General features: G+C 36.5%; 45 protein-coding genes and 4 pseudogenes (2 of these 49 cut by a window edge). 22 read left to right on the top strand and 27 right to left on the bottom strand.

The window, feature by feature from the left end:
* A protein-coding gene (locus F6K23_RS01875; protein ID WP_293150180.1) for a serine/threonine-protein kinase crosses the window boundary here: on the top strand, positions 1–679 show its 3' end. 1697 nt of this gene lie to the left of the window's left edge; 679 of the gene's 2376 nt are visible here — the last part of the coding sequence; its start codon lies beyond the left edge, outside the window; the stop codon is at positions 677–679.
* A gap of 1529 nt (positions 680–2208) precedes the next feature.
* Positions 2209–2409 (top strand): TetR-like C-terminal domain-containing protein, encoded by a 201-nt coding sequence (locus F6K23_RS01870; RefSeq protein WP_293149965.1) that lies wholly within the window; start codon positions 2209–2211, stop codon positions 2407–2409.
* Between the two features lie 746 nt (positions 2410–3155).
* On the opposite strand, the gene F6K23_RS01865 is transcribed toward F6K23_RS01870, so the two are convergent.
* From F6K23_RS01865 to F6K23_RS01855, 3 genes are all read right to left on the bottom strand, one after another.
* Positions 3156–3488 carry a TMEM14 family protein gene (locus F6K23_RS01865; protein ID WP_293149963.1) on the bottom strand — a complete coding sequence of 111 codons (333 nt, stop codon included), beginning with the start codon at positions 3486–3488 and terminating at the stop codon, positions 3156–3158.
* Positions 3489–3903: 415 nt separating this feature from the next.
* Positions 3904–4275: a hypothetical protein gene (locus F6K23_RS01860; RefSeq protein ID WP_293149961.1), complete on the bottom strand. Its 372-nt coding sequence runs from the start codon at positions 4273–4275 to the stop codon at positions 3904–3906.
* Between the two features lie 35 nt (positions 4276–4310).
* The gene (locus F6K23_RS01855; RefSeq protein ID WP_293149960.1) at positions 4311–4463 is read right to left on the bottom strand and encodes a DUF6658 family protein; all 153 of its coding nucleotides are present in this window, start codon (positions 4461–4463) and stop codon (positions 4311–4313) included.
* Between the two features lie 413 nt (positions 4464–4876).
* On the opposite strand from F6K23_RS01855, the gene F6K23_RS01850 reads away from it, so the two are divergent.
* From F6K23_RS01850 to F6K23_RS01840, 3 genes are all read left to right on the top strand, one after another.
* Positions 4877–6199 carry an ATP-binding protein gene (locus F6K23_RS01850; protein ID WP_293149959.1) on the top strand — a complete coding sequence of 441 codons (1323 nt, stop codon included), beginning with the start codon at positions 4877–4879 and terminating at the stop codon, positions 6197–6199.
* 162 nt (positions 6200–6361) lie between these two features.
* Positions 6362–6808 carry a tellurite resistance TerB family protein gene (locus F6K23_RS01845; RefSeq protein ID WP_293150178.1) on the top strand — a complete coding sequence of 149 codons (447 nt, stop codon included), beginning with the start codon at positions 6362–6364 and terminating at the stop codon, positions 6806–6808.
* 1536 nt (positions 6809–8344) lie between these two features.
* Positions 8345–8785: a thioesterase family protein gene (locus F6K23_RS01840; protein WP_293149957.1), complete on the top strand. Its 441-nt coding sequence runs from the start codon at positions 8345–8347 to the stop codon at positions 8783–8785.
* A gap of 772 nt (positions 8786–9557) precedes the next feature.
* Here the strand turns inward: F6K23_RS01840 and F6K23_RS42765 are convergent.
* On the bottom strand, positions 9558–9764 hold the full coding sequence (locus F6K23_RS42765; RefSeq protein ID WP_375340722.1) for a hypothetical protein: 207 nt from the start codon (positions 9762–9764) through the stop codon (positions 9558–9560).
* Between the two features lie 628 nt (positions 9765–10392).
* On the opposite strand from F6K23_RS42765, the gene F6K23_RS01830 reads away from it, so the two are divergent.
* A complete protein-coding gene (locus F6K23_RS01830) occupies positions 10393–11337 on the top strand; it encodes a putative 2-dehydropantoate 2-reductase (protein ID WP_293149955.1) in 945 nt (314 codons plus the stop codon).
* A gap of 893 nt (positions 11338–12230) precedes the next feature.
* Positions 12231–13604, top strand: coding sequence for a cytochrome P450 (locus F6K23_RS01825; RefSeq protein ID WP_293149953.1), 1374 nt, complete (start codon positions 12231–12233; stop codon positions 13602–13604).
* A 59-nt stretch (positions 13605–13663) separates the two neighbouring features.
* Here F6K23_RS01825 and F6K23_RS01820 read toward each other — a convergent pair whose 3' ends face one another.
* The 3 genes from F6K23_RS01820 to clpS all read right to left on the bottom strand — a co-directional run bounded on the left by F6K23_RS01820 (position 13664) and on the right by clpS (position 15803).
* Positions 13664–13861 carry an SNF2 helicase-associated domain-containing protein gene (locus tag F6K23_RS01820; protein ID WP_287286904.1) on the bottom strand — a complete coding sequence of 66 codons (198 nt, stop codon included), beginning with the start codon at positions 13859–13861 and terminating at the stop codon, positions 13664–13666.
* Between the two features lie 91 nt (positions 13862–13952).
* Positions 13953–14849, bottom strand: coding sequence for a CPBP family intramembrane glutamic endopeptidase (locus F6K23_RS01815; RefSeq protein WP_293149950.1), 897 nt, complete (start codon positions 14847–14849; stop codon positions 13953–13955).
* Positions 14850–15515: 666 nt separating this feature from the next.
* A complete protein-coding gene (gene clpS / locus F6K23_RS01810; protein WP_124144428.1) occupies positions 15516–15803 on the bottom strand; it encodes an ATP-dependent Clp protease adapter ClpS in 288 nt (95 codons plus the stop codon).
* Between the two features lie 538 nt (positions 15804–16341).
* Here clpS and F6K23_RS01805 point away from each other — a divergent pair.
* Positions 16342–16851 carry a DUF3172 domain-containing protein gene (locus tag F6K23_RS01805; protein WP_293089371.1) on the top strand — a complete coding sequence of 170 codons (510 nt, stop codon included), beginning with the start codon at positions 16342–16344 and terminating at the stop codon, positions 16849–16851.
* 192 nt (positions 16852–17043) lie between these two features.
* Here F6K23_RS01805 and F6K23_RS01800 read toward each other — a convergent pair whose 3' ends face one another.
* Positions 17044–18459 carry an AMIN domain-containing protein gene (locus F6K23_RS01800; protein WP_293149948.1) on the bottom strand — a complete coding sequence of 472 codons (1416 nt, stop codon included), beginning with the start codon at positions 18457–18459 and terminating at the stop codon, positions 17044–17046.
* A 381-nt stretch (positions 18460–18840) separates the two neighbouring features.
* Between F6K23_RS01800 and F6K23_RS01795 the strand changes: the two genes are divergently transcribed.
* The gene (locus F6K23_RS01795; protein ID WP_293149947.1) at positions 18841–20328 is read left to right on the top strand and encodes a TldD/PmbA family protein; all 1488 of its coding nucleotides are present in this window, start codon (positions 18841–18843) and stop codon (positions 20326–20328) included.
* A gap of 16 nt (positions 20329–20344) precedes the next feature.
* On the opposite strand, the gene F6K23_RS01790 is transcribed toward F6K23_RS01795, so the two are convergent.
* Together F6K23_RS01790 and F6K23_RS01785 are read right to left on the bottom strand one after the other, a co-directional pair.
* Positions 20345–20635 carry a hypothetical protein gene (locus F6K23_RS01790; RefSeq protein WP_293149946.1) on the bottom strand — a complete coding sequence of 97 codons (291 nt, stop codon included), beginning with the start codon at positions 20633–20635 and terminating at the stop codon, positions 20345–20347.
* An 8-nt stretch (positions 20636–20643) separates the two neighbouring features.
* Positions 20644–20778: a hypothetical protein gene (locus F6K23_RS01785; RefSeq protein WP_293149945.1), complete on the bottom strand. Its 135-nt coding sequence runs from the start codon at positions 20776–20778 to the stop codon at positions 20644–20646.
* A 120-nt stretch (positions 20779–20898) separates the two neighbouring features.
* On the opposite strand from F6K23_RS01785, the pseudogene F6K23_RS01780 reads away from it, so the two are divergent.
* The 4 genes and pseudogenes from F6K23_RS01780 to F6K23_RS01765 form a co-directional block, all read left to right on the top strand.
* Positions 20899–21213 (top strand): annotated as a pseudogene (locus F6K23_RS01780) (response regulator transcription factor); the annotation flags it as partial.
* Between the two features lie 132 nt (positions 21214–21345).
* A pseudogene (locus F6K23_RS01775) lies at positions 21346–21738 on the top strand (response regulator); the annotation flags it as partial.
* A gap of 438 nt (positions 21739–22176) precedes the next feature.
* Positions 22177–22650 carry a sensor histidine kinase gene (locus F6K23_RS01770; protein WP_367267589.1) on the top strand — a complete coding sequence of 158 codons (474 nt, stop codon included), beginning with the start codon at positions 22177–22179 and terminating at the stop codon, positions 22648–22650.
* Positions 22651–22821: 171 nt separating this feature from the next.
* A complete protein-coding gene (locus F6K23_RS01765; RefSeq protein WP_293149944.1) occupies positions 22822–24096 on the top strand; it encodes a response regulator in 1275 nt (424 codons plus the stop codon).
* On the opposite strand, the gene F6K23_RS01760 is transcribed toward F6K23_RS01765, so the two are convergent.
* Complete coding sequence (locus F6K23_RS01760; RefSeq protein ID WP_293149943.1) at positions 24067–25269, bottom strand: RNA-guided endonuclease TnpB family protein; 1203 nt, start codon at positions 25267–25269, stop codon at positions 24067–24069. The two genes, F6K23_RS01765 and F6K23_RS01760, sit on opposite strands and share 30 nt — an antisense overlap.
* A gap of 471 nt (positions 25270–25740) precedes the next feature.
* Here F6K23_RS01760 and F6K23_RS01755 point away from each other — a divergent pair, with 471 nt between their 5' ends.
* The 3 genes from F6K23_RS01755 (at position 25741) to F6K23_RS01745 (ending at position 27462) form a co-directional block, all read left to right on the top strand.
* A complete protein-coding gene (locus F6K23_RS01755) occupies positions 25741–25989 on the top strand; it encodes a hypothetical protein (RefSeq protein WP_293149941.1) in 249 nt (82 codons plus the stop codon).
* A gap of 542 nt (positions 25990–26531) precedes the next feature.
* A complete protein-coding gene (locus F6K23_RS01750) occupies positions 26532–27335 on the top strand; it encodes an ABC transporter permease (protein ID WP_293149939.1) in 804 nt (267 codons plus the stop codon).
* Positions 27310–27462 carry a hypothetical protein gene (locus F6K23_RS01745; RefSeq protein ID WP_293149937.1) on the top strand — a complete coding sequence of 51 codons (153 nt, stop codon included), beginning with the start codon at positions 27310–27312 and terminating at the stop codon, positions 27460–27462. The genes F6K23_RS01750 and F6K23_RS01745 overlap by 26 nt, the downstream gene beginning before the upstream one ends.
* Positions 27463–28398: 936 nt before the next feature.
* Here the strand turns inward: F6K23_RS01745 and chrA are convergent.
* The 3 genes from chrA to F6K23_RS01730 form a co-directional block, all read right to left on the bottom strand.
* Entirely contained in the window at positions 28399–29592 is a 1194-nt protein-coding gene (gene chrA / locus F6K23_RS01740) for a chromate efflux transporter (RefSeq protein WP_293149935.1), read from the bottom strand.
* An 859-nt stretch (positions 29593–30451) separates the two neighbouring features.
* On the bottom strand, positions 30452–31195 hold the full coding sequence (locus F6K23_RS01735) for a HesA/MoeB/ThiF family protein (protein WP_293149933.1): 744 nt from the start codon (positions 31193–31195) through the stop codon (positions 30452–30454).
* 553 nt (positions 31196–31748) lie between these two features.
* A complete protein-coding gene (locus F6K23_RS01730) occupies positions 31749–32030 on the bottom strand; it encodes a MoaD/ThiS family protein (RefSeq protein WP_293149931.1) in 282 nt (93 codons plus the stop codon).
* A 513-nt stretch (positions 32031–32543) separates the two neighbouring features.
* Between F6K23_RS01730 and F6K23_RS01725 the strand changes: the two genes are divergently transcribed.
* The 3 genes from F6K23_RS01725 (at position 32544) to F6K23_RS01715 (ending at position 37020) form a co-directional block, all read left to right on the top strand.
* Positions 32544–33293, top strand: coding sequence for an ABC transporter ATP-binding protein (locus F6K23_RS01725; protein ID WP_293149929.1), 750 nt, complete (start codon positions 32544–32546; stop codon positions 33291–33293).
* Positions 33294–33599: 306 nt separating this feature from the next.
* Positions 33600–34616, top strand: coding sequence for an ABC transporter substrate-binding protein (locus F6K23_RS01720; RefSeq protein ID WP_293149927.1), 1017 nt, complete (start codon positions 33600–33602; stop codon positions 34614–34616).
* Between the two features lie 730 nt (positions 34617–35346).
* On the top strand, positions 35347–37020 hold the full coding sequence (locus tag F6K23_RS01715; protein ID WP_293149925.1) for an iron uptake porin: 1674 nt from the start codon (positions 35347–35349) through the stop codon (positions 37018–37020).
* Between the two features lie 632 nt (positions 37021–37652).
* On the opposite strand, the gene F6K23_RS01710 is transcribed toward F6K23_RS01715, so the two are convergent.
* Positions 37653–39632, bottom strand: coding sequence for a PatA/PatG family cyanobactin maturation protease (locus F6K23_RS01710; RefSeq protein ID WP_293149923.1), 1980 nt, complete (start codon positions 39630–39632; stop codon positions 37653–37655).
* Positions 39633–40147: 515 nt separating this feature from the next.
* Between F6K23_RS01710 and F6K23_RS41365 the strand changes: the two genes are divergently transcribed.
* The gene (locus F6K23_RS41365; protein ID WP_367267579.1) at positions 40148–40351 is read left to right on the top strand and encodes a zinc ribbon domain-containing protein; all 204 of its coding nucleotides are present in this window, start codon (positions 40148–40150) and stop codon (positions 40349–40351) included.
* Between the two features lie 737 nt (positions 40352–41088).
* A pseudogene (locus tag F6K23_RS01700) lies at positions 41089–41443 on the top strand (IS1 family transposase); the annotation flags it as partial.
* A gap of 73 nt (positions 41444–41516) precedes the next feature.
* Here the strand turns inward: F6K23_RS01700 and F6K23_RS01695 are convergent.
* From F6K23_RS01695 to F6K23_RS01675, 5 genes are all read right to left on the bottom strand, one after another.
* Positions 41517–41711: a hypothetical protein gene (locus F6K23_RS01695; RefSeq protein WP_124144420.1), complete on the bottom strand. Its 195-nt coding sequence runs from the start codon at positions 41709–41711 to the stop codon at positions 41517–41519.
* Positions 41712–41961: 250 nt separating this feature from the next.
* Entirely contained in the window at positions 41962–42675 is a 714-nt protein-coding gene (locus F6K23_RS01690; RefSeq protein ID WP_293149920.1) for a phycobilisome rod-core linker polypeptide, read from the bottom strand.
* Between the two features lie 936 nt (positions 42676–43611).
* Complete coding sequence (locus F6K23_RS01685; protein ID WP_293149918.1) at positions 43612–45177, bottom strand: chlorophyll a/b binding light-harvesting protein; 1566 nt, start codon at positions 45175–45177, stop codon at positions 43612–43614.
* Positions 45178–45294: 117 nt separating this feature from the next.
* On the bottom strand, positions 45295–46326 hold the full coding sequence (locus tag F6K23_RS01680; protein WP_293149916.1) for a chlorophyll a/b binding light-harvesting protein: 1032 nt from the start codon (positions 46324–46326) through the stop codon (positions 45295–45297).
* A 333-nt stretch (positions 46327–46659) separates the two neighbouring features.
* Positions 46660–47727 (bottom strand): chlorophyll a/b binding light-harvesting protein, encoded by a 1068-nt coding sequence (locus F6K23_RS01675; protein WP_375340721.1) that lies wholly within the window; start codon positions 47725–47727, stop codon positions 46660–46662.
* A 547-nt stretch (positions 47728–48274) separates the two neighbouring features.
* Here F6K23_RS01675 and F6K23_RS01670 point away from each other — a divergent pair.
* Complete coding sequence (locus tag F6K23_RS01670) at positions 48275–48649, top strand: XisI protein (protein ID WP_367267588.1); 375 nt, start codon at positions 48275–48277, stop codon at positions 48647–48649.
* Between the two features lie 458 nt (positions 48650–49107).
* Here the strand turns inward: F6K23_RS01670 and F6K23_RS01665 are convergent, their stop codons facing one another.
* The 7 genes and pseudogenes from F6K23_RS01665 to F6K23_RS01640 all read right to left on the bottom strand — a co-directional run.
* On the bottom strand, positions 49108–52392 hold the full coding sequence (locus F6K23_RS01665) for a WD40 repeat domain-containing protein (protein WP_293149914.1): 3285 nt from the start codon (positions 52390–52392) through the stop codon (positions 49108–49110).
* Positions 52338–54521 carry a CHAT domain-containing protein gene (locus tag F6K23_RS01660; protein ID WP_293149912.1) on the bottom strand — a complete coding sequence of 728 codons (2184 nt, stop codon included), beginning with the start codon at positions 54519–54521 and terminating at the stop codon, positions 52338–52340. Before F6K23_RS01660 ends, F6K23_RS01665 begins: the two co-directional genes overlap by 55 nt.
* Before the next feature lie 15 nt (positions 54522–54536).
* A complete protein-coding gene (locus tag F6K23_RS41360; RefSeq protein WP_367267587.1) occupies positions 54537–54776 on the bottom strand; it encodes a zinc ribbon domain-containing protein in 240 nt (79 codons plus the stop codon).
* Positions 54777–54799: 23 nt separating this feature from the next.
* Positions 54800–55537, bottom strand: a complete 738-nt coding sequence (locus F6K23_RS01655) for a transposase (RefSeq protein WP_293149910.1) — start codon at positions 55535–55537, stop codon at positions 54800–54802.
* On the bottom strand, positions 55530–55958 hold the full coding sequence (locus F6K23_RS01650; RefSeq protein ID WP_293149908.1) for a helix-turn-helix domain-containing protein: 429 nt from the start codon (positions 55956–55958) through the stop codon (positions 55530–55532). The genes F6K23_RS01655 and F6K23_RS01650 overlap by 8 nt, the downstream gene beginning before the upstream one ends.
* 818 nt (positions 55959–56776) lie before the next feature.
* Positions 56777–57109: pseudogene (locus tag F6K23_RS01645) on the bottom strand (XisI protein).
* Between the two features lie 91 nt (positions 57110–57200).
* On the bottom strand, positions 57201–57671 hold the 3' portion of the coding sequence (locus F6K23_RS01640; RefSeq protein ID WP_293149906.1) for a DUF1822 family protein. 465 nt of this gene lie beyond the right edge of the window; only the last 471 of its 936 coding nucleotides appear in the window; the start codon falls outside the window, past its right edge; its stop codon occupies positions 57201–57203.

The raw sequence follows: 57671 nt of genomic DNA, 5'->3' as shown, positions 1-57671 counted from the left end.
TAAATTAGTGGCAGGTACTTATGATTGGAGAGTAATTATCTGGAATTTGGAAACAGGAGAATTATTTCGAGTATTTGAACATTGGGCACCTGTTTGGTCAGTTGCTATGAGTTCTGATAATCAAACAATTGCTAGTGCTAGTGGAGATAAAACAGTTAAAGTTTGGGATTTAGAAACAGGTTTCTTAATTTTTAATTTCCCCGATCATTCAGATGTAGTTTATTCTATTGCTATTAGTCCTGACGGCAGAAAATTGGTTAGTGGTAGTGCAGATAGAACTATAAAAATTGAAGATTTAAATACTGGAGAATTAATTAATACATTGACTGGACATGAAGGAGTAATTAGGTCTGTTGATATTAGTCCAGATGGGAAAAAAATAGTTAGTGGGAGCTACGATAATACTATTAAAATTTGGAGCTTAAAAACAGGAGAATTAATCAAAACTATTCTTGGTCATACTGCTGAAGTTGTATCTGTTGATATTAGCGAAGATGGTCGATATATTGCTAGTGGCAGTAAGGATAATAATATTAAGATATGGGATTTAGAAACAGGAGCTTTAGTTAATACCTTGACCGGACATGAAGATGAAATTTATACGGTTACTTTTAGTCCTGATGGTAATAGTATTGCTAGTGGTAGTAAAGACAGAACTATTAAAATTTGGCGACGATAGTAATTAAAGAAAGGAAGAAGTAAGAAGGAAGAAGGAAGAAGGAAGAAGGAAGAAGGAAGAAGGAATAAGGAATAAGGAATAAGGAATAAGGAAGAAGGAATAAGGAAGAAGGAATAAGGAATAAGGAAGAAGGAAGAAGGAAGAAGGAAGAAGGAAGAAGGAAGAAGGAAGAAGGAAGAAAAAAAGAAAACAATATTGCGTCGGTTTTTATTTAAGTATTCAGCTAGAAAATGATATATAGTTTTTTTATTTGAGATCTAATATAAATTGATATTTTTTATTATAAAAAAAGCGCGCTTATTGAGTACATTACATCCTTATATTTGCTAATGTAATTCTGTTTTCCCTCCTTTGCTATTCCTTCCATACCTATTCCAGCACTTGGCTTACACATCCCAGATAAAAATTCTATATTCAAGGATTTCTATAGTTATTTTGAACTTATTGAAGAAACAGGAAATAGTTAAAATTAATTAAATAATTTTTATTTCTTATCTTTCAGAATTTTTTTATAGCTGAAAAAATGTATAAGTCTCATTACCCAATAAATTGTAATAGGTCAAACTCCTGACGTATTTCTAGAAGAGAACGGTTAAGTAGAGACTCATAATCTAGGAAAGGGTAATATTTTCTTGTGCTACGAGTCTTAAACCAAATTATCAACACTTCTGGTAGTAACTGGAGTTTAGACTAATTACAGCAGGCCGAAAACTTGCCGAGGGAGAATCGTCAGATAGTTGAACCTAGGCTGAAACTATTTCTGTATCAGCATTGCAACAACTTTTAAGTTAATTATCCCCCCGCCTGTGCTATGGGTTAATTGTGCCATGGCAAGACTTTTTGAAAAGGAGCGAATAACCAACTCCTGACCCAAACTCCCTCAAAAATACAAATCATAAAGAGCATCGAGAACATTCGCATCCCTGATATTACCCAAGGGTAGTGAGTTCCAAGTCTTCATTGCTTCTGGGTAGATTATTTGAAGATTCCAAAATTTAGTCTAAACTCCAGTAGTAACTGTGGCAATATAAATAAAATTGAACTATTTATATAATCATCAAACTTAAAATCACTTGTCCAAAAAGATAATGGTAATAATTTCAGGACTTACGCAGTACCGCTACATATAGTGTATTATTTGGTTATTATTGCTGATATGACCAGTATGATTGGTGCCGTTGCGTAAGTCCTGAATTTGATCAAGTGTTAGAGACGCAACTATTAACCAAAAACCTTGTTAAACCTATCCATTTCCTTGATTTTTGAGCGTTCAAAATCTCAAAAATCAACTTAAATCTGGTAAGATATAGGAAACAATGCCTTTTGGAAACAGTTCGGTAGATTTTAGCTGCCAGGCGAAGTTAGCTCGGATACCAGCACTACCCTTCTGAAAACGATTCTTCTGTTATCACTCGTAGAAGAAAGGTCTCGGACGCGCTAGTTCTTTAAGGATTAGCTTTGCAGCTCATCTGCCTTTACTATTACGGTAATGCCATACTATTATCAAAGATGTTCAGTGATGAATAGATTTGATAAGGTTAAATGTTGCACAAGATGTAACGAACCCTGATACTGGAAATATTTGGAGCGACCTTGATGAGCTGATTAAAAATGCTGCACAGATTACTCAAAATTCTTTAGGAGGACAAACTGTAGCCATGGTTATCAGTAGTGCTTCTAGTAATTCTCAATTTGCCCAAATTTATTGGACAAAATATCTGCAACCTTGACGAGAAGCATTTGCTGTTGTGATTGAGCGAACCAAGATGAGGAATGAAATTCAGGCTGATTTAGATTTTGGTCTGGTATTTGACTCTATGAGTGGAATGATGCTCTATTCTCTAATTTTTCCGCCTACAATTGAATCTTGGTAACAATATGTTCGACGTGGATTAAATTTGTATATTTCAAGGAGTATTAAGTATATCTCAATCATAGAGGCTGAGATGGTTTATGAGCAGACAGTAAATAATTTGGAGATTGAGGAGTTCACAAATAGCTGAAATTATTGCGACTTAGTTTCAGGAAAAAGTTGAGACTTTGAGAGATGATATAGTTCGGACGATCGCTCATTCTGGCCCAGAAATACAGGTCAGGTTATTTAGAGTAGCTTAGTATTCAGAGTATTTTAATTACTGAGGGTAAGATTCTGATTAATATTTTTAGTACGGCTAATGGGTGGATTAATACAATAACGTTACAGATAAATTTTGATTCTTAATTTGTAGAGAGCAGGAGTTGTATCAAATCCGTTTAATTAGGTATAAAAATATTGTCCATCTTCACCATTACCAAATCTTTATAACTGTTTTTCTCCTGACTCGGTCCTCCTGACTCCTAACTTCAAAAGATTTTATATCGATGCTACCGGATTTGATATTAGGAGACAGGAGGAAATTTTTTCTACTAGAAAACTATATATTTATATATTTATCCAGTTAAGTCTTTATTCTATTCCCAGCTCCGATTTTCCTGATTAAATTGTGGTTGAATTGTTCAGACTAATTTGATAAACCATAAGTGCTACAGCAGCAATACCAGTTAAAATCATTAATCCAGCAGGCATCATTTTACGAGTTTTCACTAAACGGATAATGAATGTAACTACTAAAATAGTTGCAATAACTGTGGAAAATATTAAACCCCAATTCATACCCATTAATTGGATAATACCACTAACAATTAGTAGTAAACCACTTACACTACCAGATATTAAAGAAATTTTGCTGCCTGCTTTGCGATATCCAATAATGCCCCCAACAATGGCTAAAATACCATAGGCGATCGCTGCTATTATGGCAATATTCATAATTATTAGTATTAATTTTCAAGAACTAAAATCAACTTATACAACTATTATTGTTGTTTGTTCTACTAATAGTTATGATTTTTATCAAAACTTCATATCGCTTTACATTTAATTTTTATTAAAACTTGATTTGAAAAATCTATAAAATATAAGTAATTGTTAATTGTTGAATTATCATCTGTTTCCATTAAAACCTACTCTTTTAAAACTCAAATATAGCAGTCGAAGGAAAGGTTAGGACAGATTAAAAGCTTAAAACTCAGACAACGTAAGATTTTTATTTCTTCCTTCTTCCTTCTGCTATATATCAAACTCTCAAGAGTATTATCAAAGATTTTCAGGGTTTATTTCAGATATTAATTTTCCGACAAAATCAATCAAATAATTAAAACTTAAATTGAAAAATTAATACCTATTATTGAATTGTATCTGCTCCGTCCTGAATAGTTATTTGAGTAGCTTTATTCGCTGATTGAGCCTTTTGCATAACAGTATCATAAGCATTTTCAGCAGCCATTTTCACAGTTTTAGCTGCACCTTGTGTGTTTTCTTTTAGATTATAAACACCACGCTTAGTTCCTGTCACAAAATCTTTGGCATTTTGTTTTATATATTCATCTAAATCTTCAGGAACGACAGATGCTCCCTGCTTAATATTTTCCAAAATATCCCCAGGTTCGTCAGTACTACGAATATTAGCTTTAGACTGTTCAATTAAATCTTGAGCTTCTCTTTTTACCCGATCGCTACCTCTAGGAGAAGAATCTGTATCGCTATATGGATACATACCTTCACTTTTTTGTTCTGAATAGGTGCATAAAGTTATTTCTTAACTCCTGTGGTATCGCTACTAGAAATCTGAGGAGGTTCTGGATTAGAGCAAGCAGTATTAACTAATAATAAAAATCCTACAGCGAGGAAAGCTATAACTCGTTTTAACTGAAATTTTTTGAGAGGGTCAATTAAATTTTTCATTGATTTTGACTTCTTTGATTGTTAGTAGTGATCAACCTTAAGTTCAAGTATTCCTATCTATAAAATCAGGGTCATTTCATTCTAGATTTTGACAATGAATTTATTGATTTTCATACAGGGAAAGATAAATTTTCTAAAGCTGTAAATAACGTGGTTTCGTCAATACATAAAATGGCACAGTTTAGAATGAAATAGCCATGCTATAAGACTTACTTGTACAAGTTGATCAAAACATCAGTATCTACTTCCTTTATCAGAAGTAATATCTGTCATATATTAAGTTAATCTAAAAAAATAGTTTTCTATAACTATAGAGAGTAGACTTATTTTCAGAGTCACCAATAATTACTCTTAATAAAACAAATATGACTGAATAATTATCAGTGATTACGGAGGCAATCAAATTATCAATTATGTCTTCTTTAGATTACCAAACCATAGATTACCAAACTATAGCCCAAATTCACAACTTACAAAAGCAAGCAGCATCCTTGTTGTTATATCAGTCTGTTCTGAAAAATCCAGTAGGTGAAACATTTATTCAACTATTACAATCTCTGTCTAAAAATGATGTAAATGAAATTGAATGTATTCGAGCTTATAGTAATTGGTTTAAAACTATTGCTAGTAGAAATATTTCCTGGCAAGAATATATAATTTCTCAGATTATTAAGGATGATAATCCCTTTAGTAAACAAGTTCAACAAAGAAAACTGACTGACCTTTCTCCTACCTTAATCGCAGCAGCAAAACACGATTTGCAAATTTTACAAAATCTTTCTCAATGTAGTGGCAAAAAAATTAGTCAGTGGATACAAACAATAGCTAAATTAGAAAAACCTCCCATTGTTTGGGAAATACAATCACAACAAAAAGAAGCTATCTACGACAAGTTAATAAATTTAGAAAATTGGGCAGATGCCATTGAAACCTTAGCAACTCATTATCATCATAATGGCACGGGTTTATTTGCTGAATCAATTGCCTTTGAATGGCGTAATGGTCAACTACTTACTATTACTTATCCCGACCCAGTTGAATTAAAGGAATTAATCGGATATGAATTTCAAAAAGATACCTTAATCAAAAATACAGAATTTCTCCTGGCAGGATATTCAGCCCTTAATATATTACTTTATGGTAGTCGCGGTTCTGGCAAATCCTCTTTAATAAAAGCCTTATTAAATGAGTATAGTCAACGCAATCTTCGTTTAGTCGAAGTGGCTAAATCAAACCTAAAAGATTTACCATTAATTACAGAAAAATTACGCGATGTTCCACAAAAATTTATTATCTTTGTTGATGACCTTTCTTTTGAAGAAGATGATGATACATTTAAAGCTCTCAAAGTTGTTTTAGAGGGTAATTTAACTGCTAGACCAGCAAATGTGGTAGTCTATGCTACATCAAATAGAAGGCATTTAATTAGAGAATTTTTTAACGATCGCCCTCGCCCAAAAGATAGTGATGAGGTTCATAATTGGGATACAGTTCAAGAAAAGCTTTCTTTTAGCGATCGCTTTGGCTTAACTTTAACTTTTGAACCTGCTAACCAGGATACTTATTTAACAATTGTTAGACATCTGGCAAAACAGGCAAAAATTAATCTAAATTCTGAAGATTTAGATTATCAAGCCTTACAATGGGCTACTAGACATAATGGACGCTCTGGGCGAACGGCACGACAATTTATTGATTTTCTCAAAGCTAATTTAGCAGTTTTTGAGAAGTATTGAAGAAGATAGTAGGTGTTCAATAATTAATAATGAATAATGAATAATGAATAATTAATTATTAGTGAATTTTAAGTTTTAGATTAAATATAAAACTTATTTTATAACACCTAATATTTTCCCAATATAGAGATGGTAAAAAAAATCACTAATGAGGTAACTAAAATGGGTCTTTTCGATCAAGGAACAACAACAATACAAGCTACTGATATTCAATTAGAACCGGCAGAAGCTTTTGCAGCGATCGCTTTAATTGCTGTTGCTGCTGATGGTGTTATTACTAAGAGTGAATCTCAAGGTATTAATAATATTTTCTCTCGCATGGAACTGTTTAGTGATTATTCAAAGGAACGTAAGACAGAAATGCAAGACCGTCTTCTCGGTATGATTAAAAATCAAGAAATTAAGCCTTTGTTTGATGCGGCAGTTGCTAAACTTCCAAAGGAGTTAAGGGAAACAGTTTTTGCTGTTAGTACAGACTTGGTTTTAGTAGATGGAGACCTTGCTGAAGAGGAGGAACAACTTTTGAATGAGTTATATAATGCTTTGGAAATTTCCGAAGCAGTAGCGACTAATATTATTGATGTAATGATGATTAAAAATAAGGGTTAATTTAATTACAAAATTAATTCTGATGAATGTTCAATGAACAATTACTACAATCAAATTTAGTATTGTTCATTGTTCAGAAAAGAAAGAAGGAAGGAGCGAAGGACTGAAAAATCTTGCGTTGTCTGAGTTTTAAGCTTTTGATATGTCCGCACCCTTTGCTTCAACTACTATATATAGTGAGCAAAAACTATAACGTTACAGATATGTAGTCTCTAGAATTCAAAAATCCCTAATTATTAAATATATGATTTATACTCTCTACCCTTCCTTGAGTGGCAGGTGTTAGATTATCAAAATTTAGGTAAGTACACTATATATACTGAACAAAAACTATAACGTTACATATCTGTAGTGTTTAGAACTCAAAAATCCCTAATTATTAAATATATGATTTATACTCTCTACCCTTCCTTGAGTGGTAGGTGTTAGATTATCAAAATTTAGGTAAGTACACTATATATAGTGAGCAAAAACTATAACGTTACATATCTGTAGTGTTTAGAAATCAAAAATCCCTAATTATTAAATATATGATTTATACTCTCTACCCTTCCTTGAGTGGTAGGTGTTAGATTATCAAAATTTAGGTAAGTACACTATATATACTGAACAAAAACTATAACGTTACATATCTGTAGTGTTTAGAACTCAAAAATCCCTAATTATTAAATATATGATTTATACTCTCTACCCTTCCTTGAGTGGTAGGTGTTAGATTATCAAAATTTAGGTAAGTACACTATATATACTGAACAAAAACTATAACGTTACATATCTGTAGTGTTTAGAACTCAAAAATCCCTAATTATTAAATATATGATTTATTATCCCTACCTTTGCTTTAGTGGTAGGTGTTAAGCGATCGATATTTAGGTAAAGACACTATATATATAGAGCAAAAACTATAACGTTACAGATATGTAGCGTTTAGAACTTAAAAATCCCTAATTATTAAATATATGATTTATTATCCCTACCTTTGCTTTAGTGGTAGGTGTTAGGCGATCGATATTTAGGTAAAGACACTATATATATAGAGCAAAAACTATAACGTTACAGATATGTAGCGTTTAGAACTTAAAAATCCCTAATTCCTGAATATTATGATTAATTGTTCCTACTCTATTTAGGTAAAGAAACTATATATAGAGAACAAAAACTATAACGTTATAGATATGTAGTGTTTAGAACTTAAAAATCCCTAATTATTAAATATATGATTTATTATCCCTACCTTTGCTTTAGTGGTAGGTGTTAGGCGATCGATATTTAGGTAAAGACACTATATATAGGAAACAAAAACTATAACGTTACAGATATGTAGCATTTAGAACTCAAAAATCCCTAATTCCTGAATATATGATTTATTGTCCTTATCCTTCCTTAAGTGGTAGATGGCAGGTTGTAGGTTATAGGTATAGAAAATATGACCGTTTTCACAGTATCTATAAATTGGTTGGAATTAAATCTTCAATTGAACCTAAAAGCTTCCACCTAAAACTTTCTTCAACTTAACTATTAAACCTATCTTTATAAATGTCTTTTTACTATACAAGAATAGTTCATTTTCAAGATACCGATGCTGCTGGAGTGGTTTATTTTGCTAATGTTTTAGCAATGTGCCATGAAGCTTATGAAGCATCTTTAGGAGAATTTGGTATTAATCTGAAAGTCTTTTTTAGTAATCAAGAAATGGCTATTCCGATTATTCATGCTAATGTTGATTTCCGTCGCCCGATGTTTTGTGGAGATGAGTTAACTATTGAATTAATTCCTAACAGTTGGGGGGATGATGAGTTTGAAATTTCCTATAAAGTCTTTTTAAAAGAAACAGAGAATAAGTGGGTGGCCAGAGCTATTACGAAGCACGTTTGTATTCATCCTCAAAGTAGAAGTAGGCAAAAATTATCTGATGAAATGAGGAGATGGTTATTGAGTTTTCCTAGTTATTCAAAAATTAACAATGAATATAAGTAGAGCATTATTTTTAGGAATTGGTATATAGCAGAAGGAAGAGAGAAGAAGGAAAAATATTGCTTTGTCTGAGTTTTAAATTTTTTATCTGTCCTAACCTTTCCTTCGACTGCTATAACTTGTATAAACACTATAACTTTAGTTTTAATACTGTTTTTGCCTGCTATTTTTTTCTATCTTTCTTGATTCAGAACATTCTAGAAACTGAAGTTGGAGTGATAAATATAAATTACAGCAGATTCCTCGCATAAGAAGTACAGAGATTAACAATTAAATGAATGCAAGTGCGGGCATCTTGCCCGCAACAGGTGTACCTCATTAAAGTGGAATCTGCTGTATTATATTTTCGTAAGCATTGGCAGGAGAACTTGCTTTAGGAAAAATTTCAAAGTGGATAATGGAAAGACTGTTCATTTAACAAAATTAAAGTTGAAAATTTGAGCATATAAAATAACAATAGAGCTGAGTTTAATACAGCAAAATGCAAGTATATTAAGTACAAAAATTTAAGACCTCACCCTTAAGGATGGAATTTAAATAAAACTTTTGTGGTGCGGATATTTTCCCCGCTGCTGGTATACCTAATACCATTTCTCAAAAACTTTTCTACATTTTTTTGAGCAGGGAACCCACCACTAACCCCTCCCAGGAGGGGGAGTAGGGAAGTGGGTAGGGACGTTGCATAAGGGCGTCCCTACAGGGAGAAGTAAACATAAGAATAATTAACATTAACGCGAGCTAAAATTAGCATGCAAAGTGATTTTGGTTGTGGTGATTAGTTGACAACTGAAGTATTGCCCAAGTAGCGACAAATATAGTTTTGAGCACCAGTTTTTTGAAGAATTTTATCTCGATAACATAAAGATGTATAAGCAATAGCTATCAGTAAAACTAAATTGGTCAAACGTTGGGTATTAGCTTGACTTCCTTCTAAATTATATCCACCTGTTTTACAGTCTTTAAACATTGCTTCTATACCCATTCTCGACTCGACCAAGAGAAGAAAAAATTTTCATGATTATTCAATCCTCTTCTTTTCAAGGAGAGGCAATTATTAATTATTAATTATTAATTATTAATTATTAATTGTTGAAATTTCATACCTTCTGTAGGAAAAATTAACTTTATATCTGCGAAGATAATTCTTACTTCATTTTCAAGAATTTCTAGCTTTTCTTGAAAAAAACAAGAGGTAATTGACTTAGAAGTATTTTTGTCTTTATCTACATATCGCTTCCATAATTTATCTTAAATTCTTTTTCTTGCCAACTCCTTAAATCATTCAATAGTAAAAGTATCTTGACCAAAAAGTGAGGTATAAAGCCTCCCCTTTTAAGGGGATGAAAAAATATTCAGTTCAGTATTTCAAGCCTCCGGCTTTAGTGGTCGGTACTGATAACTGATAACTGATAACTGATAACTGAAATGACCAATCATCAAAATATCAGTATCGCATTCTAGAGCTTGAAAAGTATTATCCATAATATTAAAGGAGACTTTCATCGACTTGATAAGAACACAATATTTTTACCAGTTAAAAATTGATTTATATAGCTTTCTTCTTCTTAATTCAATAAAATAGAAACAGAGCCGAATTTAAGAACAATAAAATGTCAAAAAATACTTACGCTATTATTGGCAGTGGCGCACTAGGAAGTTTTTACGGTGCAAAACTACAAAAATCAGGATTAGAAGTTCATTTTTTACTGCATAGTGATTATCAACACGTTCTCAAAAATGGCTTAATCATAGAATCCAAAGATGGCAACTTTAACCTCCCTCAAATTAACGCCTATAACAATACTAATAAAATACCAAAATGTGATGTAATTATCGTCGCATTAAAAACAACGCAAAACCATTTATTACCAGAATTACTCCCACCTTTGTGCCAAGAAAATAACGTTGTCTTACTCTTACAAAATGGATTGGGTGCAGAACCTGAAATAGCCAAAATTTTTGGTGAAGATAGAGTAATTGGAGGAGTATCTAATATTGCTTCTAATAAAATAGGTTATGGTCATATTTGCCATTTAGATTATGGTTTGATTAGAATCGGAAAATATACCACAAATTATCAACCTGCTGTTATTACTGATAAAATGCGTGAAATTTCCCAAGATTTTGAAAGTGCTGGAATACAAGTTAATTTGAGTGAATATTTATTCCGAGAAAGATGGAAAAAATTAGTTTGGAATATTCCTTATAACAGCTTGTCAGTAATTCTAGATGCTCGAACTGATGAAATGATGGGAGATACTAATACTAGAAACTTAATCACAGAAATAATGCAAGAAGTATTGGAAGGTGCAAAAAGTTGTAAGTGCGAAATTCCAAATAGTTATATTCAAAATATGTTAGACCATACTGACAAGTTAAACCCTTATTTAACTAGCATGAAAATTGATTATGAGCGACGACAACCTTTAGAAATAGAAAGTATTATTGGCAACCCCTTACGAATGGCAGGTGCAGCAGGTATTCAGCTAGATAAAATTGGGATGTTGTATCAACAATTAAAATTTTTAGATGCCAGAAATAGACAAGATATTTGAATTTTATGAAGCTTCAAGTCTCTACCTTCTAATACTAATTACTAGAAGGTATCTTTCAATTATTAATTATTAATTATTAAATAATTCGCGCCTTGAAGCCTCCCCTTTCAAAAGAAGAGGATTGACTAATCATGAAAATTTTTTCTTCTCTTGGTCTCATGGATATGGCGAGGAGACCTGCTCTTATCAGAGCCACTCCGCTTTTTCCTATCGGAATGCTCCGCAAACATGTTGCGGAGCAAAACGCCATCCCACCCTTCGGGAAGCTGCACTTTTTCCTAAGTCATACTACGCAAACATGTCGGCGACAGCCGTTAGCGGAGCTTTGCGAAGCGCAAAACGACCCCTTGTTTCTCCTTTACAGGGGTTTTCATTTGGGTAGACCACAGTAGGGACGTTCCATGGAACGTCCCTACAAGGTATTATTTGTGAAGATATGGTTCATCAACTTGAAAAGCGCTGTAAAGGAAAGGCTTTAAACCTTAATTATTCGGTAAAATAAAGATTAAAAAAATGGATTGAGGGGGTAAAATGCCTGAAAGTGCGAAAAAACTTGTCCAATGTAAAGAACTTGGCCAAAGAGAGGTAATAATTAATAGAGTTGTCGCTAAATAAAGAGAAAAAATCACTCTAACCTAGACAGAGCAATAATTCCAAGCATTTTTGCTTTCCAATAGCTACAATTCTTACAGAACAAGGTTTTTGGGGATTTTTTAAGTTATAAAGCGACAAGTCTAATAATTAATTGTTTTCCTACGGAATGGTAAGCAAACGGCTGTTGCCGACATAAAAATTTGTCTAACACTAGGGTATTGAATCTGAGACAAAAAAAAACCGATAAAATACTCTTGTTAACTTCTAATATTAAACAGTCCAAAGAATTCACAACTAATATGAAATTAATCAAAGGCTCAAAAACACCACCCCTTTTTCAAAGACTGCAATTGGTTCTCGCTCCACTCAGTACTCTTGAATCTTATGCCAAGAAGTATGGAGATATTTTTACTATGATGACTTCTGTAGGTGAAGTTGTCTTCGTCAGCAGTCCACAAGCTTTGCAGGAGATATTGACAAAGGATAATAATGAGTATGAAACTCCTGCTAGTAAAGTTATACAATCAATGCTTGGGGAGTACTCTATATTTGGCTTAGAAGGCGATCGCCACCGCCGAGAACGCAAATTATTAATGCCTCCTTTTCATGGCGACAGAATGCGGAGCTATGGTGAGTTAATCTGTAACATCACGAAAGAAACAGCTAGCAATTTAAAAGTGAGTCAACCATTTATTGCTCTTAAACTTATGCAAGAAATTACGACCCAGGTGATACTCCAAGCTGTTTTTGGTCTATATGATAGCCCCCGGTTATCACAAATTAGGTTAATGTTGGTAGATTTTATCGAATTTACAGCCTCTCCACTCCGAGCTAGTTTATTATTTTTTCCCTGGTTGCAAAAGGATTTAGGCCCTTGGAGTCCTTGGGGTAAGTATCGACGTCAACAACAACAACTTAATGAACTCCTATATACAGAAATTGCCACTCGTCGCTCTCAACTAGATCTGAATCGTACTGATATCCTTACCTTAATGTTATTAGCACGAGATGAAGAAGGTCAAGGTATGACAGACCAAGAAATTCGGGATGAGTTGATCACATTGTTATTTGCAGGTCACGACACTACTGCAAATGCTCTTGCTTGGGCACTTTATTGGATTCACAAACAACCACAAGTATATCAGAAATTAATGGAAGAGTTGGAAACTATGGAAACAGATGCGGACCCCATGACAATTTTCCGTTTACCCTATTTGACAGCAGTTTGTCAGGAAACCCTACGAATATATCCGGTGGCATTTGCGACACTTCTTCGTCGGACAAAACAACCTGTTGAGTTGCAGGGTTATCACTTGGAAACAGGTACAATGATTTCGGGTTCTATTTATTTGACTCACCAACGAGAAGATTTGTACCCAGAACCGAAAAAGTTCAAGCCAGAGCGATTTTTAGAGAGGCAGTTTTCGACCTATCAATATTTGCCCTTTGGAGGTGGCAGTCGTCGCTGTTTGGGAATGGCACTAGCAAATTTCGAGATGCGTTTAGTATTGGCAACTCTATTATCTAATATAGAGATGGAATTAGCAGAAAATCAACCTGTGAAACCCCAACGTCGAGGAATAATTTTAGGTCCTAGGGGTGGAGTGAAAATGGTGATGAAAGGTAAACGTATACAGTCACAAAAAAAATCTCCTTCCCTTGCAACTATCTAAAATATTATACTTGTCGTTTTATAAATTAAAAATTCCCCAAAAAACTTGTTCTGTAAAGATTACTGCCCCCGAAACTTCACCAAAGTACTTTTAGCATTAACTAACTGCTTCCATTCCTTAGCAGTAATAGCTTGGTCTCCAATAGCTAATTCATCTTGATATTGAATCAGAATGCTATTAGACATCTGGTAAAAATCAAAAATAAAATCAATTATCACACAGAAATTATCAATTATTTCTCTGTACGGACGTTGCATGCAACGTCCCTACTGCCTACTGCCTACTCCCTCTTTTCTGGAGATGTCTATTATCCAGACATGATATAACTACCTCTTAGGTTATACTAATTCACTTTCGCTGAATAAATAAAGCGATCGCCCCTAAAAAAAACCACCCCATTACACCTGCCAAAGGATTACCATTTATCCCAACTATCCACTCTCCAACTACACTAGAATACTTAACTAAACCACCCACATTAATAATGTAATAACCCCACACAAAACCAGCATGAATACCAATAGGCAAACCCAATAATTCTTGTTGAGAAGAAATCAATTTATCTTTTTCTTTTGGGTTAAATACCCCGCTATCTACACGGTGTTGATAATTAGTTGGGTTTTGAGTCACCATCCACTTCTTCCTTCTTCCTTTCAAAGGGGGGCAAGGGGGGATGCCTTCTTCCTTCTTCCTTTCAAAGGGGGGCAAAGGGGGATGCCTTCTTCCTTCTTCCTTCTTCCTTCTTCCTTCTTCAACTGATTCACGTTTTGCCCAAACAAAGATTAAACCTAACAACACCAAACCAGGAAACTGAAACCAAGTCCGCAAAATTTCCTCAACTGGTTTAATAAAATGTAGTAAGGCATATACAATACTACTTACCCACAAAGCTACTTTTGGTTTGTAGTCTCGCTCCAACTCATCCAATAACCACCCTCGAAATAGTAACTCCTCAGCAAAACCAATACCCAGAGATACCAATAAACCTTCCAGAATAAATTGAGGTAACTTTACTGAAGGTGACTGCCATATTACCCATCCCAGAAACCCTTCTAAAATAAAAAAACCAAATAAGCTGAATAAACCTATTCCTAAACCTTGAAAAAATTTCTGAAAGTTGCGCCTACTTATTTCTAAACCGTAGTGACGTAGTAGGTGTGGTTGTTGATAAACTTTCTTGCCCCAAAACTGGAGCAAAATAATAAACTCTATATATAGGAGAGCGATCGCTAATATACTCGCCAAATTTGCATCTCGCCCAAAAAAATATATTGGTGCTACTAGTGGTATCCAACTCAGAAATAATGTTAAAATAAAAATTCCAATCCTTATCGGAACCGAAAACTTTGCAATTTTACTGAATGATAAATTAGGCACTACCAACACCTATACAAATGAGAAACCGAGCTTCTCAAGGTCGAAACTCGGCTTCTATATTACCTTGAATTTGGCAGTTGAAATGTCGTCAGACTTCAGCCGATGGATGAAAACAAGTTGGAAATTTTAATCTCCTATATCACAAAATATGAGATAATATATTCATGGGAGTAAGAACAAGGTTTGTCCCGATGAACCTTTGCTAGTAGGGGTGAAATTCCCGTCGGAAGGAAACTAGTAGGACATAAATCGCTACCAAGACCAAGGCAACAGACAAGCAGGCAGCAAAGATAGGGATTTATAGCTCTAATTTGAGTAAAACCACTCTTAAAGGATTAATTATTAAAAGTAAGCGCAAAGCATATGATATTAATCATCACTATGTCAGAGCGTCTAGGTGGCTTTTGACTGCCACCACTGACTAATTGTCGGTGACAGTTAAGTGTGAAACGTGGAGAATCATGGTTTTAACCCGATTCGGAACATCCGCTTAAAATCTCTCGTGTTTTAACCAACAGAGAAGTCAAAATCAAATCACTCATCAGGTTCTATAGTGCTAGTTAGTCCCTGATTTTTTAAATTTTCGCAATAAAACTCAGCGTGTTCTAAAGCGCAAGTAATCACCAATGCAATACCGTTACTGTGAGCTTCCATCATAATATCGACAGCTTGGGGTTGAGTTAGACTCGGCACTGTCTTCATCAATGCTTGCACTACATACTCCATACTATTAAAATCATCGTTATGGAGTAAAACACGATAACGTGGTGCAGGTTTACGGACTGTGGAAGTGGAACGCTTTTCTATAGTCTCGACAGACACTACTCTATCCTGTTTAAAAAATTCTAATACGACATAGACACATTAGTCTAGACCAATGCTTAGGCTAGACATAAAGTAGAAATACTTAACTCTGTTCAATAATATTTGCCAACTACTTTACTTTTCAGGAATGCTAACTCATTAGAACTTACCCGAAAACAAACATATAGCTAAATATTATTTGATATATATTTTGGCCTACACTCATAAATTATGAGCATATATATATTAAATAAATTATAACATAAAACTTAACATAGCTCAACAAGGTAAATCAAAAAAATCAAAATTAGGGGGTTATCTGACTTTTGACTTTTAAATTTTGACTTAATCGCTCTAATTTGAGAATTATGATAGTATTAGTCAAAAAATTTCTAAATTAGGTACTTTTCTAATGGTTACTTATGCTTACTTAAAGACAAATAATCTACCTGATAAAATTATACATACTTGCTTGTCAAACTAGAAAAGTAAAAATACAAATTTAGCCCGCCCACTATTATTTATGGCCTAAACTCCATAATTTAACTTTATTTATATGAAACGTAGACCTCAAACTACCACCGAACCATCTAGATTCAACTATGCCACTATAGCAATTTTAGGAGGAGTATTTGTTTTAGGTATTGGCATCGGTATTGCCTTTAGCTCCACCGCTAATTTTACTCCCCAAAACGTGGCCTCTCGTGAATTTATCGATCGCAGCGTACCAAACCCAGAACTTTGCGTACAGTTTGGAGCTAGTGCTATGGTAACGAATATGAGAGTTTTCTTGACTCTCAACCCTTTTAATGTATATGTATCTCAACCAAATATAAAACCAGGGTGTGTCATCCGCAGAAATAACTGGTCAATTCTGGAGAAAAGAAACTTAGTCAACAACGAGCAAGTACGCGATTGTAAAAACAGGATGAATACTTTTGGTTATACCGGAAATATTAATGACGATCCAGAGATTAATTGTATCTATCAAAACGATAGTGCTCAAAACCTCTTCTTACCCGATCAATTAGGGCCAGGGGGAAATGCTCCTGAAAATAATTTCTAAGGGAGTAGGGAGTGGGGGAGAATTTAGAATTTAGAATTTAGAATTTAGAATTATATCAAATCCGTTTAATTGGACATACAAAAATTCTCCAATCATCATAACTACGCTCATCTTTGCAATTCTCTCTCCTCCTGACTACTGACTCCTGACCCCTATGTCGTTCGGACATGATATTGTTGACTTTGTCTGCCTTTAAAAATTGCTAATATCCTCGTAAAATCTAGAACGAGGTAAATCCTCAACTACACGAACTTCTATAATACTATTGCCTTCTAGGATAAAAGGACGAGGAGAAGTAAGAACAACACTACCAGCACCAAGAGCTGCTCCTGCCAGAAAACCAAAACCTGAACCAGTCAGTAGTAATAACCCTAACCCCCCACCAGCGCTACTAGCAGCCAAAAGTTTTTCATTTATATTACGATGGCCTCGGAGTAATTCTGATTTAGCAGAAAAAGGAATTAAGCGCTCATCTACATATATAGCCCTAGCAATAAATTTACTTCCCTGAGTGGTAGTCTCAAAACCACCAACTACAGGTGTTCTAGCTGGTACTATAACTCTACCAGATTCGTCAACGATCGCCTCTTTGAGTAGCAAAACTTCCTGTATCTCAATATCTCGTGGTAATTTAACTTCTTGAGAAGGATAAATTAAACCTATCACTTCTCCTTCCTCTATTAAGATAGAAGAATCATCTTCAGATTGTTTTTGTCCCGACGATCCAGGCAAAGGTTCACCAAAAGTAATCACATCTACTGATGGTGTAGTATTGTATTTTGATTTTTCTGTGGACTCTGGAGGAAGTGAAATAGCTGTCTCTTCTTCCTCTCTAGTCTGAAGTGCGGGTGTTTCTATCGCCTGAGAACTTTCCGTTTCCGGCTTTTCATTACTCAAAGCATCTACTACTGGAGATCTAAATCTACCTGGCCTATCAGTGGGAATGACCAAAAATGGTACGGAAGGCTCGGCAGAAGGGCCTGGGTTGGGTAAAGGAGATTCCTCTTCTGGAGTAGTGTCTAACAAACCTACACTATCTTTCTTTGGTTGAGTAGAAGTTTGATTATTTTCTTCTTCTTCGGTAGTTTGAGCATTTTCTACTTCAGTAGTTTCTGGTTCAGTTGGCTGTTCTGAAATTATGGCCTCTGCTGGCTCTGAAAATTCTCCCTCAGTCACAAGCAAACTTAACTGCCAACTATTTTCCTGTGGTTCGACCTGTTCTAATTGTACTTGTTTGCTAGAGATAACCACTTCAGGAGCAAAATCTATAATAACTTTTGCTTGCTCTGGTTGCTCTTGAGAAAGACTAACTCGGCGCACCAAACCTGCCGGATATAACTCTGTCACATCTACACTAACTTCTGTATTCGGAATATATACAATTAGACGAGCTGGTTTATTTTCTAAAGAAAAACTAGGAGCGGTACCTGATGGGAGAGTAAACTGGAGTTGATTATTGTCTGGGTCAAAAAACCAGTTTGTTAAGAAGGCGGCAAAAACTGGCCGAGTAAAACTCCAATTAATTACCAGTGTTCCTACTAATCCAATAAATTTTAATAAAAACTTTGATTTTAACAGATTTTTTGGAGATGAATATTGATTTGGCATAGCTAATTCCTCAGGATTCTCTCAAATCTACAACCATTTTTGATGAATATGATGTTCGGTAGAAAAGTTATAATCACGCTCGTAGTTGGGCTTTAGCCCTCATATAATACCAATTACCATGCATTAATGCTACACTTCAACAGTTAAATAGTTACCAAGATTAAAAGTTTGTTTTTGACAATTATTTAGTTGGTTAGTATAGATTTTTCTTTCTTTTCCTCTCCCTACACCTCCCATATTTCCTCACCCAATCAGATATAGCATTCTTGCGTGAGAAATGGTAATAAGTATTGCTTGGGCTAAAGCCCAACTACAAACTAAAATTTTGGACAAAAGTAGTGCATCATAATATAAATTAGATAAAATTAAGACTAACATACAATGGTACAAGCACCAGCAAAGATTCAAACTACAGAATTAGCTACCCTCGCAATAGACTTAATTCGTCAGTCCGGATGTGAATATGGGGATATTCGTTTATGTCTTTATCGTTCTCAGAATTTAACAGCTCGCGATCGCTCTCTCAATAGATTAGAAGATAAGGTTAATTCTGGTTTTGGGGTGAGAGTTTTGCTCAATGGTTCATGGGGTTTTGCTGCCAGTCATCGCCAAAGTCTAGAAGAGGTAGCTAGAGTTGTTGCTCTAGCGGTAGATATTGCTAAGGGTAGTCGTCTCTGTCAACAGACACCAGTAAAGTTAGTACCTGTGGAAACCTACCGCGATAGTTATGTTACTCCGATTGAAATTGACCCTTTTGCAGTACCCATTGGCGAAAAGGCAGAATTACTTTTAAATTTGAATGAGAAGTTATTGAGTTATGAGGAGCGAGGAGTGAAAAAAGCTGCTTCTTTTCTCCGGTTTACTAAAGAAGAGAAAATATTTGCTTCTACAAATGATTCCTTAATTGAGCAAACAATTTACCGTAGTTATCCTGGGTTTACTTGCACAGCTATTGCTAATAGTGATGCTCAAAGTCGCAGTTACGAACGACCTCCTTTGAATATTGGTTATGAGCATATTAACCCCACGGATCTATTGAGTCAAGTAGAACGAGTTGCTGAGGAAGTAATTGAAAAAGTTCATGCTCCCAAAGGACCTGCGGATATTCGCTCCACCCTAATTTTAAAACCAACGAATCTATTTTTGACCATCCACGAATCTGTTGGACACCCCACTGAATTAGATAGGGTTTATGGTTATGAGTCTAATTTTGCTGGTACCAGTTTTGCCACTACCGATAAAATGGGTAAACTTCAATATGCTGCTCCCTGGGTGAATTTTAAATGCGATCGTACTCAAGCAGGTGGTCGTAGCACCATGGGATATGATGATGAGGGTGTGAAGTCACAAGAATGGTATGTTGTTAAGGATGGGGTATTGGTTGATTATCTCACAGACCGAGAAACAGCTTATCGACTTGGTCGTGGTAGTAGTAATGGTTGTGCTTTTGCTGACAGTTGGTCGAGTGTTCCGATGGTACGCATTCCGAATTTGGGGTTAGAAGCGGGTCCTGATGGTGGTAGTCATACTGCTAGTTTAGATGAAATGATTGCGGATACTGAAGATGGGATTTTAATTGATGGTGTTGGTAGTTTTTCTATTGACCAACAGCGACGGAATTTTCAATTTGGTGGAGATGCGTTTTGGCAAGTGAAAAAAGGGAAGGTTGTGGGAATGTTGAAAGATGTGACTTATCATTCGATGACTACAGATTTTTGGAATAGTGTTGATGCGGTGGGAAGTGCTTCTGAAAGGGAGCAGTGCGGTACGAATATTTGTGGGAAAGGGGAACCGATGCAGTTAGCTCAAATGACTCATAGTTGTGTACCTGTGCGGGTGCGCGATATTGTGATTGGTAGTGCTTCGTAGTACCGCCACGCGGAAGTCAAAAGTCAGTAGGGGCGAATGGCCATTCGCCCGTACAAAAGCGAGTGCGTAATTTAGAGGTTTCCTCAGAATGCAAGACGCACTCAAGACAGTCAAAAGTATTAATTTGTATCAGATGAGTTAACCACATAATCAAAATCAAAAACCTTTGTAGGGAGGGCGAATACCATTTGCCCCTACAGATGGTGGTTTCAAATGAGTTAAGCACATAATCAAAATCAAAACTCTTGTAGGGAGGGCGAATACCATTCGCCCCTACAGATGGTGGTTTCAAATGAGTTAACCACATAATCAAAATCAAAACTCTTGTAGGGAGGGGGAATACCATTCGCCCCTACAGATGGTGGTTTCAAATGAGTTAACCACATAATCAAAATCAAAACTCTTGTAGGGAGGGCGAATACCATTCGCCCCTACAGATGGTGTTTTCAAGGTCAATTTGCATAAGTTTTGTACTCATAATTTGTTGGAATAATACATAAGTAAAAATTACGTCAATCAAACTATTGTTATTATGCAATCTGATAATAGTAAACAGATAAAAAAAAAATATTGCTAGTAGAAAATGACTCTGCTATCCGAAGTGAATTTGCTAGTTATTTAAAAGAATTGGGATATATTATTGAAGTTGCAGAGGATGGTGAGACTTGCCTAACATTGCAAGAGATATTTAATCCATATCTAATTATTTTAGATGTAAATTTACCGGATAATAATAGTTATGAATTATCAGTTATTCTTAAAGAAAAGGTTCCAGATTTAATCATAATTATGGTGGCTGCACCCTCAGATAAACTCGATAAAATAAGAGGGTTTTGTGCGGGAGCAGATGACTATTTAACCAAACCATTTAATTTTAATAAATTGAAAGCCAGTATAGAAGCTTTGTGCAAAATTAAAGAGCCTTTTAATTTCAAATTAAACCGGATTAAAAAACTTAATTCACTATTAGGAATAGACTTCTCAGACCTCATTAATCAGGGTGAAAAATTAGGCATTTTGAAAAATGAGGTTATTCTATCTGTTGAAGATGACTATGAAAATGCTCGTGTATTTTCAAAAATTCTTATGAAAGGCGGTGGATATTGTACGTTGCACACAGAAAATGTGGAGGAGGTACTACTCTTAGGCGAGTCAGGTATAATTGATATTATCTTAATGGATGTTTCTCTAGTTCGTAGTGTTTACCAGGGTAAAACTGTTGATGGGATTCAAATTACTCAAATGTTGAAATCTAATCCTAAAACTGTATTAATACCTGTGGTTTTTGTGACTGCTCATGCAATGGCAGGTGATCGAGAATATTTTTTGAAGCAAAGTGGTGCAGATGGTTATATTAGTAAACCAGTAGTAGATCATCAAGAATTTGTGGATGTAGTTAGGACATTTATTAATTCAGCTAAAAAAATAAATAATTCTGAGGAATTTGTAAATAATTTTGTAAATCGTCTAGATTATTATAGTAAAACAAATGATAAACTTAGAGATGATCTTAAAAATGCTCGAAATATAATTAAAGAATTAGAGACAAAGGATGATGAAAATACAAAAAATCGGCTCCAATCTAGTGAATTAGATGCACTAGATTTAGTAGAGGAAAAATCTTCATCAGTTGAGGTCTCTAACCAACAAAATATTAGCGACCAAACACATGAAATATCTCAAATAATTTGTGCTGATGTAGTTCATAGTCTGAAAGGAGAATTTCTAAATATTGGAGGGGCTAACGAAGAAATTCGCTACTTATCTAATAACTCACCAGAAATTCTGGAGGAATGTGAACTAATTCAAAGAAGTCTTGAATATAGCCAAATTCGTCTACAAAAGTTGATGGATTATCTTAATATAGGTAAGCCACAGATGGAAGCTATTGAGATTGAAAAACTAATAGTTGAAGTTGAGTCTTTGTCTAGACACAGATTACCGTCTAATATAGATATGGAAGTTAAGATACAAGAAAATCTGAAAGGTCGAACTATTCTAGGAAATTCGGATCAAATCAAGAGTATTTTGTTTGAATTAATCGGAAATTCTACAAAGGTATTACATAAACCGGATAGTCAAATCAAAATATTTGCAAATTATGAAAATAATGGATTGATTACTTTATCTATTCAGGATAATGGCTGTGGTATTAGCGATGATTTAAAAAATAAACTGTTTAAAGAAGTTGTAGAAAGTAAAAATGGTTCTGGCATAGGATTATATCTAAGTAATCGAATCATACATCAAATGGGAGGTGATTTAAAACTAGAATCTTCTGAAAAAGGAACTACTATTACTCTTTTATTTAATGAGAGTTAAATTTATCAGGACTTACGCAAATTTACCTTAAAAACGCCATATGTAGGGGCGAATGGCATTCGCCCTCACCATTTAGTGTCCTCGCGTAAGTCCTGTTGATAAAATATAGAAAAATATGTAAATTAAAATCTAACCTTTTAACAAGTTTTTATTTTCTTGGAATTATTAATTATGGTATTGAGAATATTAATTGTAGATGATAATAGAGACACCCTCAAAAGATATGTTAAGTCTTTAAAACGTAGAGTCAGATTAGAATCTTTTAATTTTTTTGGTACACCACAGGATTTAGACTCTAAATCGCCCATAGAAATAGAGGAATGTGATTCAGTTATCGCAGCACTTAAAAAACTAAGAAATCAACCATTTGAAATTCTAATTGTTGATTTAAAAATTCCAGGTTCATCTGGGCAAGAAATGGGTGGATTAGAATTAATAGATGAGTCAGTAGACCTCGATCCACTTCGTCCTATTATTGTGATAACTGGTTATGGAAATGTAGAATTAGCAAGGCGAACTTTCAACAAAGGTGTGTGTGATTTTATAGAAAAATCTGCTACAGCAATTGAAGATTTAGTGTCAGCAGTTCAAAGAGCTATAGATACTCGTAACGAGAAAATCAGGCGAGTGGGAAACCCTTTTACACCAATGACAGGTTTGGAACCTACTGTTTTTGGCGGCAGAACACAGGAACTCCAATTTTTTGAAGATAAGCTCAATAGAGCAATTTATAGTAAATATCGAGAACACTTCCTAATTCTTGGTGATTGGGGAATTGGTAAATCAACATTACTGAGAGAATATAAAAAAATCTGTCAAAGTCGTGGGTATATTTCATGTATCGTTCCCATCGAACCCATTCAAGCAGATTCAAATTTACTGGATGTTGCTCATATCATAGTAGAAGGTATTTTGCACGATCTACCTTACCCTGTTGAGCGGTTTCAGAAAGTGCTTGAATTCTTAAGCGCTCTGGAAATTAATATACTGGGAACTGGATTAAAAATTGAGCGTAACAATAATAATAAGCAGAAGATAATATCACCTAAAGCTTTTTTACGAGACACTCTCACCAAACTATGGGAAGACATTGAAGATAAAACCGATGTATTTGTTATCCTGCTTGACGACCTAGAAAACTTGGCAGCAGTTCCAGAGATTTTGATGACATTAAAATCAGCACTAACAGATTCACTCATGGAAACTAAAATTCTAGTAGGTTTGGCATCAACTTCTACAAATTGGGTAGAAATAACATCTATTCAAAAACACCATCCCCTCTCTAGATACTTTTTGTCTAGGGTCGAACTGACTTACTTAACTGAAAAAGAAGTTAAAGAAACCATCCGAGAGTCTCTTGCAGGAACAGGAGTTTCATTCATTGACATCCTCTCCGGCCTAAAGGCGCGGAGATTCCTACCGAACCGAAGCTCCTCGGCGGGTTGACGTCTCACAGGCTGCTGCTACTTTTGCAGTAGTCTTACGCTTGCCTCCACGTCCGTTTTTTGTCTCGGACTGCCCGCCCGCGACTAATATATTTATTGCTGCATTCTCGTCTCTATCATGTTTTGCACCACAGTTTAGGCACTCCCATTCTCGCACCTTCAGGTCTAGCTTCCCACCTTTAAAGCCACAATTTGAGCAAATTTGAGACGTTGGCTCCCAACGACTAATTACTCTAAAATCACGACCATATTTTTCTGCTTTTCCTTCTAAGAATGTCCGGAATTGTCTCCAACCTAAATCAGAAATTGCTCTGGATAGTTTACGGTTTTTAACCATTCCAGAAACGTTTAAATCTTCTAAAACAACTGTTTGGTTTTCACGAATTATTTCAGTAGATAATTTATGTAAAAAATCAGCTCTTGTATCTTTCAGTTTGGCATGGAACTTAGCGACTCTAACCCTGGCTTTTTCATACCTTTTAGATCCTTTAGTTTTATGAGATAATGACTTATTTAACTTTCTTAATTTCTTAATTCGTTTCTTCAGAGGCTTAGGAGCATCAACCTTTGTGCCATTACTCAAAGTAGCAAAAGTTTTAATTCCTAAATCTATTCCAACTGAATTATCAGTTTTAGATAAGATTTCTGGTTGTATTTCTACTACAAAACTCAAGAAATATCTATGAGCGGAATCTTTTATTACTGTTACTGATGATGGAGCAGTGGGTAACTCTCTTGACCAAACTATTTTCAGCTTTCCAATTTTAGCTAAATAAACTTTATGCTCACCAACTTTAAAACCACCTTTTCTAAACCTAGCAGTTTGCTTTGACTTTCTAGTTTTGAACTTAGGAGGCTTTATAGGTCTACCTTTCCTCTTACCTTTGGTTGACTTAAAAAAGTTTTGATAAGCTTGGTTTAAATCATTTAAAGATTGCTGCAATGGTATATTAGAAACTTCCGATAACCACTCTCTATCTTTAGTCTTTTTGGCTTGAGTAATAAAAAGCTTTTGTAGTTCTGAATTAGTGGGCTTATTTTCTCCCGATTTATACTTCTGTTGGCAACAAGCTAGACTATCATTCCAAACAACACGAACACAGCCAAATAGCTTGGCTAATCGGTATTTTTGTCCCGGCGTTGGATATATACGGTACTTAAATCTAGCTTTCATGACTTGAACTTCAAACTAGCAAAATTATAATATATTTATTGAAAAAAAATCAACCCGCAATAATAAAGTCGCCCGCTTATGGGCGAGGCTTGAGACCCATTTTTTCGGTCAAACAAGTAATTCAAGGCGATCGCCAAAGGTTCAATTAGCGATAGCCGTTCAAAATCAAATACGATCGTGCTTTACGGTGTAACTCACAAGTCTCTTTTGAGACCGTTAGGCAGTTACCTCCTATGAAGTAATGCGCGTTACTTAATTACTAAGTTATCATGCGTAAATAATTATGTCAAGAGGAATTCTGTAAAATTATCCTGTACCCGTACAATGGAAAAAGATAATAAGAATGGCCGGAAAACCAAGATACAATCAAAAGAAAGTCCCCCTAAATCTGACAGTAACTCCAGATACCAAGCAAAGGCTTCTAGAGATAGCTGATGCTATGAAGGTGAGCCGGAGCGAGCTGTTGGAAAAGTGGGTGAAAGTTTGGTCAGAGATGGAATCTCTCGAACTACTGGGGGAATTTCAAGCCTGCTTCGAGAAATAATTCAAGAGTTTTTAGTTTACCTAGATGCTCACGAAGAGCGCCTAGAGACAAGATTAATTGAGAACAAAAGAACCAAGTCTAACATTTTGAAGCAAGCATCAGCTTTGGAAAACGAGTTAGCTAGACTTCTTGAGCAGGCTGAAAAGCTACCCAAAGACCCAAACGAACAAGAATAAACCAATCAGAAATACCGACCCCTGAGGTAGCGATCGGTATTTTATAAGTCTTTTAGTAGGGGTTAGGGGTAGGAGACAACCCACCCCTCGCCCCTCCCCCTCCCAGGAGGGGAAGACAGGAGACAACCCACCCCTCCCTGCCCCTCCCAGGAGGGGAAGACAGGAGGAACGGGGAATGAGCGAGGAGGTAGGAGCGGGCGTTTTGTCAATTTGGGATTTTTCTGCCATAGTCAGCCCAAAATACTAGCTTTTTGAGCGTTTTCAACTGAAACAGGCGCACTGCAATTCGATCCTCAAAATGCTCAAACCTTTATGTATCAATACTTTGATATATAGTGTTTTTGTTGGAAAAATGCGTAAGTCCTGTTAATAATTGAAGTGTCTGTTAAATATAGCATTCTTTTTTAACGCTTGGTATAATTATATTACACCCGATAAATTAAGAGATTAATAGTAAGAGTTGAGCGATCGCCATGTACTAACCTTGAAGAATTGAAGAGACTTTATTTAAGGGTTGTCAGGTTATTTTCAAACAACAGTTGATGATTAAATTTGATAAATTTGATAAAAATATATTCAAACTAATTCAAGTTATTTTACCTGAATTAATAGGTTTTCTAGGATTTATAACTATATGGCAATTACTAGCAATGCAATATAGTTCAATCATTCTACCTTCTCCTCTAGAAACTCTAGTTGCTCTGAAAAATTTGGCAACGGCAAATAAATTAACTTTGGCTATTTTAACTACTACTTTAAATGCTATTAGTGGTTTCACAATAGCAACATTAAGTGGCAGTTTCCTCGGAATAATAGCTGGTATAAAACCTGTGATTAGTCGAGCGGTCAGACCTCTGATTACTGCTTTGCAAGGAGTACCACCTATTGCTTGGATTGTTATTGCATTACTTTGGTTTGGCACTGGTAATTCTACTTCAATATTTACTGTTGCTGTTGCTACTTTACCAATTATCTTTATTGGTGCTGTGGAAGGTGTAAGAAATATTAATTCACAGCTAATCGAAATGGCTTTTACTTTTAAAATCCCTATCAAAAATTTATTATTAGACTTATATTATCCACATTTATTATCAAGTTTATTTCCTTCAATAACATCTGGATTAGGATTAGCTTGGCGAGTCGCAATAATGTCTGAATTATTATCATCAGAAACAGGTATTGGTGCAGAAATGAATCTAGCTAGAATTAATCTTGATACAGCGGAAGTAATGGCATGGGTGGTTGTAACAGTGGTATTAATTTTGATATCTGAATATTTAGTTATTCGCCCCATCCGTAGATTTTTGGAACCTTGGAATTATGGTGAAAAAAAAGGAAGGCAGTAGGGAAGAAAGAAGGAGTAAGGAGACAGGAGACAGGAGTCAGGAGGGAAGAAAGAAGGAAGAAGGAAGAAGGAAGAAGGAAGAAACAAAAGTAAAGATAATTTCAGTATTTCTAAAGGGAATTATTTAAAGAAGGAGTCAGGAGACAGGAGACAGGAGACAGGAGGGAAGGAAGAAGGAAGAAGGAAGAAACAAAAGTAAAGATAATTTTAGTATTTATAAAGGGAATTATTTTTGACAAAAAAGCTGTTTTGGCAATTTTATTCAGAGTTTTTTTGTAAGCATTTCCTGCGGAATGCTGCGCAAACAGCTATTAGCTATCAGCTATTCCTACGGAATGCTGCGCAAACAGCTTTTTAATGAATGAAATAAAAATTCGTTTAACCTATACTACATTTTTTACCTATAAATTTAAGCACAAGAAAGACTTGTTTTGAGTTTTTAATACCAAATTCACGCAAAGGCAGTTACATCTTAATTTGTGATTTATTCTTAAAAGAAAAAATTATAAATTCCATAAATTCTAAAATTTCCACCTTTTTTCCTCTTTAATATTTATGTTTTTCTTTCTCTGTTCCCTGTTCCCTGTTCCCTGTTCCCTGTTCCCTGTGTCCTCACGCTTTGCAATATTTTATGAAATTGGTATAACTCATACAATTCAAGGGAATGAAGCTGACCGCTGATTGCTGAATTGCTAAACGCTTTTTAACAATTAAAATCTGAACAGTATCCAACCAGAAATAGCACCTAAAAAAATCATCAAAATAATATTTAGTTTCCAACGAAAATTTATCAGACAAGCACATAGAGCAATCAACAATGTTTGCCAATTAATAAGTGTCGTTCTAGATAATGTCACAAAAGCAGATGCCATTAAAGCAAAGGAGTCAGGAGTCAGGAGACAGGAGACAGGAGGGAACAAAGAAGGAAGAAGAAAGAAACAAAAGTAAAGATAATTTCAGTATTTCTAAAGAGAATTATTTTTGGCAATTTTATTCAGAGTTTTCTTTATTATTATTGCTTTATTCTTATAGATTTTGCGGTGCTACCTACTTAAAGTTAACAATTAAAATCTGAACAGTATCCAACCAGAAATAGCACCTACAAAAATCATCAAAATAATATTTACCTTCCAACGAAAATTTATCAGACAAGCACATAGAGCAATCAACAATGTTTGCCAATTAATAAGTGTCGATCTAGATAATGTCAGAAAAGCAGATGCCATTAAAGCAATAGAAGTAACATTAATTGCATCAAGTAATTCACAAGTCCAGCGAAAATTACGCATTTGTGGAACCAAAGAATTGAGTGCAGCACTAAACAAAAATGCAGGTAATAAAATTGAAATAGTCCCTACTATTGCCCCTGGTAATCCTAATAATAAATAGCCGATAAAAGTGACGCTGGAAATCAAAGGTCCTGGTGTGATTTGTCCGATAGCAACAGCATCCAACAATTGTTGCTGAGTTAACCAATGAAACTGATCTACTAAATCTTGTAGGAAGGCAATTAATACATAACCACTGCCATATAATAAACTACCTACCTTCAGGCAAAAACTACTAAGTTTCCATAGAGAAATCTCGGATGTTGTCAGGATATCAATTAATAAAAATACTCCCAGGATTATCAATAAGATTATCAGTGTTTTTGGTAATCTAATTCTAGAATTTTCCGAAGGTATATTTGCCGGAGTTTCAGTGGTAAATTCCCGATAAAAATGAAGCCAAAACATACCCAGAAATCCTCCGAGAAGAATAACAATTATGTTATTTAATCCCAAGATTGATGCTGGTATCACAAAGATGACAATTACTGCCAAACTCCAGTGTTTTATTGCTGTTTTGCCCAATTTATAGACAGGCATTAAAATTAAGGATAAAACAACTGGTTTAATCCCATCTAGAAAAGGTGTAACTTCAGGAAGTGAGCCGAATTGATTGTAGAGGATAGCTAAAACAATTGCAATTAGAGCTGATGGGAAAACTAAACAAAGACCAGCAATAGCAAATCCCCACCATCCACTTTGCAAATAACCAACATGAGTAGCAATTTCCACAGTATTTGGTCCAGGGAGCAGGTTGGTAGCACCAAAAAAGTCGATAAATTGGTCTTGAGTAAGCCATTTTCGCTTATCAGTAACTTCAGATTTAATCATAGCAATAATGGCTGGCATACCACCAAAACCGATACTACCTACTTTGAGAAAAACACTTGCTAGTTCGAGGAGTCGTTGCAATTTTTCTTTGCTAATCAATGACTTTTATCCTTAACTAATTTTCTAAGTAATTACTATATAAACATCTCTTAAAATAGTTGAATCCCTATTATAATTATTTTTTAAGGAGCCTTAATTTATAATATATTTGATTTTTATATTCTAATAATGATAGCAATTATTATACTGTTTATGTTCAAAAATATAGGTTTTACGGAAGAGGGAATAGACTCAAAAAATACTAGCGTAGGCTGACAATGAAAAATGGTATATTCGAGACAATTAGGGTTTGCGTATGGAAAGTCTTTTTGCTCTTTGTAGGAGACAGGAGACAACCCACCCCTAACCCCTCCCAGGAGGGGAAGACAGGAGACAGAATAAATAGGAATGAGCGAGGAGGTAGGAGTAAGAATTGTAATAGTTATTTTTCTGCCCAACTATGCGCCTAAAATACGCTCCTTTTTGAGAGTTTTAGACGTGATACCATGCACTTTTTAAAAGTCCCAAAAAGGAATTTTTATTTATATGTCAATGCTTTTATATTTAATCAGCAGAGCAATAATTAGTCTTAAAAGTTAGCTCCTAAATAGACATTATTTTTTAGAGTTTTTAGAGTTTTTTTATCTTTTAATTTTGGGTTTAATACCCAACCGTTTACAGGGTATTAACAATTAGACATCTCCAGAAAAGAGGGAGTAGGGAGTAGGGAGTAGGGGGAAATAATTGATAATTTCTGTGCAATAACTTATTTTATTTTTTATTATTGGAGAAGTCTATTGCTTGGGGTTTATAGACAGGAAGTGGCAGGTAGTTGACTTTCCCCATCATTTTTTCTTCCCTCTTCCTTCCTCCCTCTTCCTTCTTTCTTCTTCCTTCTTCCTTCTTCCCTCTTCCTTCTTCAAAGTTCTCCGCAAACTGAACAATTTGACTGCCTATAAATATCAAATTTCTGAAATGTCATCTGCCGTAAATTACAAATTAATAGTTTTCCTAACAGAGGTTCTCCTACTCCCGAAATTACTTTAATCGCCTCCGTCGCCGCCATACAAGCAATTGTTCCTGAAATAGCTCCAAATACTGGAAACTCTCTTTTCCAAATGTTAGGTTTTTCGGGATACAAACAAGACAAACATGGGGTCTGACCAGGAATAATAGTTGTAATCTGCGCTTCCATGTCATACATGGCGCACTCTACCATAGGTTTCTTCTGGCGAACTATTTCGGAGTTCATGGCAAAACGCTCTTCAAAGAGTGGAGCACAGTCTACAACTAAATCGACTTCTCTCACCAAGCGCTCTACATTGCTTTCAGATATGTTTTCAGGAATAGCTTCAATTTCTACATGAGGGTTTAACTCCTTTAAGTGACGTGCTGCTGATTCTACTCGCGAGCTACCTATACCATGGTAAGTCATCAAAAGCTGTCGGTTTAAGTCAGAAGGTTTAATATTACCTCCATGAGCTAAGACAAGTTTTCCTATTCCAGCAGCTGCGAGTTCTAAAGCTACGACGCTACCAACACCACCAACACGGGAGATTAAAACCGATGCTTGTTTGAGTTTTTCCTGTCCTTGTTCGCCGAAACCAGGTACCCACATCTGCCATTGATAGGTTGCTTTTTCTTCTTCTGTTAATTTTTTCATCTATCTAATGTATTTAGTTAAAAGTTTCCAAGTCAGCTCTAAAATGAAGACAAATAGTTAGGGTTTGCGCTTCACTAGTTTTTTAGTAGGGGTAGGAGACAGGAGACAGGAGAAATGGTAATTATAGAGGAGGTGGTCGGAAAAATTGTTCCAAGATTGTTCTGCCATAATCGTCCCAAAATACTGGCTTTTTGCAGCTCTTTCCGCTGAAAAGCTGGTACTTTTTTAGACCAAAAAATGCTTTAACCAATATCAGTCAATGCTTTGATATTTAATCAGCAGAGCAATAATTAATTTATCAAACAGGATTGGGTCTAAAACCCCGCCTTTTAAGGCGAAATATTTTTGGAGGGTTGCTCAAAATCTCCGTTACAAAAATAACTTCTGTACGGGCGAATCGCCATTCGCCCCTACTTACTTCTGACTTCATAATTGGGTCTAAAACCCCGCCTTTTAAAGCGAAATATTTTTGGAGGGTTGCTCAAAATCTCCGTTACAAAAATAACTTCTGTACGGGCGAATCGCCATTCGCCCCTACTTACTTCTGACTTCGTTAACCGCCTGCTAGTGGAGAAAGTAAACTAATTTCATCCCCTTCTTGAATTTCTACAGAACTATTCCAAGGAATTTGAGTATCACCAATAACTAAAAGAATAGTTGAGCGTAAATTTCCGCTAGAATTTAGGAGTACATTTTGCAATGAATCGCCGTGATTTTCAACAAGTTTATTAACCAGTTGTTTAACTGAGCAAGGAGTTTCTAGCTGGATAGTTTCAGAGTCAATTCCCCCTACAACTTGTTTGATTTGTGCAAAATAATTCACTTTTATTGCCATAGCTATTTTGAGAATGTCTATAGTACATTCATAGATATTTTTTTAGTGTGATTAGTAGTAATAATTATATATTTATTTGCATAAGTCAAGTAATTTTTTGGAAATATTAAAATAAATGTTAAGAGCTTCTAAATCAACTAATAGACAGGACTAGAGGAACTTTGACAGCTTGTCTTTTGACAGAGTAAAACCTATTACTTATGATACTAAGCGCCGTTATATTAGGAATTTTAAAAATAATTTATTAGGGAATAAAATCATTGAAGTGTTACCTTAGTTAAGCATTAATGCGTGTGAATTTGTATGATAAATAAAATTGTTAGGGCAATCCCTCTCTCTGTGGTTACTCTATTAACTAAAGAGGGCAGGCAGGGGGAAATTTACCCTACACACAAATCATTACTGTAATTCACAATGCCTGTTTTTTGACAAAATTCAAACAATTATAAATTATCCAAAATACCACTAAAACAAGAGTTAAAAATTATTCCTGTAGTTAGTAATTATGCTAATATGATTGTCTTAGAAAACATTCACCATAAATATAGTAACCTCACGGTACTTAATAATATTAATATTCACCTAAAACCAGGTAAAATTTTATGCTTAACAGGACCTTCTGGTTGTGGAAAAACTACTCTTTTACAAATCATAGCAGGCATAATTAAACCAACTTCAGGTAAGGTAAAAAATCAATTTGTACAGACAAGTTATGTTTTCCAAGAAGCAAGACTACTTCCCTGGTTTACTACTTTAGAAAATATTGCTTTTGGTTTAAAAACAAAAAGAATAACGAAAAAACAACGTCAAAAAATAGCGATCGCTCTAGCTAAACAATTAGGTATTAACGAAGCAGCTAACCAATACCCACATCAACTTAGTGGTGGAATGCAGCAGCGAGTTGCTTTAGGGAGAGCATTAGCAGTGGAACCCGATCTACTTTTGCTAGATGAACCTTTTAGTGCTTTAGATATTGGTAGAAAACGCGATTTTCAGAGGCTATTGTTAAAGTTATTGAGCGAACGTAATATGGCAGCTATTTTAGTTTCCCATGACTTAGCAGAAGCAGTCCTAGTAGCAGACAACTTGATTATTTTATCACCTTCTCCTAGTAATATTGTCTATGAGTGGCAACCCGATAGACCGTCAACAGCAAGAGATGAAGCATACATTTACAAAACACTTTCTCAACTTTTGATGATTCCAGAAATAGCTACTTGTTTCCGACTATCCACTGGGTTATTTGTTGGTTCTAGCAGTTAGTCATTTCAGTTATCAGTTATCAGTTATCAGCTATTGCTTTTAGTTTAGGAGCAAAGCTTTATTAATTGTCTTACTACAAAAGTGAACTCCCTTGCTCTTAAAGTCAGTTATTAATTTAAACACTTTTCTGAAGGAGATATTTTTGTTGTTGTTAACGCAGTTCCTCTGGAAGAGGCTAACTGACTGCTTACGTTAGTCGCCTACTTTTTTTGATTCTAATTTTACCGAATAATTAAGGTTTAAAGCCTCTTCTTTTCAAGGAGAGGAAATTATTAATTATTAATTATTCATTATTAATTATTAAAAATGCTTAATCAAAAACGTCGTCAATTTTTACAATTAATATTAGCTACTACTGGCTTAACATTTACTACTAATTTTTCTGAGGGAAAAGCAGAAAAAATTATCGCTCAGTCTGAAGAAAAACTGGCAAACTTAGCCATTGGTGGTTCTCCAATTATGATTACAATTCTGCTAGCCTATTTAGCAGAACAAAGTTCAATTAAAAACTTAGTAGAAACAGTAGATTTCCGTATTTGGAAAACTCACGACCAACTCCGAGCAGATGCTGTTTCTGGAAAACTACAAGTATCAGCAACTCCCACATCTCTCGCAGCAAATCTATATCAAAGAAAAGTTCCGATAAAATTACTTAATGTACTGGTTTGGGGAGTATTAAATATTTGGTCTAATCAAAATATCCGCAGTTTTGAAGATTTAAAAAACAAAACATTACTAATAGCTTTTCGGGGTGGTTTACCTGCTCAATTATTCTTTTATTTAGCCAAAGAAAATGGATTAGACCCAGAGAAAGATTTAAAAATTCAATACACCACAGACTTTGCTCAAGCAGTGCAATTATTATTAGCTGGTCGTGGTGATGCAGCTCTTTTATCTGAACCTGCGGGTACTGGTGCTGAACTTCGCGGTCAACAACAAGGATTAGATATAAAACTGGCGATTAATTTACAAGAAGAATGGGGAAAAGTGACAGGTAGAGCGCCTCGTTTTCCCCAGGCAGGAACTTTAGCTTTAACTTCTTTAATTGATAAATATCCCGATATAATTCAGACTATTCAAGATGGATTAGTTGAAGCGGTAAATTGGTCTCAAAAAAATCCTGATGATGCTGCTGCTTTGGGAGCAAAATATCTAGGTTTGAAAGCTCCTGTTATTAAAAAATCTCTGGGATATACGCCATTAGAAATGGTGAGTGCGAAAGATGCAAAAGAGGATTTAGAGTTTTGGTATTCTCGTTTATTGGAGCAAAATCCTAAACTTTTTGGTGGAAGTTTGCCCGATGATGAATTTTATTATGGATGATAAATATGACATAACTTATTAATCGCTGAAGAAACTAATTGCGTGCATATCAATTTTGAATAAAGCCAAAAAAATATCGCTTTTAGGGAACAGAAAACAGGGAACAGAAAGTACCTTAAACTTTAAGTTTTAATGTTTTTATTGCGAGCATCTTGCTCGCGCGGGTGTACCTCACCAAAGTGGAATCCGCTGTATCACTACTTGTACACCACTAGCCTATCTTATATCAAATCCAGTAGCATCGGTGTAATTAGATAGTTAATCTAGGAGTCAGTCCTCAGGAGTCAGGAGTCAGGAGGGAAGAGAATTTAGAAACATTTGCTCTTGGATGAAGATGAAAATTTTTTTATACCGAATTAAGCGGATTTGATATTAACGGATAAAAATTAATAACACAGTTTTTTCTAGGTTTTGGTAATTACCGAGTAATTAATAATTAATAATTAAATAATTCTGGTTTAAAGCCGACCCTTTTAAGGGGAAAAAAGCGGTCGATATTCGGAGCTTAACGTAGGGTGAGATGGATGGGTTTCCTAACCATATCCAATCGACCAAGATAAGAAATAATATTTCCTTATATTCAATACTCTCGGTTTTAACCAGAGGTAATTATCAATTATCCATTATCAATTAATGAAAGTCCCCATTTCTGTAGTGAGATAGAAATTATTAGTAGCATTTATTTTAGAGTTTTATTTTTAATAAAATAAATTTTTTTAAGGAGTTAAATATGTCAAAATTTTTGTTGAATTGTCTTTCATTAATATTCTGTCAAACCGTAATATTTTGTGCTGTAACTCAAGCCAATGAAATTAAATACACACAAATAAATTCTGAAAGAAAAACATTAGAAAAAGAATCATCAAAATCAAATATAACTCCAGTTTCTGAAGATGCAATTATTGTTAAACCAAATCAACTTGAGCAAAATACAGACTCAATGGGTCAAGTTACTTCTGTATCTCAATTATCCGATGTTCAACCCACAGATTGGGCATTTCAAGCATTACAATCATTAGTAGAACGTTACGGTTGTATTGTTGGTTATCCCGATGGCAGTTATCGTGGTAATCGTCCTATGACTCGCTATGAATTTGCCGCAGGTTTAAATGCTTGTTTAGACAGAATTACCGAATTAATTGCTGCCTCTACAGCAGACTTAGTAACTAAAGATGATTTAGCAGTTTTACAACGTTTACAAGAAGATTTTGCTGTCGAACTTGCAGAAATTCAAGGCAGAATAGATGCTCTAGAAGCACGAACTACCGAACTAGAAGCAAATCAGTTTTCTACCACAACTAAACTAGGTGGAGAAATTGTATTTGCTATTAGTAATGTATTTGGAGAAGAAAAAGCTGGTGGTGGTAGTTTAGAAGATAATACCGTTTTAAATAATCGAGTAAGTTTGAATTTTAATACTAGCTTTACAGGACGAGACTTATTTAGAACTCGTTTAGATGCTCTGGATACTGTTGCCTATGGAGTCCCAATAACTGGAACAAATATGACTCGTTTAGCGTTTCAAAGAAATACTAATAATACTGTTGATATTGGTAAATTATTCTATCGTTTTCCCGTTGGCAAAAAATTTAGAGTTCATATTGACGCTATTGGCGGTAGGTATAATATGAATGTTTCTGATAACTTCAACAGACTTTTTGCAAATAGATTATCAGGAGCAATTTCTAGGTTTGGACGCTTCAATCCTATCTATGCTCAAGGGGCACGAGGTGCTGGAGTAACAGTTGTTTATAATATTAATAAATCGGTAAGTTTATCTTTAGGATATTTAGCAAGAGACCCCGAAAACCCAAGAGAAAGTAATGGATTTTTTAATGGTAGTAATGCAGGTTTAGCACAACTAGATATTCGACCAAGCGATCGCCTCCGTTTTGGCGTTACTTATGTCCGTTCTTATTATCCAAAAAGGAAGTTATTTGTCTCAGCAGCAACAGGTAGTAGAAGAGCAAATGCACCCTTTGGTAATTTAGTTCCTACTTCGGCAGATCATTTAGGTATTCAAGGAAGTTGGCGTGCTTTGAATAATTTCACAGTTTCCGGTTGGACTGGATGGAGTTTTGCTGATGCTGAAAAATCTGTTGGTATGGTTAAGGAAGGAGATGAAGCAACTATTTTTAATTGGGCGGTTACTTTCGGATTTACTGACTTAGGTAAACAGGGAAGTTTGCTTGGTTTTGTAATTGGAAATCCACCTAAAGTAACTGATACTGATAATGGTCCAGATGATGATGATACAGCTTGGCATTTGGAAAGTTTTTATCGTTATCAAATTAATGACAATATTTCAATTAATCCGGGAGTTTTGGTAGTTATTAATCCCGAACATGATGAAGATAATGACACTATTACTGTGGGAATTATTCGGATGATTTTTTTGTTTTAGGAAAAGAAGGAAGAAAGAAGAAGGAAGAAGGAAGGAGGAAAAGTGTTACCTTGTCTGAGTTTTAAAAAGCGTTTAGGTCCGGAATGCTCCGCAAACGGATACCGTTACATAAGCACAAATTTTTAGGCGCTCTAGCTGTTAACGTAGTTCCTCTGTAGGAGACTAGCTAATAGCTGATAGCTAGTTAAACTTTTGAACTGTCTTAACCTTTACCTCGACTGCTATATAATTTCAAGATAATTTCAAGAAATTATATCATGTCCGGATAAGAACGCGATAGAACTCCGTTCCGCTTACGCGACCAAAAAAACTTTCTCTTTCTTCCTCTTTCTTTCCTCCTGACTCCTTTCTTCCCTCCTGACTCCTGATTTCAATGCAGCATTTAATTACGGCTTACCGATCTAATCTAAAAGCATTAACATATAAAGACAAGTGCCTTTTTGGGGTCGAATTGCAGTGCCTGGTTTTCAGCTCTTCATGCTCGAAAAGTTAATATTTTAGGCGCATAGTTGGGCAGAAAAATCATTCTTACAATTCTTACTCCTACCTCCTCACTCATTCCCATTTCTCCTATCTCCTGTCTCCTATCTCCTGTCTCCTACCCCTACTAAAAGACTAGTGAAGCGCAAACCCTAATCAGGAGAAGACCAAGAGCGAACCTCACCCAAAGTCACCGGAATTAAATCGCTAACATCAATAGTAAACCGGAATACTTTTTTCGCCCGACGATTATTTTCAGGGTCAAAAAACTTCAACTGCACATCCCAACAATCACTATCCATCCGACAGAATGGACTCTTTGTCACCGCAATACTATCCAACTCCATACCCACAGACACCGCTTGAGAAAAAGTTTGAGCCGCTTGGAAAGCATTAGTAGCAGCAAAATTCAACGCCCGGTCTTGAGAAGTTTGCCCCAAGTTCCGTAAATCGTAATAAACTCGATTCAAGAAACTACTCAAACTCCTCCGCATTTGCTCATCATTAGCTTCTGCTTGTTCCCCGCGCACTGCTGTTAAAGCCGAATTCACTAAAGTATTAACCCGCCAACCATAAAGACCACGAGGACTAACAGGCTCAACCACAGGCAGCACTTGTCCTGAAAATAACCTCACTGTACGCCCAGTTAGTCGTCCAGGAATACTCACCCGCTCAATATACTCCTCAGCATCTTCTGCTTGCACTTCCCCTGATAGCAACTGCTGAAAAACTTCATAAACATCCCGCGCAAATGACCCCGAAGGTTCAAGAGCATAGATAGGAGTTAACTCCATATTCAAAGTCCAAATTAGAGACTTAGCTTCTGAAAGGTTAGCTGCCAAATAGTCCACCATCTGGCGTGCATCATAAGGGTTAGCTGGAATTTGGGTATTTTCAATAGTAACCGCTGGCATTAACTGTTTAAATGAGTCGCGTCTAGCTTCTGTTCCGAAGTCATAGCCCAATGTACCGATAACGTAAACTATAGAACCCATTTCTTGAGGGGATTGACTGGCTGTTATTCCATTTGTATTATTATTTGGCATAGAAGAAATTTGACTATCTGATGTATTAGTTGATGATAATGGTGGTGAGGCAGTGACACTAGCTTCAATGGTACCAGCAGCTACCACGCCAGTGTCCGATGGCATCTCATTATTATTTTCTGGACTAGCTGAAGCTTGCAGGCTCACTTCTGGAGTTGACCCACAACCACAACCACTAGCTTCGATACTATTATTTTGCTGTTCTGATTCTGACATTGTTTCTCCTGTTAAATGTGCAACAGCACCTGAAATATTGAGCTGACCTACTAAACAACGACGTGTGTCTTCACTCAGACATGGAATAGCTGTCTCAAGCAAGGCAGTACGCACTTTTTGTGGGTCTAATTTTTCTCCCCTCTGCAACTGCATAGCCATCAGTAATGCTGCCACTCCTGATACTACTGGCGTTGCAAAGCTAGTCCCACTTAACTCTATTGTACCGCCTCCTGGTTGAGCGCCTAAAATATTTTCTCCCAGGGCAAGAATACCCTGAGTTTGATAAGTCTGACCCCAGTTACTATAATCTAGAGGTTGTCCGTTTTCTCCCATTGCTCCTACTGCCAAAACAGCGGGAAGTGCTGCGGGAATATGCAAGCATTCACAGCCATCATTACCTACAGCAGCAACAAGCAAAACATTATTGTCTCGGCACAAATTTACCGCATGGTTGAGCCAGTCTTCAGCTTCACCATCGTCTGTCAGCTCGCCCCCACTAATATTAATAATATTGGCTCCAGCATTCACAGCTTGTTCGATCGCTCGTGCCAAGTCCAGTTGAGAAGCTCGGTGACGAGAGTCTGAGAAAATGGGAATAATTAACCCTCGACAGTGGGGGGCAATACCCGAGACAGAAGATTCTGGCTGGCCGAAAATTATACTAGCAACATGAGTACCGTGGACAGACATCCGATCTGTAGGACTAGCTTCGCCCTCCACCAAGGTTGCTAGTTTGGTCAAGTTGGCTCCTGCAAAACAGGGATGCTTGAGGTCAACTAAACCGTCAAGGACTGCCACGCAAACCTCAGAGTTACCTTTGGTTTTTGCCCATAGTTGTTTAATTCCAGGAAGATTAGCGATTTCGGGCATCTTTTTAAATATTAAATAGATATTAAATGGGCTTTCTACAACAGAATAGTATAGTTGTCAATAATTGTTATATTTCTTCGTTTTTAATTTTTAACTTGATAGAGAGCGATATAGCTCCCGCACTTGCTCTGCCAACGCTCTATTCTGACTATTGATAGGGAGTGTGGGAAGTTTGGGAAGTTTGGGGAGTGTGGGGTTAGGGGGAGAAAAAGACACCTAGAAACAAAAATCAGAGTGCACAGTTTTAGGTGTGGCACTCCAATCGCACAATTATAGCGGTTTTCACAAAGGTAGACTTGCATTGCTTCTGGCTTATGCCTTCTGCCTTTAAGCCAAAATTTCTGTATTCTATGTTAATGAAAACTGCTATAAATGTATTTCTAACTTAATATTCTCTGACTACAAAGAATTAGCCCTGCTCCCGGGAGGGGAGCAAGAGGGGTGGGTATCTGATTTAGGATGGCGAACCCATACGAACATTTTTAGAGGGTAAAGCAGAAAAAAAGGATCGCGATTTGAGAATAATTAGTCGTTGGGAACCTACATCTCAAACTTGCTCATGTTGTGGGTTTAAAGGTGGAAAATTAGACCTTCAGGTGCGAGAATGGGAATGTCTCAACTGTGGGGCAAAAGGCGTTGCTGAATACTGGGATGATTTTGGCGCTCCACGGAGACACGGAGACAGGGAGACACGGGGATTATGGTTTGTGCTCTGGTGACAAAATCATCCCGCAATTATGCAATGCCAGGCAAAACACGACCGCGATGAAAATGCAGCAATAGAGTTGTTGGGAAATAAAAATTCAAAAGCCTCAAAAGCTTACTATATAAGATTTTCAGGATTGGAGGCTTTAAAAACACTATAAACGTTGACTAATGAGGGTTTTAGCCATTTTTTTAGCTTAATTCCCAACAACTCTAATAAATATATTATATAGAATCCGGTTATACAGTATATGTTTATAATTCTATCCACACTTTCGGAGCCTTCAATCTCTCGACCTCCCCTTCTCCCCACACTCCCCACCCTCCCCACACTTCCCACCCCCAAACATAAGATAAGTATTCAACCGGATTTTATATTAGTCGCTCCTTGGGCATACCTCCTCCGGAGGAGCTGCGCTAACGGAGACAAAAAAGCGCACCGAACCCGCGCCGCCGAAAGGCGCAAGGGAACGCGGAGCAAGAAACGGACGTGGAGGCAAGTGTAACCCACCCTCATCCCCTCCAGGGAGGGGAGCAAGAGGGGTGGGTGCAGCAGGTCGTCAACCCGCTGAGGAGTTACAGCTCGGTAGGAATCCCCGCGCCTAACAAACAGCCGGGGAGGATGTCAAAAATGCGGTCAGCTTGACCGTTGATGCATGTGGACGGGGTGCTGCCGACAGTTCCGGTAGAAGCAGGAAGTAAACATTAAAATGTCGCTAATTATGATGTTTTATATCGGTTTTATGAAGCAGTTGTGAATACCAAACTGCCTGGAATTATGCAGTTTGTCATAGGCGTTCGCGGAGCGTGCCGCCAGCTGTATCGCTTATTGCTAACCTTTACGACATTATGACAGATGATTCAGGGTTGGGCTTGTTTTATATGTTTATCCTTGCTTAATTGAGGATTGCGTTCGCGTAGCGGTGCGGAGCACTATCATCTAGTCAGCAAAACGGCTACCTCCGAGAGTAGAAGGAGAAAACAGACGTCTAAGGCATCCTGAAAGCCAGGCTAAATCACAAAACTTTGTGTTATTCCAAGTCCACTGAAATGTTGTACAGATCATCTATTATTTGAAACATCCACAACTTCCTCAATTCTCCTAATCATTCGTCACTGTGCAATGCCATGATTAATTTGTTGAGGCATAACATTTAGACAAAGTATCGATCGCCAACTCTATTCTACTCGTACCCATCCTCTGAGCACAAAATATGAAAGTCGCTTAACGGTAGAACGATCTTCTGTGCTTAGAGAATCGTCCAATACCGCAGCCATGAGGCCATAGCAGTCTAATTTTGTGAGAAAGCCACTTTTGGCAGCAGAAGCCATAATTTCGTTGATTGCACCGGGAAGTAAGTTAATTTGAAGCATAAGATCAACCTTGAATTCCATATTTCAATCATCCACTCTTTTTCTTAATTTGGTAGTGATTAATAGTACAATCAACCGTGATTTTTTGGTGTTGATCGAGTGAAGTAGATATGTAAGTTTTTGTGATGTTTGTCACAATGTTACATTTATTACAGGACTTACGCATAATAACCACATATAGTAGGGGCAAATGGCCGTTTCCCCCTACAGATGGTGTATAATTTCGTATTTTGCGTAAGTCCTGTTGATATTATTTGGGCGAAAGTACTAGAATCAGAGTAACTAGTAACACTGCTACAGAGAGTATTCCTACAAATAATAGGGCTTTGCGATAAACATGAGCGCTACTATCTAACATACCTGGATCAAATTTCCGTAGTTGCCCTGTCCGATATAACTGCTTTAGGTAATAGCTGTCGTAACGAGCCATCCGAGCAAAAGGTAACTCTCCCTGAGTGCGTTGGGGTAAAATTCGGCAACGTTGGTAGGGAACAAAGTTATAGCCAAAATGCTTATCATATTCTTCGCTGTTTAACAGGTCATTGACAAAACCCTGAAGTCCTTTTGTTGCCAATACAATAGACCAGGCAAGTTTCTCTTGATTGTTATAGACAGGGCGTCCTAAAACCCTTTGAATACAAAGCTCAACACAACGATAGTTACTATTGCCATCATAGATCAGTCGCCGGAATGACTCAGAAAGTAACAAACCTTGAATAAAATCTTTAATTGTGATCTGACCATTGCGCAGTTGAGACTCCAGAGCAACCTGTCGATGAGCTGTAATAATTTGCTGCTCATTGAAAATTTGCCGATAAGCTGCCCAGATAATCTCATCCATCTCTGTAGCAGTGGGCAGGTTCTCTAAAGTGTATTGTCTCGGATATTCATCTCCTGGAACATCAAATTTTTGAACCCGATGGTTTTGACTAGAGAGTGGGTAGTACATTAAAGGAATTGTCATTGATAAAATCCTGTAAAAAATAAAAATTATTAAGACTCGACTATACCATAGAGTGAATTACCTAAAAATTCCTAAGAGAATGTTTGTAAATTTTTGTAAGGGAAAGGAACACCTTTAATTTAGTTATTTATTCCAAACTTTGTACTCTGAAATACTCAATATACATCTCCAACAGCGAAGTTTTTGCCAAGGTAGTACAAGAGTTTGATATTAATTATCAGAGAGTTATAAATTGGTGAGGAGTAAAAACACTTTATAATTATTTACAAAATAATTATTTACAAACAACTTCTAGGTAATAGAGTTGTCAAAACATTTTTGAGCTGTTAACTGAAGCAGGAGAGTTTCGACTTAGTTAACAATTTGCGATACGGAGCGCGAAATAATACGCTAGTTCTCACACGCAAGTAGTAACGATGGTGACGCTTTGTATCTTCTGCACTAATCGCGACTTAAACATTTCTGGCAGTCTATCTATATAGACATAGACCTCAGAAGAAATCCCGCTTCCTACTAGGAAGGGCGCAGTCAGGGTTTGAGGATTTTTTCTGATGTTGATTGACAAAGACTTAAATGACAGATGCGGTCGGGCAAGACCCGTCAATGCCTGTGGATGAGTAACCGCCGACGGCCTCACAAGAAGCAGGTAGGGACGTTGCATGCAACGTCCGTACACATCAATTTGTCATGTTATGTGACGCTTTGTGTCAGTTTTATAGAGCAGGAAACATAGTAAATATCCGATGAACTAAGGCAGCTATGCTGAGAGCAGAGGGCAGAAGGAACAATTGGATGGGGTTTTTATACCCTTGTTCCCCTAAAGGTAACAGACGAGTCAGAATTCCCTTCTGCTTTCTGCCTCCTGCCTTCTGCCTTTCCTGATAAAAATTAGGAATATTAACTTCTGTCCCTATTCCCCTGCTCAAGCAAACAAAGTTACAAAATTCCCGATCGCCCGATTTCTATCAGGATAAAACAGGCAAAAATCACACCGCCTATTCCTCCAATGAGAAAACCAGAGGTAAACAGACTCCATTGCTGATAAGTTTGCAGGTTCTCCGGCAAAACGCCTCTTGGTTTACCAGAACCTTGAAACACTACCGCCCCATAAACAAACAGACAGATACTTAAAATCACTACCAAGGCAGATGCACTACCACCTCCAGCCAGAAGAGCTTGGTCGGTGTTACGCAATGGTCCGAGTTTGAGAAAAGGCCCTAATAATAGGTATCCGTGAGCCATGCCAATTTCCAGACCCCGTGCAATAGGGGATAAACCATTCCGATAAATGGGTAAGTTCTTAACCCAAGTGATGGTAAGCTGACTGGAATTAATTGGGGTTGCCAAATTACCCAACTGGGGATCGTTTTTGAAAGGCTGTACAATACCTGTAACTAGAGATTCGTTATTAAACTGAGTATCTCCATACAGGGCACCGGGATTGAACTTCATATTGCTGAAAACAAATCCACTGGCGATCGCTCTAGCTCTGAGACCATGCCAAAAGTGACCTGCCAGTAGCAGACAGGCAAAAATGATTTGGAACAACATCAACCAGGTGCGAGGAGTAATTATACCATCAACATTGGTAACACCTACAGGACCATAAAATGCTGAGGGATAAACTGTATCATTCACCCAGACAAAGTAGGCAGCGAAAAAGCCCATGTAAGCCAGAGCTGCCTGACTATAGGCAAGATATGCCTCTCCCGACCAGACAAACAGACCCTTAGCCCATTTTGTAGGGGCAGTAGTTATATGCCAGATACCACCCAGAATACAGATACTACCAATCCAAATGTGACCGCCTATCACATCTTCTAAAGAGTTGACAGCAGCCATACCCTTCAACGTCCAGCCATCAGGGGTGATACCGACGAGGTAACCGAAGATAGTCTGGGGGTTGAGAGTGGGTTCAGTAATCAGTCGCACATTGGCGATCGCCGGGTCATACAAACCATCAAAATACATAGCTTTGGCTACTAGCAAAAATGCTCCCATCCCTAGTAGAAGTAGATGAATACCAAGGATAGTAGTCATTTTTTTGCCATCATGCCACTGATAGCCAAATCCCTTTTCATCAAGTTTGTCAGGTCCAAGCACGGCATGGAAAATGCCACCAGCGCCTAGAATTGCTGAACTAACGAGATGGATAACACCAATGGCAAAGTAGGGATAAGTATCAAGAATTTCACCATTTGCTCCAACCCCTATACCCAGAGTCGCCATGTGGGGCAGCAAAATCAGCCCTTGGTCGTACATGGGAAGGCTAGGGTCGAATTTTGATAGCTCAAACAGAGTCATTGCTCCAGCCCAGAGTACAATCAACCCTGCATGAGCAATGTGCGCTCCCAATAACTTTCCAGATAGGTCAACAAAGCGAAAATTACCTGCCCACCAAGAATAGGGTTCTTGGGAATCACTAACATAGTTCGCAACATCAACATTATTATCTGTGGAAAAGCCTAAAAACCTTAATGGATTTGATTTAGTTACAGTCATTGTCAGTTATCAGTTATCGGTTATCAGTACCTCTAGTTAAATTCAGAGGCTTGAAATATTGAACTTGATTTTTTTTCCTTGAAAGGGGAGGCTTGAGACCTGATTTTTTGGTCATAACTAGCTTACTTGACCTCTTGTAAATGTGACTACTCTGCCTTCGGTAAAGCTATAACCTGCTGCGCGTAGAGCGTGGAATAGGTGTCCTTGCAGGAAGAAAAATCCTAACCAGAAGTGAGCATTAGCTAACCATACTCTTGCAGTCAAAGCTCCATCAGTACTAACGAATACAGGAAAGCGATCGAATACCAGAGTCAAAGTTGGTCCGAAAAATTCTGTGGGAAATACCAGGGAGTTAACAGACACAAACAATGTTGCTACAAATGCCATTAAGCTGACTGCGCCAATACTGTAAGACAAATATGCTTCTCCTGACCAGACAAATAAGCCTTTAGCCCAGTCAAAGGGTACGGTGCTAATATGCCAGAGACCACCTAGAATGCAGATAGCACCAATCCAAATGTGACCGCCTACTACATCTTCTAAAGAGTTGACACCAGCAAGCCAGAAACGTCCTTCTGTTCCGAATAGGTAGCCGAAAATGGTACTGGGATTCAGAGTAGGATTTGAAATTACTCGTACATTCTGAATTACTGGATCGTATAATCCACCAAACGCCATCGCCTTTGCCACAAGTAAGAAGGCTCCGATTCCTAACAATACTAGATGTATACCCAGGATAGTTGTCATTTTACCTGGATTATCCCAGCTATAGCCAAAGAAGGAAAATTTACCCTCTAACTTGGCAGGGCCTCTGAGAGCATGGAATATACCACCTGCTCCTAAAAACGCCGAACTAATCAAATGTAGTACCCCAATCACGAAGTAGGGGTAGGTATCCACAACGACACCTCCTTCACCAACTCCAAATCCTAAGCGTGCTAGATTAGGTAGTACAATTAACCCCTGCTCGTACATAGGTAGGGAGGGTTCAAAGTTGGCAACTTCAAACAAAGTAATAGCTCCAGCCCATAGTACAATCAAGCCAGCATGGGCTACATGAGCCCCCAATAGCTTGCCGGATAAGTTAACAAGTCGAGCATTACCTGCTCGCCAAGGAATTTGTACATTCTCATCAGTTACGACAGTCATTGCTATTGTTCTCCTTCTTATAAATGATTGAACTTATACCGTTCCACGGAAGTCAAAAGTCAAAAGTCAAAAGTTAAAAGTAAGATTTAATAGACAGAAAACTTTGACGTTTCAATAGTTTCAACGGATTATTTGACACGATAACTTTGAAACTATTAGACATATCCAATAATCAAAAATAAAATCAATTATCGTAGATAAATCATCAATTATTTCCCTCTATTCTGTACGGACGTTGCATGCAACGTCCCTACTACTCCCTACTCCCTCTTTTCTGGAGAGGTCTATTTGTGACATCCTTAAAGTGAAATGGTATTAGATTTTGACTTCTGTTCATGCAGGTGTAATAGGTGTGACATTCTTAGCCATAAAGTCAAAGAACGTTCCATAAAATACTTGACGAGTAGCTGCTCGTGCTCGGTAAGCGTGCCATAAGTGTCCGACTAAAGCTAGGAAACCTAACCCAGCATGAACGGTAGCAAGAGCAGCTCGCACAGAGTCGCTGCCAATAGGACCGTAAAACACACTAGGATAAACAATTTCGTTGGTGGAGATAAAGACAGCTACGCTAAATCCTGCGATCGCAAGTGCCCCTAAACTGTAAGACAAGTAAGCTTCTCCGGACCAGATTAGTATTTGTTTTGCCCAACCTGTAGGCTTTGACACGATGTGAAACAGACCGCCTCCAATACAGAGTAGACTGACCCAAACATGACCGCCTATTACATCTTCGAGATTATCTACGCTAGCCATGCCAGTAATTGTCCAACCATTAGGGCTAAAGCCAAACAGATAGCCAAAAATTCTCCCAGGATCTAGGTTTGGCTCTACCAGTCGCACCTTTTCTATTAGGGGGTCATAAATACCACCTAAAGTTGTTGCTTTAATGACCAGTAGTGCTGCTCCAATTCCCAAAAGCACCAGATGAATACCCAAAATAGTAGTCATCTTGTTGCCATCTTCCCAGTCGTAGCCAAAACCTTTCTCATCAAGCTGTTTCGGCCCTAAAACGGCATGGTAGATACCTCCTGCTCCCAAAACAGCAGAACTGATGAGATGCAGTATACCGATAACGTAGTAAGGATAGGTGTCGATCGCTTGCCCACCTGCTCCTATACCAATACCTAATGTTGCTAGATGAGGTAGTAATATTAGTTTTTGCTCGTACATTGGTACGCTGGGGTCAAACTGGGATAGCTCGAACAGGGTCATCGCACCTGCCCACAGCATGATTAAACCAGCATGGGCTACATGGGCACCTAGTAATTGCCCAGAGAGGTCTTTGAACCTGATATTGCCTCCTAATAAAGCTGCACCTTCTTCTTCAGTGGCCTCAACATACCAGCCTAGCGATCGCCAAACAGGTGTCCAGAAAACTCCACTGTCGTTAGTTGTAGACATGGTGCTGCTTTCTTCATTGCCAAATGTTTGCATAGAGATTTGGTCCTCAATCTGATGAATATCAGTTCAAGAAGGCTCTATAGCAGTCCTAAATAATTTGTAAAAATCCCAAAGTAGAATAATAATTTTCAAAATTATTATTCCTTTTACCTTTGCTCTGTTGGATATTTTCTACATAGCGGAAATAGGACTACTATATTGAGCTTGATTATCAATAATTTTATTGCAACACAATTAAGATTTTTTATCAACAAAAAAATATAAATTTTTATGAAGAAGTATTTGTTACATCAATTGAATTAGCCTTGGATAGCAAGTAGGGAATAGCAGTGAAATGCAGAGTGGATAGTGGATATAAGAAGCAATCAGTGTCCTAGTTACAAGAAATGTTCGTGATGCACAATCCTTTTTTTTATCGGTGATATAGTGGTTAGTTTGTTCAAAAAATCAGCTAACATCACTTGAAAATTATTGAAATAAATTCTTAATAAATTTCTAGATATATTTAGGACTTATATCATGTCTGTTTGTTTAATATCATGTCCGGATAATTAGTGATAAAAAAATTCTCTCCTTCAACTCCAGTTCTTCCTCGGATAATACAATAGATTTTTACAGGCAATGTGTGAAAAAAAATCTCTGTGAATATGAATATCTCAAAGATGAAGATTCACAAATTGAGTTAATTTTTGATGATGAAAGAATGCGTTATCTGGTTTTGTGGGTGGGATGGTACAAATATAAGCGTATTCATCAATGTGCTGTACATATTGATATTGTTGGGGATAGTATTATTATTCAATGCAATGATACGGAAGAATCAATAGTAGAAAAGTTGGTAGAGATGGGAATTTATCGGGAGAATATTAGTTTGAATTTTATACATCCTCAACATCAAAATTATTTGGAAATAGCTACTTAATTTTATGCTCTGAAGAAAAGGCGATCAGGCATCTGTGATGGTTGGCGATCGCTTTTTGTGGATTAGATGGAGATGTCATTTTCAGATTTATTATGAATTTGTCTTTAATTATATTATCAAAGTAAACTGTCATTGTGAGGGGGTGGGAAAAGCAAGAGTTTTGGTGACTCCCCATGCGCCCCCCGTGGCAATCTCTATCATGTCATTGCGAGGGGGGTAGGGAAAGAAATGGTTTTAGTAAGTACCTATAAGTCCCCCCCGTGGCAATCTCTAGCTAAAGAGATTGCTTCGGCTAAATTAATGGCTTTTCCAGAAGCTTAACTGTTTTGCTCACCGCCTTGCTATCGCAAAACTTCGTTAACGCAATGACAACATTGGTGCAAACTGTCATTGCGAGGGGGGTGGGAAAAGCGAGAATTTTGGTGACTCCCCATAAACCCCCCGTGGCAATCTCTAGCCTATTTTACTTCCTCTTGACAGACTTTTAATTTCTCTTTTTCTTGGGGGCGAGTAGTTAAATATTCTTGCAACCAATCGCATCCTGTTGCTAATAGTTCGTTTAAGTTTTTATTCTGCCAAATAAACACTTTGCTTTGACCAGTTGCTATATATTTACCATCGGGGGAAAAGACAATATTACCTTGCTCTTCGGGAACTGTATATTTAGCAATTTGTTTTCCATTAATACTCCAGATACTTAATTCATTGGAATCACCTAAAACAGCAATTTGCTGACTATCTGGACTGAAAGTCATACTAAAAGGTATTTGTTGAAATTTTATCTGATTAATTAGGTTTCCAGAAAAATCCCAGAATTTTATTGAATAATCCATACCCATCGTTGCTAACAGTTGACTATCTGGACTGAAATGAACACCTAAAATCCCAGCTTGGTGATTAATTTCAACAAGCTTCTTAGTCTTTATATTTCTAAAAGATAAATTTTTACTTCCTGTATCCCATGTTGCCAAATACTTACTATCAGGGCTAAACTTTGCTCTATTTCCAGGGAAAAGAAATAAATTACTTACATCTAATATGACTTTTTCTCTCAGAATAGTTTTTTCTTCAATTTTGTGATTACGATTTTGGAGTTTAATTTTTATAGGAGTACCAGGTTCTCCTTTGAGCAACAGGTTAAAATCCCCTATTTCTTCAAAATCATCTACTTTCTTACCATCTATTTCCAGAATTATATCTCCACTTCTTAAACCTGCTTTATCCGCTGTAGAATTTTGCCATACTACCAGTATTTTTACTCCATGTTCACGAAAAGCAACTTTCTGTTTTTTCACATCTAATAAAATAGGTAATATTGAAACTTCTTCCCCTTTTAGAGTTGATTTTTTGGCATTAATATCTAAGGAATTGAGTAAATTTCCTGAAGCATCCCAAAGTTTACCTCTAGCTGATGAATTTGTAAGAATATATTCGCCGTTAGGGCTAACTAAAACTTGACTAATAATTCGAGAAAGGGAATTATGTTTAAATTGCTTTACTTTTTGAGTATATAAATCCCACAAGCGTATGGTGTTTTCAGGACTACGAGTAATCCCAATTGTAGCTATCTTGCTACCATCAAAATTAGAACTATAATTTACATCAGTTAAAACCACCCCATTTATATGCTTTTTTCCGAAAAACTTAGTCTGTAATAGACTTTCGTCTGAATTAACATTTGTTTTTAATTGGGAAATTAAATTAGCCTCTAAATCAAGTTTTTTGATACCTTCTTTGGTAACAAGGATGATAAATTTACTATCAGGAGTCATACTAGCGAAAAGAGCTTTTTCAAAAAAATTACCAGAGGTGAAATAACTACTCCACGCCTCATTTTCTGTAAAATAACCATAGTTAATTCTTATTTTTTCCTTTTGTTGCCAATCCCAAATATCTACATAATAATAATGCTTATCTATAACTACTATTTTTTGACCATCTGCACTATAATTTACATCAGTAAAGCCTGGTAGTTCTACTTGATGGCTTCCTTTATATCCATAGTTAGCAGGTAATTCTATAAAATCAGACTTGGTTTTATTACTTAATAACTTTATTCCATCTATCCCTGGAAGAGCAATTATTTTGCTATCTGGACTGTAGATTAATTCATTATTGTAACCAGCACCTATTGCAGATTGAGCAATTAGTTTTCCTGATAAAGTATTGTAAAAATTGACTACTCTTTGATTAGGAAGTAAAGCTCCTATTTGTTGACCATCAGGACTAAAAGTAAAATCTCCATAACTATAAGTATCAATTCTTGGAAAAAAACCAAAATCTACTATTTTTTTACCTGATAAATCCCAAAGTCTAGCTCCTAAACCAGCAGTTTTTGTAGCTGAATTAATATCAACTCCTAAAGTTAATAGTCGCTTGCCATCAGGACTAATATTTATTTCAAGAACTTGGTTGGTATTGGCTTTAAATTCTCTAATTTTTTCTGATGTTTTTAAGTTCCAAAGTTGAACGACACCAACAGCATTTCCTATGATAATTTCTTCACCATTGGGAGTAAACTCTAAACTATATATAGTTCCACCACCATCAATTTTAAATTCTTTAATTTTCTTGCCTGATAAATCAAAAAAATCTACCTCAGCTTTCAGTGTTGATGTTACGGCAATATACTGACTATCTGGAGTGAATTTAACTATAAAATATCCATTAACCCACTCTGATGATTCTGCTATTTTCTTTCCCGAAAAATCCCATATATAGAATTTGCCTTCTCTTCCAGCAGTAGTGGCAATATATTTGCCATTAGGACTAATTGCTAAATTGTTAATTGCTTCTCTTCCAGGTATTTCCCATTCAGTAACTTTCTCTCCTTTTAAATTCCAAATTATTACTCTACTATAGCCACCTCCCGCAGTAATACTAGATGAAACAATATGCTTACTGTCAGGAGTAAAAAAAGCTTGCCTAAAGCCTTCTGTAACACCTAAATTCTCACTCTGAAACTCATTTTTCTCTCGAATATTGCTAGTAATAGTCTGCAACGCCAACAAAGGTTGAGTAGTCGGATAATTCCCAAAATTTTCATCATCTTTTACCAATTTTTTCAACTTTTGCCCTGCATCCATCGCCGTCATTAAAGCACTAATTCCACCTTCCCCAGACTGAAATTGATTCAATGCTAAATTACTCAAACTATCTACTTCATTAATCAGACTTTGTCTTTCCGCACTTTGCCACTGCCACACCATCCCCACGGCAAATAATGACACCATCACCAAACCACCAGTCAACCCACCAATAACTTTTTGCCGCTCCCTCTCTCGTCTTTTCCTACTTTTCTCAACATACCCTCTCTCTTTCTCAGGAATTTTTTGCTCTCCTTTTTCCAACCAACTTTCTGCCTCTTTTAACAAACCTCCTTGCAACAAAAAGTCAGCCTTCTTTTCCTGTTCCCACTGACTCAAATTATCCCTTAATTTTTCTTGCCAACGTCGAAATTCCCAATCTTGCTCTATCCAATTTTTTAACCGACTCCAAGCAGTAATTAAAACTTCGTGAATTAACTCTACAGAAACTACATCTTTTTCCTTATTTGTCACCACCAAACGCTCATCCGCAAACTTAATTACTAACTGCCAATTTTCCTTGCCAATATCTGCAAAAGTCGCAATTTTCCGAGTAGCAATCTGACGAACTTCCCCAGATTTTTCCTGACTTATAGGTTGTACTAATTGAGTAAAAATATATCGCGCCTGCTTTTTTCCTCCTGACTTAACTGACAATAAATCTTTTCGGCATAATCCCCTAAAACTTGAGTCAAACCCCCAATTTCTTCATAAATCCCCAGAGAAATTACTCCATATTTTTGCCTTTTCCATAACTCCTCCAAAGCAAATTGCAGCATCGGTAAATGACCAGAATTTTGCCGATAATCTTGAATCATTCTCTTAATTAACTCATCCGCAAATTCCACCTCAAACTTTTCAGCAGGGAGAGCGATCGCCTCCTTCAATTCCTCATCATTCATAGGAGTAATTAACTTATCCCGTTCATCAAAAATATTACCCAAATCTTCATCCAAAGCTTGAGATAAAAAATCTGCCCGTAAAGTCAAAACCACCTTCCAACTCTCTTGCCGAACCGCCTCAACCAAACCTGCTAAAAATGACCGACGTTTCTCCTCAGAACATAAAGTATAAAGTTCCTCAAATTGGTCAATTACTAACAAAATTTGACAACCATTCTTTTCTTGCACAATGGCAGTTAAAAATTTAGCTAACTCCCCAGAATTAGACTCCAAATTTACCACCAAATCCAAAAAAGCTAAATTATTTGCAATTAAATTCGGTGAAATTTTCCCCAATTCCTCAGCCAAATTTTTCCAAGGATTCCGATGAGGAAAACCAGGACGAATTTTCAGAACAAAACGAGGTAAAAATTCCGTAGCTTGAGCCAACCATTGAGGAATTAAACCAGCAGCAACCAAAGAAGATTTCCCACTTCCCGAAGCACCAATCACAGCAACTAAATTTTGTCTTTCCACCTTTGACAATAAAGAATTAGTCAATACTTTCCTGCCAAAAAATATCTCCGTATCATTTTCAGTAAAAGCACTCAATCCTTTATAGGGAGATATCTGAATATTTCCTCCCAACTCCAACCAACGGGGAGGAATTTCCGCAGGATTTTGACATAAAACAGGCAACCAACAGACACAAGGAAAATCCTTTTCTAATATTTGTAACCTTTGCCGACTCTCCCGCAAAGAACTATATAAAGATAAACCTTGAGTATAATTTTCCAGAAAAAATTGGAGAAAATTCGGAGCAATAGCCACAGGTAAATTTTCCCGCATCACAATAATTTGCGGTAAATGTAAATCCTCACCTTCTGCCAATTGATAAGCCAAACCCAAACCATCACAAGCATTAAAAATCGCCAACTTTAAACCAGACTTAACAGCTTGTAGAAGATGATTTTTTATTTCAGAAATAGTCAAAACATCTTGAGCATTAATTTGAATCGTACCAATACTGCCATTATCTTTAGTCTTGCCATGACCAGCAAAAAATAAAATATCCCAAGATTTTTGCCACAAAGGTTCATCTAATTCAGAACGTTGAGGTTCTATTAACCAACAAATTTCTGCATCAGGAATTAATTCCCGAATTACCTGTTCATCAGCATCAGTTCCCGCATTATCTCCCAAAATAACTAAAATTTTTATCTTATCTTTTTTGTCTAAATTTTTCGTCCTATCAACTCGTTGAAAATTAGGAGTAGCTAGAGCAATTTCAGCCTTCGGAAAATCCTTTAATAAATCCCATTCATGCCAAGGCAAACGTCGTAAACCATAATTTTCAGTTGCCAATAAAATTCTCGTACTTTCCGACTTATCTAAATTATTCCGAAGTAAAATTTCTATCGGTTGAAAATCGGACGAACCCAACCAAGTATTGAAAGTTTGAGCTAATAACTCAGCAGCCTTTTTACAAGCTTCAAAAGCGTTATCTCGATCCGAAGTATTGGTAAAACGACCTTTATGTTTTAAACGGCTAGAATAAAATAGGTCTAAATTTGTGTATAAACTTTGCCAATGACGATACTGCTCCAAAATTTCCGAATGTGGAGGTAAATGTGCTGACTTACTAGCGATCGCTAAATTAGGTTCATTTTTTATAGAATCTACATCCTGCCAAATTTCACCCCGCACTGAAAAACCCTGTTGAAATCCGCCATCAATATTGAGAGTAACTAACTTGCCCATAACTGCTCCTAAATTTATCACAATGATATACAACCTAAATAGTGAAAATCTTGTGGCGCAGGCATCTTGCCCGCGATAGCGCGATGGCTGTACCTCATAACAGTAGAAAGCACTGTAAGTTAATGAATCCTCAACATTTGACATACTCCCGACGCTCCCCTACGGGAGAGCGCGGGATTCTTCAGTCAGATAAAAACTGACCGCAGTTTTAACAGAAGTGATGTCCTCCTCCTGTGTTGACAACAATCCTATTTTTTGTATTAGGAGTGCTGAGTTATAGTCTCTGTCTAGTTCCTGTCCACATTTAGAACATGAATGCCAGCGTTGTGATAAACTTTTAGAGACTTTATTCAGACATTCCCAACAATGTTGAGATGTACCTTTGGGGTCTACTTTGATAATTCTTTTGCCAAGTTTCCAGGCTACATACTCCCAAACATCAAGAAATTGATAGTTGCTGCATCCTGTAAAGACTTATTTAACCCTGACTTAGCTGATTGGCCGTTAGGTAAAAACTGACCATTATCGCCTAACTTGGCCTGACAACGTCGGACTAAATTAGCTATTTGCAGGTCTTCTAAAAATATCACCTGACAATCACTAAACAAATGATAAGCTAATTTGAATTGCCAGTCCAATCTTTGCCTAGCTATTAGTTGGTGCAGTTTCGCTATCTTTCGTTTGAGTATTTTCCAAGGTTTTGAGTGCTTGGATTTCTTAGCCAATCTCATCTGAAGTTTAGACAAACGATGTTCCGAGAGTCTGAAAAACTTAGGAACTTCTATAAACTCCCCATCAGACGTAACCGCATAGTATATTAATCCCAGGTCTATACCCTTTGAGTTTTGTTCGGTGGGTTGAATTTCTACACGCCTCAAAGGTACTGTTTTGTCTTCGATTGTGAAACTGATATACAATCCATCAACTTCTCGAATTACTGTACCCGTCTTAACCTTGAAACCTTTGGGTATTGGGCGATTGTACACAAAGGGAACTAAACCAATTTTTGGTAAGTTGATACAAAAACGACCGTTAGCATTTTTGACTATATTGGTATTTGATAACTGAGGATAACTGAAGGAATTATAGTAATGACTGCCTTTGAATCTAGGCCTACCAGTGGTTTTGCCGTTTTTATCAGGTTGAGTAAAATTATCCATTGTGGTTTGCACACGCGCTCATTACATCTTGAAGAACCTGGGAGTGCATAGACTTATACTCAGGAAATAGTTTTTTAGTCTGTGTTAAGTCTGCCAGTTGAACAGTTTCCCACAACACATAACCATTGACTATATTCGGATGCTGATCTCCTTTCTTGGTTATCGGGTTACCATTGCTGTCTTTTTTCCTGCCGTCGCGCGTTTGTACTCTAAATTCTGGGATGTTTTTGTAGACTTGCTCTACAGGTACTACTGAAACATTAAGTGGACAAGCATTAAGGAGTGTGCGCGTAGCCTCAAACCAATTCAAGCTTTCAGCCAAACGATAGTTATATTGCTTTCTAGCCATGTGTAACCAGCTAGATATAATCACCGTTTGCCTTTTATGTGGTTTGAGCTTGTACTTATATTTCAGTAGCATCCTAGAATCGACCTTTATATCTACCTATAGTTAGTATACCCAAAATAACGGCAAACTACACAAATAACGCCCGGCTTTCCCATACGACGCTCCCCTTGCGGGAGAGCGCGGGACTTCTCGCCGGGGGAGTTAAATTTTTCGTATTGGTCAGCTTGAATTATAGTGCTACAGTCAAGTCAAAAATTTCTGCCTGCTTCTCCCCTTCAATTTTTGGATACTATCAGAACAAATTTGTCAATGGTTATAATTTCCTAAGCACTAACACCTATTCAAAATTAGTTTTTTTGAGATTTATTCATCCGTAGAAAGGGTATAAATTTTTGCATCCTATATCGACGAAAAATAGAAGGTTGTAGCTTTTTCTAAGGAAAATTTCTTATTTTTAAACACAAGATAGGCACAATAAACTATGTATCCCTATGATACCAAATCGCTGAAATAACGCAAGTACGTGAAATATTTTGTAACAATTAGCCGAAATCAGAGATTTTTTGATAAGCATAAAAAATAATAATAGTTGATTATATTTTTTTTACTTATACTTTTGCGTTCTTGCGGGAAACAGTTTTTTAATTTTGGTCATAGAAGAAAGCGATCGCAACTTCTGGATTTTAAATAGGGCTATCAACAGAATAGGTAATTAATTTTGCATAAGCATTTAAATAGTGAGAAATAGAAGCTGTAAGCATTCCGCAGGAAATGCCTACTAGAAGCTTATGACAGTTATATGAGTTTTTTAGTGCAGTAGAAAATCCATACGAAAAACTTTGGCACAGAATATACAATTAATTTTGCATAAGCACTTAAAGTAACAATTTCTAGTTTACCGAAAAATCAGAAAACTGTCGCACAAAAGGCGAACGAAAAGCCAAAACAATATCCGATTTTGGCACACCTAAATCTAATAATTTTTGAGCAATTCCTTGCTCAGTAAAATCTTGCTGAATCCAAATTTTGCCATCTTTAATATCAACATGAATAGAACAACCATAATCACGTTTTTCATTTTGCCAACGTCAAGAAATTAAGAGGTAATAATTTCTTTCATAATCCATAATTAGTTGTGTTTCATATTGTGAATCTGGAGTATGATACTGATAGTGTTCTTTAACTATTTGCGTGACAATTTCTGGATAATTTAATCGCTCCATAAAACAATTACCTCTCAAGTACCGTTAACCCGTAGGGACGTTGCATGCAACGTCCCTACATTATGATTAATTAATGTATTTTATATCCAAACTAAATAACAAAATCCTCACTAATTACAGCTTCACCTAACACTAATTTTACTGTAAACTCTTCTCCTATTTCTCCTGTAAATCTACATTGAATAATCCTATCTTCACTTCTAGCTACTACCTCTTTAAAAACTTCATTTTCACTTAAAACAATAAGTTTTAAATTAGGAGGAAGATAAACATTATCCCCAGTCGGATAAACTCGTAAAGTTATTTCTAATTCAGGAGAATCATCATCTTCTCGTACTAAATTTACCAATAAAACTACAGCATGACTTAACATATCGGCTCGTAAATAAATTAACTTTCCACCTTTAATTTCTGCGCTTCTAACTAATGCTAATTGTGAGGGAGTTAATAATTCATTTGCTGCTTGCCATCCAGTAGTTAAGATATTATCAAACCATTGAGTCAAATTGACTGGTCGTTCTTCCCACTCTGGACGTACATCCTCAACTTTAAAACCTGCTAT

The organism is Okeania sp. SIO2C9 (assembly GCF_010672455.1).
Classification (GTDB): domain Bacteria; phylum Cyanobacteriota; class Cyanobacteriia; order Cyanobacteriales; family Microcoleaceae; genus Okeania.
The sequence above is the reverse complement of the archived record's forward strand: the minus strand, read 5'-3'. Positions and strand labels throughout refer to the sequence as shown.

What these genes read in the sequence shown, in the direction of transcription:
- F6K23_RS01830 (WP_293149955.1), top strand. Translation starts at nt 10,393, where the DNA reads ATGTCAAAAAATACTTACGCTATTATTGGCAGTGGCGCACTAGGAAGT.
- F6K23_RS01770 (WP_367267589.1), top strand. Translation starts at nt 22,177, where the DNA reads ATGGATTATCTTAATATAGGTAAGCCACAGATGGAAGCTATTGAGATT.
- F6K23_RS01750 (WP_293149939.1), top strand. Translation starts at nt 26,532, where the DNA reads ATGATTAAATTTGATAAATTTGATAAAAATATATTCAAACTAATTCAA.
- F6K23_RS01660 (WP_293149912.1), bottom strand. Translation starts at nt 54,521, where the DNA reads ATGTCAAATGTTGAGGATTCATTAACTTACAGTGCTTTCTACTGTTAT.
- F6K23_RS01735 (WP_293149933.1), bottom strand. Translation starts at nt 31,195, where the DNA reads ATGAAAAAATTAACAGAAGAAGAAAAAGCAACCTATCAATGGCAGATG.
- F6K23_RS01795 (WP_293149947.1), top strand. Translation starts at nt 18,841, where the DNA reads ATGGTACAAGCACCAGCAAAGATTCAAACTACAGAATTAGCTACCCTC.
- F6K23_RS01825 (WP_293149953.1), top strand. Translation starts at nt 12,231, where the DNA reads ATGAAATTAATCAAAGGCTCAAAAACACCACCCCTTTTTCAAAGACTG.
- F6K23_RS01790 (WP_293149946.1), bottom strand. Translation starts at nt 20,635, where the DNA reads ATGTGGTTAACTCATTTGAAACCACCATCTGTAGGGGCGAATGGTATT.
- F6K23_RS01840 (WP_293149957.1), top strand. Translation starts at nt 8,345, where the DNA reads ATGTCTTTTTACTATACAAGAATAGTTCATTTTCAAGATACCGATGCT.
- F6K23_RS01760 (WP_293149943.1), bottom strand. Translation starts at nt 25,269, where the DNA reads ATGAAAGCTAGATTTAAGTACCGTATATATCCAACGCCGGGACAAAAA.
- F6K23_RS01845 (WP_293150178.1), top strand. Translation starts at nt 6,362, where the DNA reads ATGGGTCTTTTCGATCAAGGAACAACAACAATACAAGCTACTGATATT.
- F6K23_RS01865 (WP_293149963.1), bottom strand. Translation starts at nt 3,488, where the DNA reads ATGAATATTGCCATAATAGCAGCGATCGCCTATGGTATTTTAGCCATT.
- F6K23_RS01800 (WP_293149948.1), bottom strand. Translation starts at nt 18,459, where the DNA reads ATGCCAAATCAATATTCATCTCCAAAAAATCTGTTAAAATCAAAGTTT.
- F6K23_RS01685 (WP_293149918.1), bottom strand. Translation starts at nt 45,177, where the DNA reads ATGACTGTAACTAAATCAAATCCATTAAGGTTTTTAGGCTTTTCCACA.
- F6K23_RS01695 (WP_124144420.1), bottom strand. Translation starts at nt 41,711, where the DNA reads ATGCTTCAAATTAACTTACTTCCCGGTGCAATCAACGAAATTATGGCT.
- F6K23_RS01715 (WP_293149925.1), top strand. Translation starts at nt 35,347, where the DNA reads ATGTCAAAATTTTTGTTGAATTGTCTTTCATTAATATTCTGTCAAACC.
- F6K23_RS01820 (WP_287286904.1), bottom strand. Translation starts at nt 13,861, where the DNA reads ATGCAACGTCCGTACAGAGAAATAATTGATAATTTCTGTGTGATAATT.
- F6K23_RS01765 (WP_293149944.1), top strand. Translation starts at nt 22,822, where the DNA reads ATGGTATTGAGAATATTAATTGTAGATGATAATAGAGACACCCTCAAA.
- F6K23_RS01860 (WP_293149961.1), bottom strand. Translation starts at nt 4,275, where the DNA reads ATGTATCCATATAGCGATACAGATTCTTCTCCTAGAGGTAGCGATCGG.
- F6K23_RS01650 (WP_293149908.1), bottom strand. Translation starts at nt 55,958, where the DNA reads ATGCTACTGAAATATAAGTACAAGCTCAAACCACATAAAAGGCAAACG.
- F6K23_RS42765 (WP_375340722.1), bottom strand. Translation starts at nt 9,764, where the DNA reads ATGGGTATAGAAGCAATGTTTAAAGACTGTAAAACAGGTGGATATAAT.
- F6K23_RS01855 (WP_293149960.1), bottom strand. Translation starts at nt 4,463, where the DNA reads ATGAAAAATTTAATTGACCCTCTCAAAAAATTTCAGTTAAAACGAGTT.
- F6K23_RS01730 (WP_293149931.1), bottom strand. Translation starts at nt 32,030, where the DNA reads ATGGCAATAAAAGTGAATTATTTTGCACAAATCAAACAAGTTGTAGGG.
- F6K23_RS01655 (WP_293149910.1), bottom strand. Translation starts at nt 55,537, where the DNA reads ATGGATAATTTTACTCAACCTGATAAAAACGGCAAAACCACTGGTAGG.
- F6K23_RS01675 (WP_375340721.1), bottom strand. Translation starts at nt 47,727, where the DNA reads ATGTCTACAACTAACGACAGTGGAGTTTTCTGGACACCTGTTTGGCGA.
- F6K23_RS01690 (WP_293149920.1), bottom strand. Translation starts at nt 42,675, where the DNA reads ATGACAATTCCTTTAATGTACTACCCACTCTCTAGTCAAAACCATCGG.
- F6K23_RS01680 (WP_293149916.1), bottom strand. Translation starts at nt 46,326, where the DNA reads ATGACTGTCGTAACTGATGAGAATGTACAAATTCCTTGGCGAGCAGGT.
- F6K23_RS01745 (WP_293149937.1), top strand. Translation starts at nt 27,310, where the DNA reads ATGGTGAAAAAAAAGGAAGGCAGTAGGGAAGAAAGAAGGAGTAAGGAG.
- F6K23_RS01805 (WP_293089371.1), top strand. Translation starts at nt 16,342, where the DNA reads ATGAAACGTAGACCTCAAACTACCACCGAACCATCTAGATTCAACTAT.
- F6K23_RS01720 (WP_293149927.1), top strand. Translation starts at nt 33,600, where the DNA reads ATGCTTAATCAAAAACGTCGTCAATTTTTACAATTAATATTAGCTACT.
- F6K23_RS01850 (WP_293149959.1), top strand. Translation starts at nt 4,877, where the DNA reads ATGTCTTCTTTAGATTACCAAACCATAGATTACCAAACTATAGCCCAA.
- F6K23_RS01725 (WP_293149929.1), top strand. Translation starts at nt 32,544, where the DNA reads ATGATTGTCTTAGAAAACATTCACCATAAATATAGTAACCTCACGGTA.
- F6K23_RS01710 (WP_293149923.1), bottom strand. Translation starts at nt 39,632, where the DNA reads ATGCCCGAAATCGCTAATCTTCCTGGAATTAAACAACTATGGGCAAAA.